Genomic DNA, 57,450 nt, shown 5'->3' with positions numbered 1-57,450 from the left:
CCTGGGCAAGGCCGCCGAGCTGGCCCTGCAATACATGCCCGAGGAACTGGGACGCGTGCGCGAGCTGCGCGACCGCCTGGAGCAGGGCATCGTCGCGCGCATCCCGCGCTGCCTGGTCAATGGCGACATCAGCCAGCGCCTGCCCAATACCAGCAACATCGCTTTCGAGTTCATCGAGGGCGAGGCGATCCTGCTGCTGATGAACCAGCACGGCATCGCCGCGTCCTCGGGTTCGGCCTGCACCTCGGGCTCGCTGGAGCCCTCGCATGTGTTGCGGGCCATGAACATTCCGTACACAGCGGCGCATGGCTCCACGCGCTTCTCGCTGTCGCGCGAGAACACGCAGGAGGAAGTGGATCGCGTGCTGGCGGTGATGCCCGGCATCATCGCGCGGCTGCGCGAACTGTCCCCGTTCTGGCAGGACGACGCGCCGGCGTCCGCCGAATTCAAGCCGAGCTACGCATGAACATGAGCGCCCAGAACCTGTCCATCTCCTTGCCTGTCAGCGGCTGCAGCTTCGCCGAAAACGAGCTGAAGGCCGACTTGTTCTGGCGCTACGGTCCGCAGCTGCCCGCGCAGCTGCAGACCCTGATGTTCGGCTACATCAGCCGCAAGCTGCGCGGCTGTGCCGCCAACTGTGATTGCGCGGCCTATTCAACAGATGCGGCGCGCGAGCTGTGCCGCTCGCACATCCGCCATCTGATGGGCCAGTTCACCGCCTGGACGCCGCTGGACGGGGACTGAGCATGCCCCCGGCGCTGCGCGCCGCCGAACTGGAGCGTCTGCTCGATGAGGATCTGCCGCATGGCGATCTGAGCACGGAGCTGCTGGGCATCGGCGCGCAAGCGGCGCAGATGCAATTCGCGGCGCGTGGTGCGTACTGCGTGGCAGGAGTGGAGGCGGCCGTCGAGCTGTTGCAGCATCTGGGCCTGAGCGTGGCAGCGCAGGTATGCAGCGGTGAGTGCTTGCGCGATGGTCAGTTGATTCTGCAGGCCAGCGGTCGCGCCGATGCGGCCTTTGCCGGCTGGAAGCTGGCGCAGAACCTGATCGAATGGCTGTCGGGAATCGCACACTGCACACGGCAGATGCTGAGCGCCGCACGCGCAGTGCAGCCTGGCGCGGTGCTGGCCTGCACCCGCAAGACCATGCCGCTGACGCGGCGCCTGGCCGCCGAGGCGGTGCGCGCCGGCGGCGGCAGTCTGCATCGCCTGAGTCTGTCGGAAACCATTCTGCTGTTTCCGGAACATCGCCGCTTCACCGGTGATGCGCTGGATCTGCCGGCGCTGGTGCGGACTGTGCGCGCGAAGGCGCCGGAGCGCTGCATCGTGATCGAGGTGACGAATCATGATGAGGCCTTGCGTGCGGCGCAGGCGGGCGCGGATGTGTTGCAGCTGGAGAAGTTCAGTGTCGAGGCGGTGTCGCGACTGAGCGCGGTGCTGGGAGGCAAGGGGCCGCGGCTGGCGGCGGCAGGTGGTGTGACGTTGCACAACATCGCTTCGTATGCAGCGGCGGGCGCCAGCCTCCTGGTCAGCTCCGCGCCATACGCCGCACCGCCGCGTGAAGTGGCGGTGCTTCTGCAACCGGCCTGAACCAAACCGCAGGCGCCCAACCGTAGGGCGGGTTAGGCGCGATAGCGCCGTAACCCGCCGTGGCTTTGCTGTTCTTTGCTGGTCTGTTCTCTGCCGGGCCTTTCTCTCGATCTAGCCTTGGTTTCGTGCGCCCTTCGGCGCCCGAGGTACTTCTCTTTGCTCGTGCAAAGAGAAGTACCCAAGAGAAAACACGCCCTACGCCTCGCATCCGTCGCCGCTGTCGCGGCGCCGGAAGCCTGCGCTGCTCACGTGCTCGGGGCCGTTGCAGACGCGCCATCCCTGGCGCGGCTGCAACTGAGCCGGACTTCGTGTCCGGCTCTCCCACTGCGCTCGCTGCGCTGCTCGGTGCGAGGCAAAGGGGGTTCAAAGGCAACGGCAAAGCAGAGCTTCGCGCGTGAAGCTGCTGTGGCTTTTGACGTTGGGGTCCCCGTCTCTGGCGCTGAGCTGTGCGGCGCGCGCAGGGGAGAGCCGCCCAGGAAGGGCGGCTCAGTTGCGGCCACGCCAGGGATGGCGTGTCCGCAACGGCCCCGAGCACGTTGCACAGCGAAGGTACCCGCGCAGCGGGCGCCAGAGCCGGGGTGTGCTTTCTCTTGCTTACTTCTCTTTGCACAAGCAAAGAGAAGTAAGTCCGCCGCCGAAGGGCGGTGGAAGAAGGCAATAGATTGAGCATCACGCGAAGCAAGCAACAGCAAAGCCCGGCGGCTTACGGCGCTTTCGCGCCTAAGCCGCCCTACGGTGGGCTATGGAGTGCTTATGGCCTAGGCCTGTGGCCCGGTTGCTTCAGACCGGGCGGTTCTCGTTGGGGTTGCGTACCGGGCCCATCAGCTTCAGGCCTTCCTCGTAGGTGATCTTCGGGAAGCTCTCCTTCCAGCGCAGCGCCGTGCGATACACCGCTTCGAGCTTGGCGCCGGTGTCCAGACGCTTGAGTTCGTTGCGCTCCAGATACAGCAGCTCCAAGAGCTCGTTCCAGGCCGTGGCCTCGTCGATCGGCAGCACCGTGAACGTCGCGCCGTTCAACTCCATCTGATAACGCTTGCTCAGATCGATGTTGTTGCAGAACAGGAAGTAATGCCCGTCAGCGGCCAGCGCATCGCCCAGCACCTCGGCCAGCGCCTTGGCGTACTCGAAGGACAACAGATAACAGCAGAGAAAAGGGATCTTGGTGTCGCCGGCCTTGGCCACCATCATCAGCTGCTCGGCCAGGACCTCCGGCGGACGCGCTTCGTCGGCCAGGCGCGGCGCGAACTTCAGCGCCAGCTCGCCGCGAAAGCCGAACAGGCCGGCGCCGGGCATCGCGCCCTTGAAGACCGGATTGAAGAGGCGGCCTTCGCTTTCCAGTCGGGCCAGGGCGGTTTCAGTGATGAGGGTCATGCGGTTTTCCGTGTGGGTGGGGTAAGTGTGTGGAGCCGAAGTCATTGCGGATGAAATCGGCGGTGCGCTGGAACGCCAGCGCCAGCGTCTGCTGCAGCTCGGGATCGGTGACACAGCGCGTCAGGGCGGCGCGCATGCAGGCCATCCAGGCATCGACCTCGGCCTGGCCGATGGCAAATGGCAGATGGCGCTTGCGCAGGCGAGGATGGCCGCGCTCGGTGGAATACAGGGCCGGACCGCCCAGCCATTCGCTCAGATAACGCACGAGAGTGGTCTTGATGGCGCTCAGGTCGGCGGGGTGCATGTTGCGAATGCCACGCGCCTGCTCACGACCATCCATCTCTTCATAAAAAGCCTCGACCAGCGCGCGCACCGCCGCTTCACCGCCGATGCGCTGGTAATGCGGATTGGCGCTGCCACCGTCAGCGGAACTGAGCGTGGGCTTGGCTTGTACGGCTTCAGACATGAGCGTGAACATCCATCAGGCTTTGCCGATTCGCGGGCAAGCGCTATGCCATGCATGAAAACCCAAGCAGCAGCAGCGTTCTGCAGTGGCGCAGGCGAAAGGACATGACGCGAGGCCTACCCGAAAACGCGGGCTTTGTCGGGTTTACAACAATGCCGGCGGCGTGCGCGACAGCACCGTAAAAATGGAAAAACAAAATGAAAAACAGCGTGATGTGAGTGTCACGCACAGATGGCACGGGCGTTGCTCTTTCGGTCTTGCACCGAGATGTCTTGCTGATGCGTAGCTCGAAGACGAAGACCTACAAATGAAGCGATCAGGCTGCATGCCGGTGGCGCTGTTGCGGTGAGACGGAAAGGTTTTCCGGCTCACATTAGACCTGACATTTTTTGACGAACATCATCTGGAGATTGGCATGGCCTCGTTAAGACAAATCGCGTTTTACGGCAAGGGTGGCATCGGCAAGTCCACCACCTCGCAGAACACCCTGGCGGCCCTGGCGGAAATGGGTCAGAAGATTCTCATCGTCGGCTGCGATCCCAAGGCCGACTCCACGCGTCTGATCCTGCACGCAAAGGCGCAGGACACCATCCTCTCGCTGGCCGCCGAGGCCGGTTCGGTGGAAGACCTGGAGCTGGAAGACGTGATGAAGATCGGCTACCGCGACATCCGCTGCGTGGAGTCCGGTGGTCCGGAGCCGGGCGTGGGCTGCGCCGGCCGTGGCGTGATCACCTCGATCAACTTCCTGGAAGAAAACGGCGCCTATGACGGCGTGGACTATGTGTCCTACGACGTGCTCGGCGACGTGGTCTGCGGCGGCTTCGCCATGCCCATCCGCGAGAACAAGGCGCAGGAAATCTACATCGTGATGTCCGGCGAGATGATGGCGATGTACGCCGCCAACAACATCTCCAAGGGCATTCTCAAGTACGCCAACTCCGGCGGCGTGCGCCTGGGCGGCCTGGTCTGCAACGAGCGCCAGACCGACAAGGAGCTGGAACTGGCCGAATCGCTGGCCAAGAAGCTGGGCACCAAGCTCATCCACTTCGTGCCGCGCGACAACATCGTGCAGCACGCCGAGCTGCGCCGCATGACGGTGATCGAGTACGCGCCGGACTCCAAGCAGGCCGCCGAGTACCGCAACCTCGCGCAGAAGGTCCACGCCAATGCCGGCAACGGCGTGATCCCGACGCCGATCAGCATGGACGAGCTGGAAGACCTGCTGATGGAGCACGGCATCATGCAGGCCATCGACGAGTCGCAGGTCGGCAAGACCGCTGCCGAGCTGTCGGTCGCGGCCTGAGTGTGAATCGTAGGGTGGGTTGTGCCTGGCGCAGCCCACCATCCCCAACGCAGCAAGCGGGTTAGGGACATGGCCTAACCCACCCTACGAACCGCAGTGAAATTTGGAGAGCGCAATGAGCGTCACCGTTGAAGAACAGAAAGCTGCCAACAAGGCACTGATCGAGGAAGTGCTGAAGGCCTATCCGGAAAAGATGGCCAAGAAGCGCGTCAAGCACCTGGGCACCTACGAGTCCGGCAAGCCGGATTGCGGGGTGAAGTCCAACATCAAGTCGCTGCCGGGCGTGATGACGATCCGTGGCTGTGCCTACGCCGGTTCCAAGGGCGTGGTCTGGGGCCCGATCAAGGATATGGTGCACATCAGCCATGGTCCGGTGGGCTGCGGCCAGTACAGCTGGTCCTCGCGCCGCAACTACTACATCGGCACCACCGGCATCGACACCTTCGTGACGATGCAGTTCACCTCCGACTTCCAGGAGAAGGACATCGTCTTCGGTGGCGACAAGAAGCTGGACAAGATCATCGACGAGATCCAGGCGCTGTTCCCGCTCAACAAGGGCATCTCGATCCAGAGCGAATGCCCCATCGGCCTGATCGGCGATGACATCGAGGCGGTGTCCAAGCGCAAGAGCAAGGAGCTGGGCGGCCACACCATCGTGCCGGTGCGCTGCGAAGGCTTCCGCGGGGTCTCGCAGTCCCTGGGCCACCATCTGGCCAATGACGCGATCCGCGACTGGGTGTTCGAAGGCAAGACCCAGAAGGCACCGGAATTCGAAGCCACGCCTTATGACGTGGCCATCATCGGCGACTACAACATCGGCGGCGATGCCTGGTCCTCGCGCATCCTGCTGGAAGAGATGGGCCTGCGCGTCATCGCGCAGTGGTCGGGCGACGGCACCATCGCCGAGCTGGAGAACACGCCCAAGGCCAAGCTGAATCTGCTGCACTGCTACCGCTCGATGAACTACATCAGCCGCCACATGGAGGAGAAGTACGGAATTCCCTGGGTGGAATACAACTTCTTCGGCCCCACGCAGATCGAGAAGAGCCTGCGCGAGATCGCGGCGCATTTCGATGACAGCATCAAGGCCAAGACCGAGGCGGTGATCGCCAAGTACAAGCCGCTGATGGAGGCGGTGATCGCCAAGTACAAGCCGCGCCTGGCCGGCAAGAAGGTGATGCTGTTCGTCGGCGGCCTGCGTCCGCGCCACGTGATCGGCGCCTACGAGGACCTGGGCATGGAAGTGGTGGGCACCGGTTACGAGTTCGCCCACAACGACGACTACCAGCGCACCACGCATTACATCAAGGACGGCACGCTGATCTATGACGACGTGACCGGCTACGAGTTCGAGCAGTTCGTGGAAAAGGTCAAGCCGGATCTGGTCGGCTCCGGCATCAAGGAAAAGTACGTGTTCCAGAAGATGGGCGTGCCCTTCCGTCAGATGCACAGCTGGGACTATTCCGGCCCGTATCACGGTTACGACGGCTTCGCCATCTTCGCCCGCGACATGGACATGGCGATCAGCTCGCCGATCTGGTCCCTGACCAAGGCGCCCTGGAAGGCCGCTGCATGAGGTGCTGAACGTGAGGCGTGCGGCGCTCGTTTCGCGCCTCACGCCTCAGCGCTCACGCCCCAGGTCTCAAATCTCACGGAGTAAAAGCAATGCCACAGAGTGCAGAAAAGGTTCTCGACCACGAGCTGCTGTTCCGCGAACCGGAATACCAGCAGATCTTCGCGAGCAAGCGCGCGCAGTTCGAGAACAAGCATAGCGATGCCAAGGTCGATGAAGTCCGCGACTGGACCAAGACCAAGGAGTATCAGGAAAAGAACTTCGCCCGCGAGGCGCTGACCGTGAATCCGGCCAAGGCCTGCCAGCCGCTGGGCGCGGTGTACGTCGCCAACGGCTTCCACAAGACCTTGAGCTTCGTGCACGGCTCGCAGGGTTGCGTGGCCTACTACCGCAGCCACTTCTCGCGCCACTTCAAGGAACCGACCTCCTGCGTCAGCTCCTCGATGACCGAGGACGCGGCGGTGTTCGGCGGCCTCAACAACATGATCGACGGCCTGGCCAACAGCTACAACCTGTACAAGCCGGAGATGATCGCGGTCTCCACCACCTGCATGGCGGAAGTGATCGGCGACGACCTCGACGCGTTCATCAAGAACGCCAAGCAGAAGGGCAGCGTGCCGGCCGATTTCGACGTGCCCTTCGCGCACACCCCGGCCTTCGTCGGCAGCCACATCACTGGCTACGACAACGCGATCCTGGGCGTGCTCAAGCACTTCTGGGACGGCAAGTCCAAGACCGCCGAGCCGCTGGTGCGCGTGCCCAATGACTCGATCAACTTCATCGGCGGCTTCGACGGCTTCGTGGTCGGCAACATGAAGGAGATCAAGCGCATCTTCGATCTCTTCGAGATCGATTACACGGTGCTCTGCGATCCTTCCGGCGCCTGGAGCACGCCCACCGACGGCGAGTTCCGCATGTATCAGGGCGGCACCACCAAGGCCGAGGTCGAGCGCGCGCTGCACGCCAAGGCCACCATCGTCTTCCAGGAATACTGCTGCGAGAAGACCACCAAGTACCTGCATGAAAAAGGTCACGAGGTGGTGGTGCTCAACGCCCCGGTGGGCGTGGCCGGCACCGACCAGCTGGTGATGGCGCTGTCGCGTCTGAGCGGCAAGCCGGTGCCCGCGCAGCTGGAGCTGGAGCGCGGCCTGCTGGTCGATGCCATGGCCGACAGCCAGGCGCATCTGCACGGCAAGCGCTTCGCGCTCTACGGCGATCCCGATCAGCTGATCGGCTACACGCAGTTCCTGCTGGAGCTGGGCGCCGAGCCGGTGCATGTGCTGGCCACCAATGGCGGCGAGGACTGGGCGGACAAGGTCAAGGCCCTGCTCGCGGCCTCGCCCTACGGCCAGAACGGCAAGGTGTATCCGAAGCGCGATCTCTGGCACCTGCGCTCGCTGCTGTTCACCGATCCGGTGGATTTCGTGATCGGCAACACCTACGGCAAGTATCTGGAACGCGACACCGGCACACCGCTGGTGCGCCTGGTGTTCCCGATCTTCGACCGCCACCACTACCACCGCTTCCCCACCTGGGGTTACGAAGGCGGCATGCGCGTGCTGGTGACTCTGCTCGATGAGTTCTTCGAAACCCTGGACGCCAACACCAACGTGCCGTCCAAGACCGATTACTCCTTCGACATCATCCGCTGAAGAGTCTGACGGTCTAGCTCCCGAGTGCGCCCTGCCGGCCTGGTGTCGGTGGGGCGCTTTTTTTATGGAAGGGGCTGCTGGGGAACAGGTATGACGGACACGGCGCTGGATGCGCGCGGTTTCTATCAGATGCTGCAGCAGGCGTTCGCGCGCCAGCTGCGCGGCCCGCGCGGACCGGCCTTGCCCGGGGCCTTGCTGAATCTGGGCTTCGAGAGTTTCACGCGCAACGTCGAGGCGCAGTGTGAGGACGAGCCGCCGCTGGCCTGTGATCGCGGCTGTGCGGCCTGCTGCAGCCTGCGGGTCGCCGCCAGTGCGCCGGAAGTGCTGCTGGCCGCGCAATTCCTGCGCGCGGTGCAGCCGGGGCTGCGGCAGCGCGGCATCGATCTGCTCGGCCGCTTGCGCGAGGTGGAGGCGAAGGTGCGCGGCTTGTCGGAGCCGCAGCGCGTGGCGCTGCGGCAGGGCTGCGCCTTCGTCGTGCAGGGCGTGTGCGTGATCTACGCGGTGCGCCCGCTGGCCTGCCGTGGCCATGCCTCGCACGATGCACGCGCCTGCGCCCAGGCCGCCGCCGGACGCGTGGAGCAGGTGCCGTACAGCGTCGGTCATCAGCGGCTGCGCAGCCTGGTGCAGAACGCGCTGCAGGCGGCGCTGCGCGAAGCCGGTCTGGCCTGGGGCCTGTACGAGTTTCATCAGGCCCTGCGCATCGCCCTGGAGCATGAAGACGCGCTTTGCGCCTGGCTGGCGGGCGAGGAGGTGCTGCTCGCGGCGAAGCTGCCGGAGCTGCCGGAAGCGGAGCTGGCACAGGCGTATGACGCCTTGCAGGGCGCCAGGAACTGAGCGCCACCCGGCAGGCGCCCGTCAGGGCGGGGCGCCCCGGTGCCGCGCGGCGGTTCGAGGCGCGGGCGCGCTCAGCGCGCGGCGTCCTGCGGCTGCATGAGCTGGGTGATCAGCGCCACCGGCGCGCTGCCATAGGAGAGAAAGCTTTCGTGGAAACGCTTGAGGTCGAAGCGTTCGCCCAGCTCCTGCTTGAGGTGCTCGCGATAATCGTAGATCGCGGAGAAGCCGGCGTAGTAGAAACTCAGCTGCACCCCCAGTATCTGCGCGCGCCGCCACTTGCCGCGTGCTTCGGTTTCATCCTGAAACGCTTCGTCACGCAGCAGGCGCAGGGCCTGCGTTTCGCTCATGTTCTGCACATGCACGCCATAGTCCAGCAGCGTGTTGCCGATCACGCGCAGGCGCCATTTGTCATACATCAGTTCCATCTCCGGCTCGCCGCCGCCCCAGCCGCTCTCCAGCATCATGCGCTCGGCGTACACCGCCCAGCCTTCGACCATGGCGTTGTTGCTGAACAGCGATTTGATCAGGCTGGGCGATTTGTTGGCGTAGATCAGCTGCACATAGTGGCCGGGCACCGCCTCGTGGATGCTGAGAATCTGCATCAGCCAGCGGTTGTATTCGCGCAGGAAACTCTCGGCCTGCGCCGGGCTGTAATCGTCCAGGGCGGCGACGTTGTACCAGGTTCTGGCGGTGGGGTCGTAAGGCCCCGGCGCGGCCAGCGAGGCCATGGAATAGCCACGCTGATAGGCGGGCATCACGCGGATCTGCAAGGGACGGCTGGGGTCCAGCGTCAGCAGGTCCTGTTGCGTGACCCAGGCTTCCAGACGCGGAATCAGCGCCTGGATCTGCGGATAGAACTCGGCGGGCGCGGCGTGCTGCTCGGAGAGCCGCGCGATCATGCGCGCCACCGCCTTGAGGCCCTGCGGCATCGCCTCGCCGGGAAAGTATTTCGGCCACAGCTGAGCGCTGAGCTGCTGCATGCGCGCGTGCACCTGTTGCCATTCCTGCTCGGCGCGCGCGTGCAGGGCCGCCGGGCTCATGCCGGTCTGCACCTGATAGGCAAAGCCTTGCTCGTAGAGCGCGGCGCCGATGCGGAAGTCATGCGCCGCGCCGCCGGTTTTCAGTTTCGGCTGCAGTGCGCGCAGAAAGCGGACATAGGCTTCGATGGCGCCGCGCGCGGCGCGCAGACGCTGCGCGAAAAGCTGCTGCTCGTGGGCGTCCAGCCCGGACTGGGCCACGCGAGCCAGCAGGCCGTCGCCGAACACATCCAGGCTGCCCTGGTTTTGCTGGATGGCCAGCTCGGTATGCACGCGGCTGGGGTTCTGCAGGGCCTGCTGCGCGGCCGCGTAGTAAGCCGGCACCTGCGCCAGACGCAGCGACACCTCGCGCAGGCGGATGTCCTCATCCGCATACGGCGTGTCGAGCAGCAGGGCGAAGGCGTCGGCGATGTTGTACTGCGAAGGCTGCCACTGCCAGTCGCGCAGCTCGTGCAGCTGCCACAGCTCCAGGCGCAGCTGATTGCGCAGCACCGCCTGATCGCTGCGCAGCGCCGGACCCAGCTCCGCCGCGGGAATCGCGTCCAGGGCCGCGAGGTTCTCGCGCAGGAACGCATCCAGGCGGCGACGGTAGTCGGCATCGGGCGCCGGCAGCTGCGTGGCATAGCGGTAGTAGCCGGCGGCGACCGCGGCCTCGCCATGCAGCGCCCAGTAGTGATCCAGGAACGCCTCGCCGAACTGTTCGGCAAAGCGCGCCGCCGCGCCGTCCTGGCTGCGGGCCGGCAGGGTCGGCAGCAGCATGGCGCCGGCCAGCAACATTCCGATACATTTCCCCAAGCGGCCCATAAGCTCTCCCTAAGCTGAACTCCTATACTAGTCGGGTATGTCATCGGCCTCGATCCGGTTCTACCACCACAGCCTGCTGATCTTCCTGATCGGCAGCTTGCTGTTCGTGCGCCTGGTCGATCTGCACTGGCACCAGCCGGTGTGTCCGCCGCAGGCCCAGCAGCGGGACCTGCACACCGCCCACCTGGCCGACGCCGCCGCGCCGCAGGACGAGGCGCAGCACTTTGCCGATGTCAGCCTCACCGGCGACGACGGTTTTGCCCTGCAGCTGCCGATTCTGCCGGCGCTGGCCTGCGGCCTGGTGTTGCTGCTGCTGCTCGGCCTGCCCCTGCGGGGCGTGCCGATGCCGCGCGAGCTGCGCGCGCCGCCCGCGCGCCGCAGCTGTACCCGGCTGCCGCCCGGCTGCGGTCCGCCTGCCCTGATAATGCGTTAACACGCCCGTGCCGGCCGCTGAAGGCCGGTGTCCGGTCACGCTTTTATCAGTGGAGCGTCGTTCATGTCGTCCCTCTCGAAGGCAGGTCGCAGCCTGGCGCTGCTGGCGCTGGCCTGCCAAACCTTGTTGTACGCCCAGCCGCCGGCCGAGGCGCCGCCGGAACCCGCGCAGCTCTCGCTGCCGGCTGCCGCGCAGCTGGCGCTGCGTTTCAATCCCGAACTCGCCAAGTTCGGCTATGACCGTCAGGCCCTGCAGGGCCGCCAGACCCAGGCCGGACTGCGGCCCAATCCGGAACTGGGCCTGGAGTTCGACAACTTCGCCGGCAGCGGCGCCGCGCGCGAGATCACCCTGCGCCTGAGCCAGGCCATCGAGATCGGCGGCAAGCGCGATGCGCGTCTGAACCAGAGCCAGCGCCTGCTGGACCGGCTCGATGCCGAGCAAAGCCTCGCCCAGCTCGAGGTGCTGGCCGAGACCACGCGGCGCTTCATCGATGTGGTGGAAACCCAGCAGCAGCTGCGTCTGGCCGAGCGCGGCGTGGACTATGCCCAGCAGAGCCTGGCCGCCGCCCGCCGCCGCGTGGCGGTGGGTGCGGCCTCCAGCCTGGAGATCAACCGCGCGCAGATCGCCCAGGAACGCGCGCTGCTGGAACGCGAGCACCAGGAGCATCTGCTCAGCACGCTGCGCCGCAAGCTGTCCGAACAATGGGGCCGCAGCGAGGCGCAGTTCGAAGCCGCGCAGGCGCAGCTGCTGGAACTGCCCGAGGTGCCGGACTACAGCGAGCTGCTGGCACGGCTGCGGCGCAGTCCGGATTTCGCGCGCTTCGATCTGGAGCGGCGTCTGCGCGAGGCGGACCTGCGGCTGGCGCAGGCCAAGGCGCACGGCGATCCGGTGCTCAGCGCCGGCCTGCGCCGCACCGACAGCGCCGGCGATGTGGCGATGGTGGCCTCGCTGCTGATGCCGCTGCCCTTCGCCAACCGCAACCAGGGCGCGATTGCCGAAGCGCGCGCCCTGCGCGAGCGCGTCGACACCGAGCAGCAGGCCGCGCAGGTCAGGAGCGAGGTGGTGCTCTACGACATGCTGCAGGAGCTCAGGCACGCGCGCACCGTGGTCGAGAGTCTGCAGACCACGCTGCTGCCGCAGGCCGAGGAGGCCCTGACGCTGACGCGGCGCGGCTATGCCAATGGCCGCTACTCGCAGCTGGACCTGATCGATGCCCAGCGCACGCGCCTGGAACTGGAACGCGAGCTGATTGCCAACGCCGCCGACTATCACCGTTATCTCGCTGCCGTGGAGCGCATGACCGCGCTGGCCCCGGCCGCCGCAGCCCCGTAAAGGCCCTGCCATGAACCGTCAATTTTTCCTCTTGCTGTGCACCCTGAGCCTCGCCGCCTGCGGCGATGCCCCGAAACCTGCCGCCGCGCCCGCCGCAGCTGCGCCCGCGGCTTCGCTATTGCAGCTCAGCGACACCCAGCAGCGCGAAGCCGGCGTGCGCCTCGCCGCCGCCGCACCCGCCGAGATCGCCGAGACGCTCACCGTCTACGGCGAGATCAGCGCCACCGATGATCGCCTGCGCCGCATCAGCGCCCGCTATCCGGGCATTGCCCGCGAGGTGCTGAAGAAAGTCGGCGACAGCGTGCGCGCCGGCGATACCCTGGTGGTGGTGGAATCCAATGACAGCCTGGTGCCGTACCGCATCAGCGCGCCGATTGCCGGCCGCGTGCTCGAACGGCACGTCAATCCCGGCGAGGCGATGAGCGAGCAGAACCTGTTCGTGATCGCCGATCTGTCGCGGGTCTGGGCGCAGCTCTCGGTGTTTCCCGCCGACGCGGCGCGCGTGAGCCCGAACCAGCGCGTGGAGGTGCGTGCCGAGCGTGAGGCGGAGGCGCAGAGCGCGAGCATCGAATACGTGGCGCCGGATGCCGACAGCGCCGCGCGTCGCGTGCGGGTGCGCGCCACGCTGGACAATGCCGATGGCCGCTGGCGACCGGGACAGTTCGTCGCCGCCGATATCGTGGTGGCGCAGCACAGCGCGGCGGTGAGCGTGCCGCAGAGCGCGCTGCAGGACATCGACGGCCAGCCGCATGTCTTCGTGCGCAGTGACAAGGGCTTTGCCGCGCGCGCCCTGCGTCTGGGCCGTCAGGACCGGCGCAATGCCGAGGTGCTGGAAGGCTTGAAGGCCGGCGAGAACGTGGTGGTGGCCAACAGCTATCTGCTCAAGAGCGAATGGCTGAGCCGGGAGGAGTGAACCATGATCCGCTCCCTGCTGCACCTCGCCGTCACGCGGCGCTGGCTGATGCTGACATTCTCCCTGGGTCTGGCCGTCGTCGGCGTCTTTGCCTATCAGCGACTCACCGTCGATGCGGTGCCCGACATCACCAATGTGCAGGTGATGATCGCGGCGCGCGCGCCGGGTTATTCGCCGCTGGAAACCGAGCGGCGCGTGACCTTTCCCATCGAAACCGCGCTGGGCGGCATGCAGAACCTCAGCCGCACGCGCTCGATCTCCAAGTATGGTCTGGCGCAGATCACCGCCGTGTTCGAGGACGGCACCGATCTGTATCGCGCGCGCCAGCTGGTCAATGAGCGCCTGCTGGAAGTGCGCGGCAATCTGCCGCCGGATGTGGAGATCAATCTCGGGCCGGTGGCCACCGGCCTGGGCGAGATCTTCATGTACGCGCTGCGCGCCGATGCCAAAGCCCGGCAGCCTGACGGCTCGCCCTACGATGCCACCGCGCTGCGTTCGATCCAGGACTGGATCATCCGCCCGCAGCTGCGCCAGACCCCGGGCGTCACCGAGGTGGACACCATCGGCGGCCGCGTCAAGCAGTTCCATGTGCTGCCGGACCCGGCGCGCCTGCTTGCGCAGCGCCTGGGCCTGGCCGATCTGGCCGATGCCCTGGTCGCCGGCAACGGCAGCCGCGGTGCCGGCTACATCGAGCGCAACGGCGAGCAGCTTCTGGTGCGCACGCCCGGCGAGCTGCGCGGCGTGGAGGACATCCGCCGTCTGGTGGTGGCCAGTCGCGACGGCGTGCCGGTGACGGTGGCCGATGTCGCCGAGGTGCGCATCGGCGCGCCGCTGCGCACCGGTGCCGCGCAGCTGGGCACCGAGGAAACCGTGCTGTCCACCACCTTCATGCTGATCGGCGAGAACAGCCGCCGGGTCTCGGAGGCGGTGGCGCAGCGCCTGGAGGAAATCCGCAAGCGTCTGCCGGCCGGTGTGGAAGCGATCACCGTCTACAACCGCAGCGAGCTGGTGGCCAAGACCGTGGCCACCGTGCAGAAGAACCTGATCGAAGGCGCGCTGCTGGTGATCGTGGTGCTGTTCCTGATGCTGGGCAACCTGCGCGCGGCCCTGCTCACTGCGCTGGTGATTCCCTTGTCGCTGCTGATGACCTTCACCGGCATGGTGGCCGGCAATGTCAGCGGCAATCTGATGAGCCTGGGCGCGCTGGACTTCGGTCTCATCGTCGATGGCTCGGTGATCATCGTCGAGAACTGCATCCTGCGCCTGGGCCAGGCCCAGCATGAGCACGGCGGGCCGCTGTCGCTCACGCATCGTCTGGCGGTGGTGCACGAGGCGTCCTCGGAAGTGTTCATGCCCAGCCTGGTGTCGGTGCTGGTGGTGGTGCTGGTGAACCTGCCGATCTTCGCCCTGAGCGGTGTGGAAGGAAAGATGTTCCATCCCATGGCCATCACCGTGGTGATGGCCCTGCTCGCGGCGCTGCTGCTGTCGGTGACCATGGTGCCGGCGCTGGTGGCGGTCCTGCTGCGCGGTCCGATCTCGCACGAGGACAACTTCATCGTGCGTCAGGCCAAGCGTGTCTACGCGCCGCTGCTCGATGGCGCGCTGCGCCAGAGCAGGACGGTGCTGACCGGCGCCGTGCTGCTGGTGCTGCTCTGTGGCTGGCTGATCACGCGCCTGGGTGCGGAGTTCATTCCCAATCTCGACGAAGGCGATGTGATCATCCAGCCCACGCGGGCCGCCGGCATCGGCATCGAGCAGGCCTTGCGCACGCAGAAGCTGGTCAATACCGAGCTGCTGAAAGTGCCGGAGGTGAAGACCGTGTTCGCGCGCACCGGCACCAATGAAGCCGCCACCGACCCGATGTCACCGGGCGAGACCGATACCTTCGTGATGCTCAAGGAGCGCAGCGACTGGCCCGATCCGCACAAGCCCAAGGCGCAGCTGATCGAAGAGCTCTCGGCGGTGGTCGAGGCCGTGCCCGGCGCCGCCTACAGCTTCACGCAGCCGATCCAGATGCGCTTCAACGAGCTGATCTCGGGCGTGCGTTCGGACCTGGCGATCAAGGTCTTTGGCGACGATCTGGAAACCCTGGAGCGCACGGCGAACCGCATCGCCCGGCGCATCGAGAAGATTCCCGGTGCCGCCGACGTCAAGGTCGAGCAGGTCAGCGGTCTGCCGATGCTGTCGGTGGAACCGCGGCGCGAGCAGCTGGCGCGTTACGGTCTGCGCGTGGCCGATGTGCAGCAGCTGGTTTCCACGGCCATCGGCGGCAGCCATGCCGGGCAGATCTTTGAAGGCGATGCGCGCTACGACGTGGTGGTGCGGCTGCCGGAAGATTTGCGTGACGATCCTTCTGCGCTGGCGCGTCTGCCGCTGCTCACGCCGGATGCCTACGTGCCGCTTGCACAGGTCGCGGACATTCAGCGGCGCCTGGGGCCGAACCAGATCTCGCGTGAAAACGGCAAGCGCCGCGTGGTGGTCACTGCCAATGTCCGCGGCCGCGATCTCGCCGGCTTCGTGCAGGAGGCGCAGGCGGCGGTGGATGCGGGCGTGCATCTGCCGGCGGGTTACTACCTGAGCTGGGGCGGCACCTTCGAGCAGCTGGCCTCGGCGGCACAACGCCTGAGTGTGGTGGTGCCGATTTCGCTGCTGATGATTTTCGGCCTGCTGTACTTGAGCTTCTCCAGCGTCAAGGACGCATTGCTGGTGTTCTCCGGCGTGCCGCTGGCGCTCACCGGCGGCATCCTGGCGCTGTGGCTGCGTGGCATTCCGCTGTCGATCAGTGCCGGCGTGGGTTTCATCACGCTTTCGGGCGTGGCGGTGCTCACGGGTGTGGTGATGGTGTCGATGTTCCGTGAACTGCTCGCGCAGAACCGTCCGTTGCAGGAGGCGATCATCGAGGGCGCGATGACGCGCCTGCGTCCGATCCTGATGATCGGCCTGGTAGCCTCGCTGGGCTTTCTGCCGATGGCACTCAACACCGGCACCGGTGCGGAGGTGCAGCGGCCGCTGGCGACGGTGGTGATCGGCGGCATCATCTCGGCGACGATCCTGAGCCTGCTGGTGATGCCGGTGCTGTTTGCGCTGGCCCACCGACGCGACGCACGCAGCTGAAGCTTCAGCCGCAGCGAGCAGCCAAACCGTAGGGCGGGTTGGGCGCGAGAGCGCCGTAACCCGCCAGGGCTTGGCTGTTTTTTGGCCAGCTTGGTCTCTCGATCTATTGCCTTCTTCCACCGCCCTTCGGCGGCGGCCGCAGAAGCTCCCCCGTAGGTCGCTTCTGCTCTCTTTGCTTGTGCAAAGAGAAGTAAGCAAGAGAAAGCACACCCCGGCTCTGGCGCCGGCTTCGCCGGTGCCTTCGCTGTGCAACGTGCTCGGGGCCGTTGCAGACACGCCATCCTGGCGTGGCTGCAACTGAGCCGGACTTCCATGTCCGGCTCTCCCCTGCGCTCGCCGCACAGCTCAGCGCCAGAGACGGGGACCCCAAAGTCAAAAGCCACAGCAAAGCAGGTTCGCGCGATGAGCGTTGCTGCGCTGTTGCTTTTGACTTGCCCCCCCTTTGCCTCGCACCGAGCAGCGCAGCGAGCGCAGTGGGAGAATCGAACAGGAAGTTCGATTCAGTTGCAGCCGCGCCAGGGATGGCGCGTCTGCAACGGCCCCGAGCACGCGAGCAGCGCAGGCTTCCGCCGCCGCGACAGCGGCGACGGATGCGAGGCGTAGGGTGTGCTTTCTCTTGGGTACTTCTCTTTGCACAAGCAAAGAGAAGTACCTCGGGCGCCGACAGGCGCACGAAACCAAGGCTGGATCAAGAAACAAACCAAGCAACAAACAGAAAAGCCATCGCGGCTTTTGGCGCTATCGCGCCCAAGCCGCCCTACGGAGTTGCGGCCTTGTTGCGTCCGAGTCGTGAACGCATCGCGGCGCTGCGGAACGCGGGATGGCGGGCATCTGGCCGGGGCCATGGCGGGTGTTGTCGGGTGAACCCCGACCGTCGGAAATGACAGACAGGCAGGCTCGGCCGGGTCTTCAACCTTAACCCCATCGGCGGTTTTGCGAAAGCACTTTTATCCGCCGGGCGCATGGGCTAGATTCAGATCACACCGGCGCTGGTCACCACACTCGGCCAGCCGGTTTCACGAAACCGTCCTCACAATTAGCACCTCATCCGTCAGCGTCCCGCAGCCCGCACCGAGCCCCTCGGCGGCGGGCTGCGCCGCTTCTGCCTTCCTCCCTCTACCGCGGCGCCGCCGGGCGCTACCGGACTTCTCATCACGATGAGCAAGCGCAAGATCTTCGTCCTCGATACCAACGTCCTCCTCCACGACCCTTCCTCGCTGTTCCGCTTCGAAGAACACGATCTGTACATTCCCATGGTGGTGCTCGAAGAACTCGACGCCGCCAAGAAGGGCACCAGCGAAATCGCCCGCAACGCGCGTCAGGTCAGCCGCTTTCTCGATGAGCTGATGCAGGACAAGAATCACGCGCAGATCGAAAAAGGTCTGCCGCTGCCGGGCACACGCGGGCCGCTCAACGGCCACGGGCGCGGCAAGAAAGGCGAGCCCGCCACCGGCCGGCTGTTCTTCCAGACCCGGCCCAACGATGCCTCGCTGCCGGGACTGATGCCGGGCAACAAGCCCGACAACAGCATCCTGATCAACGCCCTCGACCAGCAGGCCAAGCATCCCGGCCGGCACGTCGCGCTGGTCAGCAAGGACATCAATCTGCGGATCAAGGCGGCGATCGTCGGGGTGCATACCGAGGATTACCACAACGACCAGGTGCTGGACGATCTGGACCTGCTGTACTCCGGCTACAAGGAGCTGCCGCACACCTTCTGGCAGACCCATGGCGAGCGCATGGAAAGCTGGCAGGACAATCGCGGCCGCGCCTGCTACCGCATCAAGGGTCCGCTGGTGCGCGAGTGGCACGTCAACCAGTTCCTGTACATCCCGGACGATGACAAGGACAAGGGCCTGGAGCTGATGGTCAGCCGCATCGAAGGCTCGATGGCCGAGCTGCGCGTGATCCGCGATTACCGCGCCAGCAAGACCAGCGTCTGGGGCATCCACGCCAAGAACCGCGAGCAGAACTTCGCGCTCAATCTGCTGCTGGACCCGGACATCGACTTCGTCACCCTGCTGGGTACGGCCGGCACCGGCAAGACCCTGCTCACGCTGGCGGCAGGTCTGGCCCAGACCATGGACGAGCAGCGCTATCGCGAAATCATCATGACCCGCGTCACCGTGCCGGTGGGCGAGGACATCGGTTTTCTGCCCGGCACCGAAGAGGAAAAGATGGCGCCCTGGATGGGCGCGCTGATGGACAATCTGGAAGTGCTCACGCAGAACGGCGCCTCCGGCGACTGGGAGCGGCAGGCCACCAACGATCTGCTCGCCAAGCGCATCAAGATCCGTTCGCTGAACTTCATGCGCGGCCGCACCTTTTTGAACCGCTACATCATCATCGACGAGGCGCAGAACCTCACCGCCAAGCAGATGAAGACCCTGATCACGCGCGTGGGCCCGGGCTCCAAGATGATCTGCCTGGGCAATCTCGGCCAGATCGACACGCCTTACCTGTCCGAAACCACCTCCGGTCTCACCTATGTGGTGGACCGCTTCCAGGGCTGGCCGCATGGCGGCCACGTCACCCTGGCGCGCGGCGAGCGTTCACGACTGGCGGCCTACGCTTCGGATATCCTGTGAGGCCACAAAGATGGCTGAGGAGCGCGGCATGCTGGGTCGGATGGCGAAATCGGTGAAGGACGGGGCGCTGGCGGTGGGTTTGCGCGCTTACGTCAACGACAAGCTCAAGGAGTATGGCGAGGTGCTGGACTGCCAGATCGACACCAGCAAGAACACCTTGAGCCTGCGCGCGCAGCTGCGCGGCGATCCGCAGCCGGTCAGCGCCACCATCAAGCGCTACGAGCTGGAGCGCGAGGACGGCGAGGTGTACTTCTCCATCAAGGCGGTCGAGACCTCGCGCGAATGGGTGACGTTGCTGCTCAACAAGCTGCTGATCGGCCGCCGCTTCAAGATTCCGTCCAAGGTCGCGGGTCTGCTCTGAGTCGCGCGTGGAGCTGAGCGCCACGCTGCTGGCGCTGTGCGGCTTCGCGCTGCTGGCCGGCTTTGTCGACGCGGTGGTGGGCGGCGGCGGCCTGATCCAGATTCCGGCACTGCTGGTGCTGCTGCCGCAGATGGAGCCGGTGACGCTGCTGGGCAGCAACAAGTTTGCCAGCGTCTGGGGCACGGCGATGGCCAGCTGGCAGTACACGCGGCGCCTGCCCATCGAATGGGCCAGTACCCTGCCCACCATCCTCACGGCCTTGCTGTTCGGCTTTCTCGGCGCGCGCACCGCCGCGCTGATTCCCCGCGACTGGTTCCGTCCCCTGGTGCTGGCGCTGCTGCTGGCGGTGCTGGCCTATACCCTGGCGCGCAAGAACCTGGGCAGCCTCCACGCGCCGCGCCTGGGTCGGGGCGCGAGCTTCTGGCTGGCGCTGGCCACCGGTGCCGTGATCGGCTTCTACGACGGCTTTTTCGGACCCGGCACCGGTTCGTTCCTGATCTTTGCCTTCGTGGGCCTGTTCGGCTTCAGCTTCCTGGCGGCCTCGGCTTCCGCCAAGCTGGTGAACCTGGCCACCAATCTCGCCGCCCTGAGCTTTTTCATCAGCCACGGCCAGGTGCGCTACGAGATCGCCGCGCCTATGGCGCTGTGCAATCTCGCCGGCGGCTATCTGGGTTCGCACCTGGCGCTGAAGCGCGGCAGCGGTTTCGTGCGCGCGCTGTTCCTGCTGGTGGTGAGCCTGCTGATTGCCCGCTACGCCTGGGACATCCTGCGCAGCGCCTGAAGCGGGCTTTTCAGCGGCCGCGCGGGCCCAGCAGCAGCCAGAGCACGAAGCCGAACAGCGGCAGGAACAGGATCAGCAGAATCCACAGCACCTTGCGGCCGGTGGTGGTGCCGCTCTGCACGACGTTGATCACCGCCCAGATGTCGGCGGCCAGCAGCAGCAGGCCCCAGAAGCCCGAGTAATGCGTGAGATGCAGTTCCATGGTCGCGATCCCAAGTTGGTGACGCCGGCATTGTAGAAGCCTGCGACGAAAATGATGAGCTTTCGCATCAAACTGCTAGCAGCGTGCTGAAAAACGAAGGGTTCGGCACGCTGTGCTTGGCACATGGAGGTGCCAACGGCAGTCAAGCGCGCAAGCGCTTGATTGCCGGGAGCGTAGGAAAACCACGCTTTTCCGTAGCGACCTGAAAAACGCCAGGGATGGCGTTTTTCAGCAAGCTGCTAGAGTGCCGGGGTCCATCACCGTCCTGATTCCGTGATCAGCTCCCTGCAGCAACTGCCGCTCGACAACCGCCTGCTGACGCTGGGCGAGGCCTATTATTCACGCGTGGCGCCCACGCCGCTGCGCGAGCCGCGCCTGCTGCACGCCAATGCCGAGCTGGCCGCGCAGCTGGGCCTGGACCCGGCGCTGCTGCACACGCCCGAGTTCCTGGAAATCTTTGCCGGCAACCAGGCGCTGCCCGGCGGTGAACCCATCGCCACGCTCTATGCCGGGCACCAGTTCGGCAACTTCGTGCCGCAGCTGGGCGACGGCCGCGCGATTCTGCTCGGGCAGCTGCGCGATGCGGCGGGCCAGCTCTGGGATCTGCAGCTCAAGGGCGCCGGGCCGACGCCGTATTCGCGCTTCGCCGACGGCCGCGCGGTGATCCGCTCCAGCGTGCGCGAGTACCTGGCCGGCGAGGCCCTGCATCACCTGGGCATCCCCAGCACGCGCAGCCTGAGCCTGATCAGCGCGCGCGATCCGGTGCGCCGCGAAAGCATCGAGCATGCGGCGGTGATCTGCCGCGTCGCACCCACGCATCTGCGCTTCGGGCATTTCGAGGTGTTCTACTACCGCCGCCAGCACGAGCAGCTGGCGCCGCTGGCCGACTACATCATCGCGCAGCACTATCCGGAACTGTGGGAGCGGGACGCGCGCCATCGCGACTGGCTGCGCGAGGTGATCGGCCGCACCGCGGCGCTGATCGCGCAGTGGCAGGGCGTGGGTTTCTGCCATGGCGTGATGAACACCGACAATATGTCGATTCTGGGCCTGACCCTGGACTACGGGCCTTACGGCTTCATCGACGCCTTCGACGCCCACCACATCTGCAATCACTCCGACGATCACGGCCGCTATGCCTTCAGCCGCCAGCCGGAGATCGGTTACTGGAACTGCTCGCGCCTGCTGCAGGCCACGCTGCCGCTGCTCGATGCGCAGCCCGAGCGGGCCGTGGAGATCGCGCAGGAACTCCTGCAGCACTACGCCGCCGTCTACGAGCAGCGCATGAATGCGATCTGGCGCGCCAAGCTGGGACTGGCCGAGGCGCGCGAGCAGGATGCCGAGCTGATCGACGGCTTCCTGCTGATGCTGCATGCCGGCCGCGCCGACTTCACGCGCAGCTTCCGTCTGCTGGCGGGCGTGCGCTGTGCGGGCGAGGGCGAGGCCGGGCCGCTGCGTGAGGAGATGCGTGATCTGGCGCGTTTCGACGCCTGGCTCGCCGGCTATCAGGCACGGCTGCGCAGCGAAGACTCGGACGATGCCGCCCGCGCCCTGCGCATGAACGCGGTGAATCCCTGCTATGTGCTGCGCAATCATCTGGCGCAGCGTGCCATCGAGGCTGCCGAGCGCGGCGAGTCCGGCGAAATCGAGCGCCTGCTGGAGCTGCTGCGCAAACCCTGCGAGGAACGCCCCGGCTTTGAAGCCTATGCGGCCGAGCCGCCGCCCGAGGCGCAGCAGATCAGCGTCAGCTGCTCCTCGTAGCGGGGCCTGCGCAGCGGCAAGGGCTTACTTGCCCTTGCCGGCCTGCGTCAGGAAGTCGATCACATCGGCGCGTTCGCTGGCCTTGGGCATGCCGTCGAACTTCATCTTGCCGCCGGGGATGACGGTCTTCGGCGCGTTGATGTAGGCGTCGATCTTGTCCGGCGTCCAGTGGATGCCGGAGGCGAGCAGGGCATCCGAGTAACTGAAGCCCTGCACCTGTCCTGCGGCGCGGCCGACGATGCCGTAGAGGCTCGGACCCTTCTTGTTCTTCAGGCTCGGCGAGACGCTGTGGCATTCGCCACAGGCCTCGTCGAAGACATCGGCGCCGCGGTCGGCGTCGGCGTGAGCCAGGACCGGAAGCAACAGCGCGCCGCCGAGCAGCACGGCGCGCAGGGGGTGAGAAGTCTTGCTCATGATCAGAATGCGAACCAGGCGAAGGCCAGCAGGGTGTCGTTGTCGGAGGCGCTGCGGCCGCTGCCATCGTAGTTGCTGGAGCCGCCGTCGAAACGGTCGTAGTGCGTGTACTGCAGACCCAGACGCAGGTTCAGATTGGGCGCGAGCCAGGAGTCTTCCTTGCCCCAGGGCGTGTAATCCAGCTGCAGCGTCTCGCCCCGGGTGCTGGCGCGGGCGCGGGTGCTGTCGGCATACAGCGTCGCATCGTGGCCGGTGTTGACGCCGAACAGGCCGAGGGTGGCGCCGTAGGTCTGGTCGCGGTAGTAGGAGACGTTGAGGTTGTAGCTGTTCAGGCTCTGCGAGGCGCGATCCGCACCGCCGCCGGCGAACGTGGCGGCGAGGTTCTGGTCCTCGTGCAGCAGCAGGCCGTTGAAGCTGACGATGTTGTGACGGTTGCCGAGGAACTGGTAGGAGGCGTCGATGCCGTAGTCGGTGTAGCGGTCACGATCGGTGGTGTCATCGGCTTTCATGCGCGACTGCATCGCCACCAGGCCCACCGAATACGCGGTCTTGCGCGCATCCACGGTGTAGGCCAGACGCGCGTAGGGCGAGACGCTGGCGGCCCGCACCACGTCGTCCTTGGGGATGCCGAACTTGTCGAGCATGGAGGCGCTCAGCGAGCGATAGCCGCCGGCTTCCACATACCAGTGCTTGTCATACAGGGCATAGGCATTGGCGCCCATCACCTGCATCTCCAGGCCGCCGGCCAGCAGCGGACCCACCGGCGCGCCGGGCGCCAGGTCCGAGGCGGTGTAGGGATAGCCCCAGGCCGGCAGGGTGTTGAAGGGATCCTGCAGCGAGGGATTGTTGTTGAGCGAAACGCCCGCGATCAGATCCTTGCCGTTCAGGCTCAGCTCGCGCGCATAGCGCACGTCGAGATTGTCCCAGGCCCATTTGCGGTCCACGCCGGAGTAGGTGACCTGGGCAAAACTGCCGATGTGATCGGTGAGCCGGCCGGCGACGAAACCGGAGACTTCCTGCGCGGCGAAGTTGTCGTTCTTGCTGAAGTGTTCGGCCGGCGCCTCTTCGAGGTCCTTGGCCACGTGCGTGAAGTTGGTCACCAGCATGCCGGACAGCGGAATCACGCTGTTCTGGCCGTCGGTATAGCCGGTGAGCTTGAAGCGCTGACCATGCGGCGTGAGCTGCGGGCCGAAGCCGCCGACGTGGCAGGTGGCGCAGTCATCGCCGGTCTGGCGCGCGTAGGACGGCAGCGCGTAGGCGCGCAGCGAGCTGCCGAGCAGGAGCAGGACGAGGCTGGCGCGCAGAATGCCGCGCAGCGCGACGGGCTGCAGTAAAGACATGGAGAAGCTCCTCTTCGGGTAATGAAAACGGATCAAAAGGGTTTACTCTGAAGCACCGGCGCCGCGCGCCGGCCACATGCGCAGCATCAGGCCGTCGCGGCGCAGCAGCTGATGCCAGAGCGCCGCCGCGATGTGCAGGCCGATCAGGCTCACCAGCGTCCAGGCCAGATATTCATGGATTTCAACCAGGGTCTCGGACAGCTCGCGGTTGCGTTCCAGCAACACCGGCAGCTCGACGAGCCCGGCCAGCGAGAAATTCCTGCCGTGCGCCTGCAGGGCGGCGATGCCGACCAGCGGCAGGCTCAACAGCAGCAGATACATGCCGCCGTGACTGATATGCGCCACCCAGCGCAGCAGGCCGGTTTCCAGCGGCTGCGGCGCGCCACGGCGGCGTACCAGCAGGCGCAGGGCGCTGATCAGCAGCAGCGCAGCACCGACCTGGCTATGCCAGAACAGCAGCAGGGTACGGGTGTCGCGCGATTCGATGTCTTCACGCAGCAGGGCCAGCGTCAGCGCCGCGATGAGCAGCAGCACGCTGAGCCAGTGCAGGCGGATGACCCAGGGTTGATGTCTTTGCATGGTCGCAGCAGATCAGGGGGAGGCTGCTACGCTAGACTGCCGGCCTTAGGGCTTGCTTATCCTCAACTTTCGGAATTCTTAAAGAACGTGCGCGTCCTACTCGTCGAAGATGATCCGCTGCTGGGTGCATCGCTGCAGTCGGTGTTGCGGCTGGATCAGTACGTGGTGGACTGGGCGCGCACCCTGGAGCAGGCGCGCACCCTGCTGCAGACCACGGCCTACGGCGTGGTGCTGCTGGATCGGCAGCTGCCGGACGGCGAAGGCCTGGAGCTGATCAAGCTGCTGCGCGAACGCAGCGCCGCCACCGCCATTCTGGTGATCACCGCCCTGGACGAAGTGGGGCAGCGCGTGCGCGGCCTGGACAGCGGCGCCGACGACTATCTGGTCAAGCCCTTCGATCTGGAAGAACTGCGCGCGCGCATGCGCGTGGCGGTGCGGCGCCTGTCGATGCCCGCCGCCGGCCGGCAGCTGCGTCGCGGTGATGTCGAGGTGGATCTGGCCCGCCGTCAGGTGAGCCGTGGCGGCGTGCCGGTGGAGCTGCCGACGCGCGAGTACATGCTGCTGGTGGAAATGCTCAGCCATCAGGGCCGCGTGCTGACACGCCGGCATCTGGAGGATGCGCTGTACGGCGATGGCGAGGAAGTGGAGAGCAATGCCATCGAAGTGCACGTGCATCATCTGCGCCGCAAGCTCGGTGCGGCGCTGATCCGGACCGTTCGTGGACATGGCTATGGCATCGATCCCGAAAACTGAGTCGCTGCGCCAGCATCTGCGGCGCAATGTGCTGCTGCTGATCGCCAGCGCGCTGGTTCTCAACGCCCTGCTGGTTTCGCTGGTGGTGGTGCTGGAGAGCCGCGAGGATCTCGACGAAGACCTGATCATGTCCGCCGAGTTGCTGCGCCTGCGGACGCAGGCCGGCATGCGCGGCCTGCCCACCATGCCGATGGTGCTGAGCTATCAGATCTGGGATGCGCAGCGTGAACTCAGCGAGCGCTCGCAGGACGTGGGCAATGTGCCGCTGACGCCGCTGCGCCCGGGCTTCTCGGTGTTCCATCAGCAGGGACGGCTGATGCGCGGTTATGTGCTGCCGGTCAGCGGCGGCTGGATCGTGGTGGCCTCCTCGTTCTGGCATCACCTCACGCACCGCACCGGCGAGCTGGTGGCGCTGATGCTGCTGCCGGCGATGTTCGTGTTTCCGCTGCTGGGCATTTCGATCGGGCGCATCGTTGCGCGCTCCAGCGAGGCCATGCGCCGGACCGCCGATCAGGTGGCGCAGCGTCGTAGCGACGATTTCCAGCCGCTGGACGCGAGCAGCCTGCCGCAGGAGGTGCAGCCGCTGGTCACCGCCTTCAACCGTCTGTTGCAGCGTCTGGCGGAATCGCTGGACTCCGAACGCCGCTTCAATGACGCAGCCGCGCATGAGCTGCGCACCCCGCTGGCCTCGATCCGTCTCGATGCGCAGCTGCTGCCCTTTCTGCGCGAGGGCGAAGAGCAGCGCGCCGCGACGCGGCGCATCGAGGCGGCCAGCATCAAGGGCTCGCAGCTGCTCGAAGAGCTGCTGACCATCGCCCGTCTGCCCGAGCACGCGCAGGGCAGCGAACTCACGCCGATGCGCCTGTCGCTGCTGCTCGATCTGCTCAGCCAGGAATTCGCCGAGCGCCTGGAGCGCTCCGGCTTGCACCTGCAGCGTGATTTCGACGAAACCCTGGAAGTGCCGCTGCCGCAGGTGCTGCATCTGATTCTGCGCAATCTGATCGGCAACACCCTGAATCATGCCGGCGGCGCCACGCGGATTCTGATCCGCGCCTGGCTCAGCGACAGCGAGCTGGAACTGTGGCTGGGCGATGACGGCCCGGGCGTGGCGCCGGCGCTGCGCGAAACGGTCTTCCAGCGCTTCACGCGTCTGGACGAGAGCGGCAGCGGTTCGGGGCTGGGCCTGTATATCGTGCGCCGCAGTGTCGAGCGTTTCGGCGGCAGCGTCAGCCTCGGCGAGGGCATCGACGGACGCGGCGCCGGCTTCTCGCTGCGGCTGCCACTGTCCGGCACGCGCCCAGCAGCAAAAGCAACCTAATCCCTTTATCGACGCGCCATTGCGGCGCGGAACATGCAAATCTTCCGGCATGGACGGCTGTGCCACAGGGATGGGCGCAGCGGCCGATATTTTCGGGACATGAGGGAGAAGCAGACCATGAATTGGCGTTTTTGCGCGGCGGCACTGCTCGCCGCGCCGGCCTGTGTTGTGGCCCAGGCCCAGGAGGCCGCAAGCGAGGCGCCGGCGGTGATCGCCGTGCCGGAGCCGCCGGCGGCGGCGCCCGCCGCAGCCACGGAACCCGCGCAGGGCCAGATACAAGAGGTGATCGTGACCGCGCAGAAGCGCGAGCAGTCGCTGCAGGACGTGCCGATCTCGGTCACCGCCATCGATGGCAGCTTCATGAAGGACACCGGTGCCGCGGATCTGGCCAAGGTTTCGGTCTATGTGCCCAATGTCCGTGTCGATTCGCACGATATCGGTTCGCCGCAGGTCTTCATCCGTGGCTTCGGCACCAATGCCTTCAATCCCAGCTTCGAAAGCTCGGTGGGTCTGGTGCAGGACGAGATCTACTACGGGCGGCCCGGTTACTTCACCGAATCCCTGTTCGATGTCGATCGCGTGGAAGTGCTGCGCGGTCCGCAGGGCACGCTGTTCGGCAAGAACACCATCGCCGGCGTGTACAACGTCAGCACCAAGAATCCCGGCCCGCTCTGGGAGGGCGAGGCGCATGCCAGCTACGGCAGCGATGAGCAGCAGACCGTGGAGGCCGGCGTCGGCGGCATGCTCAACGACTGGGCGGGTCTGCGCGTCTCCGGGCTGTACCGGCATCAGGACGGCCAGCTCTACAACAGCTATCTGGATCGTGACGAGGAGGCGTTCTACCAGAAGGCCGGTCGCATCAAGCTGCGTCTGACGCCCGGCGAGTCGCTGCGCAGCGATCTGATCGTGCAGTCCTCGAAGACCTCGGCGCCGTTCTGGCCTTACCAGCTCTACAGGCTCGACAGCGATACGCGCAATTATCTGCAAAGCTTCGATGCCAGGGTCGAGGACAATCCTTACGACTTCCGCACCGAGTTCAATACCGCCGGCCGCATCCAGAAGGGTTCGAGCACGGCGGCGCTCAACAACAAATGGGAGATCGGCGATCTGGCTGGCCTGCACGACGCCAGCGGCGTGCTGATACTGGCGGGCTCGCGCTTCCACATCGATCAGTTCAATGAGCTGGACGTGTCGCCCGCCGACATCGCCTGGCTCGACAGTCACGAGCATCACAAGCAGCTTTCCGCCGAAGCCCGCTTCTCGGCCGAGGCGGACAGCCTGTTCGGTCTCGGCCAGAAAGTGGATTTCGTGGCCGGCGGCTTTTTCTACGATTCGCGCTATCAGCTGCGCGCCAGCATCAATGCCGGGGCCGATCTGGGTTCGTATCTGCTCACCCGCGACTTCTGCGAACTGGCCGGGGTCTCGCCCACGCTCTGCGGCGACGGCAACACCGTGAGCCTGCCGGGTCTGGCGATCCTGGGGACGCTGACGTCGCCGCTGACGCGCGGCGACAACTTCGCATTCGATTACACGCAGGACACGCTGTCGCTGGCCGGCTTCGGACAGATGACCTGGTATCTGACGGAGCACTGGGCGATCACGCCGGGCCTGCGCCTCAATCGCGAACGCAAGAAAGTGGACAGCAGCGGCACGCGCAATTGCACGCTGGATTCCCTGGGCGTGCCGGTGTGTGTGATCGCCACCATGCTCAGCGCGCAGAACTACGAGGCCTCGGGTCTGTCGCGCAGCGAGGCGGATCTGTCGCCGAAGTTCGTGCTGCAGTACTTTGGCGACAGCGGCGTGAATCTCTATGCCTCCTATGCGCGCGGCTTCAAGAGCGGTGGCTTCAACTCGCTGTCCTACACCGGCGACAATCTCGGCTTCGAGCCGGAGAAGGCGCAGACCTACGAGCTGGGTCTGAAGTCCACGCTGCTGGACAACACCCTGCGCTTCAATGCCACGCTTTATGAAACCAAGTTCAGGAATCTGCAGGTGCTGGCTTTCAACGGCGTGTTCTTTGACGTGAGCAATGCCGGTGCCGCCACCTCGCGAGGCGTGGAAGGCGATCTTCTCTGGATGACCCCCTGGAATCCGCTGCAGCTGATGGGCTCCTTCGGCTGGCTGGATGCCAAGTACGATCACTACAGCGGCGCGCCGGCGCCGGTGCGCAATCCGCAGACCGGCGCGCTGCAGATCGGCGCAACACAGGACCTGGGCGGCCAGCGCATCGCCTTTGCGCCGCGCGCCACGGCGACACTGACGCCCACCTTGAGCTTCTCCTTGTTCGAACTCGATGCCAGGGTCTCCGGCGATGTGATCTATCAGGGCGATCAGTACACCGACACGGATCTGGATCCGGCCACGCATGTCGCGGCCTACTTCGAGTACGCCGCGCGCCTGATCGTCTCCAGTCCGCAGCAGGCCTGGACGCTGACCCTGGGCGGCAACAATCTGAGCGACAAGCGCGTGCTCAATCAGGTGATCGACGCCACCTTCTTTCCTGGCAGCTACTTCGCGCAGCAGGCCGCGGGACGCCAGCTTTACGCCATGCTTTCCTTCCGCTTCTGATTCGCGCCTCAATCCGCCGCGCGCCACGAGCTCGTGGCGCGCGGCATTTTTTTGGCCGTTACTGCTTTCGTCTCAGTGCCTGCCCGGCAACCGAGGACTCACCTCGCAGCCATGACCCGCATCAATGTTGTTCAAGCGATGCGGATCGACATTAAGCCCCGCGATTGGAAGTGATCGCATTCCCGGATGCCGGAAGTCTTTGTCCGTTTTTGCATGCGGACCGGGAATACGCGCGCACGCAATCGCCAGGGCTCGGGTGGCGGCACGACTGCTTGCCCCGGGAATGCCAATGATCTAGGGGATTCATGTAATGAGCAAAGCAGGGAAGTTGCAGCTGTTGGCTTGGGGCCGTCGCGTGCTGGGTGCTGCAGTGTTGCTGGGCGCGTGGATGGTGCCGCAGGCTTCTTTCGCCGAAGGCTTCGAGTACGCCTTCACCGTGGGCCAGAATTCCGGTGCCTATGACACCGGCAGCGGTCTGAATGTCGGCGGTACGCTCAGCGTGCCGATTCTCAACGCCGATCCACTGTTCAAGCAGGAGCTGATGGGCGAGATCATCCTGGGCTATGCGCGCACGGACGACAACGGCACCTTCACGGCGCCGAACGTCACGGGCCTGGGCCTGGCCGCGGAACCGACGCCGGACACGATGATGCATCTGAGCACCTTCCAGGTCGGCGCGGGCCTGAAGTACAAGCTGGTGACGCTGCCGTATTTCGGCTTCGTGCAGGTGCAGCCTTATCTGTCGGCCGGCGCGGCCTTCCATGTGTTCCTGGCTTACACCAATGGCAATGGCAGCGACCGCGTGGGCGGCATCGCGCCGATCTCGCCGGAGCTGGAAGCGCGCGGCTTCCCCGCAGGTGAAGGCAATGTGATGATCGGTGTGATGTACGGCGTGGGCACCGACTTCATCTTCTTCGACAAGATCCTGCTGGGCGTGGATGCGCGCTGGAACGAGATCGCCAACAAGGGCTCGGATTACATGACCCTGGTCGGCAAGGTCGGCTTCCGCTTCTGAAAGCAGCGGTCTGCTGCGTGGACAAGGCCTCCGCTTGCGGAGGCCTTGTCGTTTTCAGAGGGCTGATTCTCGCCATTTCAAGAAATGGCAAAAGTTGTAACGCGATAAGTATCAAAACGCGAAGAGGTGTCCGGCGGATGGTGCTCACCATCGAAGCCTTGATGGCATCTGCGTTTCCGGATTGTTAACGAAGAAGATCAGAAGGTATTCGCAAGAGAAATGAAAAATGCGAATTGAACACCGAAGAGAATGATTTAAGTTGCGACAAATCAGACTCTTCTCTTGTGCTGCTGTTTCCATGGTCCGGTAGTTGCGTCCGCGTCGGCAGTTCTTCGTTGTCGCGAAAGAACCGCAAGCCGCAACAAGCGGCGGCAGCGTGCTGCACTCGGAAAAAAGTGTTCGACCTTCGGTCGAGCGAACAGCAACCTCAAGAGGGGATACGAAAAGATGAGCAGGACAATCAAGCAGGGCGCAGTTGCGTCAGGTCGCATGCTGCTGGGCGCAGTGTTGCTGGCGGCGGGGCTGTGTGCCTCACCGACTTCGTTTGCGGAAGGTTTTGAATACGCCTTCACCGTGGGCGAGAACTCCGGCGCTTATGGCACCGACCGCGGCACGAATGTCGGCGGCACCTTGAGCGTGCCGATCCTCAATGCCGATCCGCTGTTCAAGCAGGAACTGATGGGCGAGATCATCCTGGGCTATGCGCGCACCGAGGACACCGGCACCTTCACGGCACCGAACGTGACGGGCCTGGGCCTGCCTGCCGAACCGGGCGCAGACACCAAGCTCAACGTCACCACCTTCCAGGTCGGCGCGGGCCTGAAGTACAAGCTGGTGACGCTGCCGTATCTCGGCTTCGTGCAGGTGCAGCCTTATCTGTCGGCCGGCGCGGCCTTCCATGTGTTCCTGGCTTACACCAATGGCAATGGCAGCGACCGCGTGGGCGGCATCGCGCCGATCTCGCCGGAACTGGAAGCGCGTGGCTTCCCGGCCGGTCAGGGCAACGTGATGATCGGTGTGATGTACGGTGTGGGCACCGACTTCATCTTCTTCGACAAGATCCTGCTGGGCGTGGATGCGCGCTGGAACGAGATCGCCAACAAGGGTTCGGATTACATGACCCTGGTCGGCAAGGTCGGCTTCCGCTTCTGAAGCAGCGCTCGTGCGTGAATGAAAAAGCCCCCGCAGTGCGGGGGCTTTTTTTGTTGCGGCGCTGGCGTTTCAGATGCGCGGCTCGATGCCGAAGGCGGCAAAGCCCTTCTTCTCGAAGTTGTCGCGGAACATGTCACGCAGCTTGATGGCGGTGGCGTCGTAAGCGTCCTTGTTGGCCCAGGTGTTGCGCGGGTTGAGGATGCTGCTGTCCACGCCCGGGCAGCTCTTGGGCATCTTGAGCTTGAGGATCGGATGCACCTCGGTCTCGACGTTGTCGAGTTCGCCGTTGAGCGCGGCATTGAGCAGGGCGCGGGTGATCTTCAGCGACATGCGCTTGCCCACGCCGTAGGAGCCGCCGCTCCAGCCGGTGTTGAGCAGGATGCAGCGCGCCTTGTGGTGCTCCATCTTGTCGGCCAGCAGCTTGGCGTAGACGTTCGGCTTCTGCGCCATGAACGGGCCGCCGAAGCAGGCCGAGAAGGTGGGCGTGGGTTCGGTGACGCCCACTTCGGTGCCGGCCACGCGCGCGGTGAAGCCGGAGACGAAGTGATACATCACGTCCTTGGGCTCCAGGATGGAGATCGGCGGCAGCACGCCGAAGGCATCGGCGGTGAGCAGCACGATGGTCTGCGGATGCGGGCCGCGACCGTTGGGCATGACGTTGGGATTGGCTTCCAGCGGATAGCTGAAGCGGGTGTTCTCGGCGATGGAATCGTCGAACAGGTCGAGCACGTCCGGATGGCACTCTTCCATCTTCTTGCCCGGCAGCGGCGGCACGTTCTCGATGATGGTGCCGGGCTTGGACAGGGCCTGGGCGATGACCGGCTCGGCTTCCTTGTCGAGGTTGATCAGCTTGGCGTAGCAGCCGTCTTCCAGGTTGCACAGGCCGTTGTCGGACCAGATGGTCTCGTCGTCACCGATCAGTCGGCGCGAGGCATCGGCCGAGAGCGTGGTCTTGCCGGTGCCGGAGAGGCCGAACAGGATCGCCGCGTCATTGTTCTTGCCGACATTGGCCGAGCAATGCATGGACAGGCGGCCGTCCTTGGGCAGCAGGTAGTTGCCGACGGTGAAGATGGTCTTCTTGTTCACGCCGCAGTAGTCGGCGCGGCCGGCCACCAGGCAGATGCGGTTGCGGGTGTCGATCACCACCGCCGCTTCGGCGCGGCAACCGTCACGCTCGGGTTCGCAGACGAAGCTGGGCGCGTTGAGCATGGTCCAGCGGCGCGCGTCCACATCCTTCACGCCGGGTAGGTTCTTGGGGAACATGTTGTGCACGAACATCGCGTGCGTGGCGTACTCGCCGACGAAGCGGTAGGGCACGGCGAAGTCGGGGTCCGAACCCATGTACACGTCCTTGACGTACAGGGTGGCGTTCTTAGCGTTCAGATGCGCGATCACGCGCTTGAGCAGGCCTGCGAACTTCTCCGGATCGTAGGGGTTGAGGTCGGCCTTGAACCAGATCTCGTCGGCCACTTCCGGCCACTTCACGGCGTAGGTGTCCTTGGTGCGGCGGCCCGTGCAGTCGGGGTCGGTGTAGAACACCAGCGGACCATTGACGCCCAGCACCGTGGGGTAGGCCTTCTGCTCATCGCTGGGGCCGTCGCGGCGGACGCGGCCGCGGTCATTGGCGACGGCTTCCTTGAACAGCTCCGTCTTGCTCAGTTCGTATTTGTAATTGACGGAGGAAAGTCCCAGAAGTTTCTCGAGATCGGCCTGAAAGCTCATGCAATATCCTCAAATGAAAAAAGCTGCGCGTCCGCTCCCTTCAAGTCAGACGTGCAACAGCGGTAAAGCCACCGCCAAAAGGTGGCAAATGGTAAGTAGCCCGGGTACCCCCTGCAAGGCGGATGCCGTAATAGCACAGCACCAGGGGCGTGACAGTGTCCCTGGCGTCAGGACCGCCTAGTCTGCATTGGCATACACCGGGTAGCCGTCCAGCAGCGTGCGCCGGACCCGGCCCTGCAGGGTCCAGCCGGCGAAGGGGGTGTTGCGCCCGGCGCTGAGCAGATGCTCGGGACGCAGCACCCAGGACGGCGCCGGGTCCAGCAGGCAGAGATCGGCCGGCGCGCCCGGCGTCAGGCTGCCCGCTTCGATGCCGGCGATCCGCGCCGGACCCAGGCTCAGGCGTGCCGCCGCCGCCAGCGGCGTGAGCTGGCCTTCCTGAACCAGGCCCAGGGTCAAGGGCAACAGGGTTTCCAGACCGCTGATGCCGGCTTCCGTGAGCGGGAAGGGGTTGATCTTGGCATCGGCCTCGTGCGGCTGATGGTCCGAGCAGATCGCGCCGATCACGCCGCTGGCCACGGCCTGGCGCAGGGCCTGCCGGTCCTCGGCGCTGCGCAGCGGCGGGATCACATGACAGAGCGCGTTGAAGCCGTCGATATCGCGGTCGCAGAGCCAGAGCTGGTGGGCGGCGACATCGGCCGTCACCGGCAGCTGGCGGCGCTGTGCGCTCTGCACCAGTTCGACGCCGCGTGCGGTGGACAGGCGGCAGAAGTGCACCGGCGCGCCGGTGTCTTCCACCAGCGAGATCCAGGCGCGGATCGCGGCAACCTCGGCTGCCACCGGAATCGGCGGCAGACCCAGGCGCGTGGCCACCGGGCCTTCGTGCGCGCAGCCGCCGGCGGCCAGGGCCGCATCCTGGGCGAATACATGCACCGGCAGGCTCAGGCCGCGTGCGTATTCCAGTGCGCGGCGCGCCACCAGCAGATCGCGCAGGGGCTTCAGACCCTGGGCGAAGCCGATGGCACCGGCCGCCTTGAGCGCGGAGAGTTCGGCCAGGGCCTCGCCGTTCAGGCCCTGGGTGAGCGCGCCGAGCACGCGCAGTTTCAGGCCCCCGGTCTGCCCGGCCAGGCGCAGCACGCGCAGCAGATTGGCCGGCGAGTCGATCACCGGCTGGGTGTCGGGCGGCAGCACCAGGCTGGTGATGCCGCCGGCCTGCGCCGCCGGAATTTCGCTGGCAAAGCGCGCCTTGTGGGTGTGGCCGGGTTCGCGCAGGCGCGCGGCCAGATCCACCAGGCCCGGCAGCAGCCAGAGATTGCGCGCATCCAGCGTCTGCTCGTATTCGCCGCGCGGTTCGGCCTGGGAGAGTTCGGCGATGCGGCCGTCGCGGATGCCCAGATGGGCGATGCCGTCGAAGCCGCTGGCCGGGTCCAGCACGCGGGCATTGCGGATCAGCAGGGAACGCGGCGGCGCGGGCGGCGGCGTGTCCTGCTGCGGCGACCAGTCGCGACGCGCGCTCATCGGCGCTCTCCGTTGTCGCGGCCGAGAATCAAGGACATCACCGCCATGCGGATCGCGATGCCATGACTGACCTGCTGCAGAATCAGCGAGCGCGGACCGTAGGCGACATCGCCCTCGATCTCCACGCCGCGGTTGATGGGGCCGGGGTGCATGACGATGGCCTCGGGCTTGAGCTTGGCCAGACGCGCGCGGGTCAGGCCGTAGTCACGGTGGAATTCGCCCAGCGAGGGCAGGAAGGCGCCGAGCATGCGTTCCTTCTGCAGGCGCAGCAGCATCACCACGTCCACGCCGTCCAGGCCGGCTTCCAGATCATGGTGCACGCTCACGCCCATCTCCTTGATGCCGACCGGCACCAGGGTGGGCGGCGCCACCACGCGGATGTCCTGGCAGCCGAGGATGCGCAGGCCGTGGATGCCGGAGCGCGCCACGCGCGAGTGCAGCACGTCGCCGACGATGGCCACCGACAGCCGCGAGAAGCAGTCGCGCGTGGCCTCGCCGGGCAGGCTCTTGTAGCGGCGGATGGTGAACAGATCGAGCAGGCCCTGCGTGGGATGCGCATGGCGGCCGTCGCCGGCGTTGAGAATCGCCACGCCCGGCGCCGCGTGCTCGGCGAAGAAGTGCGCCGCGCCGGAGGATTCGTGACGGATCACGAACATATCGGCCTGCATCGCTTCCAGCGTCTTGAGCGTGTCGAACAGCGTCTCGCCCTTGGAGGTGGACGAGGCGGCGACCTGCAGGTTCAGCACGTCGGCCGAGAGGCGCTTGGCGGCCAGCTCGAAGGTCGTGCGGGTGCGGGTGCTGGGCTCGAAGAACAGATTGATGACGGTACGGCCGGAGAGAGTGCCGAGCTTCTTCTCGGGACCGGCGAGCAGCTTGTCGTGCTGTTCGGCGGTATCGAGGATGTCGATGATCAGATCGCTGGACAGGCCGTCCAGGCTGAGCAGGTGGCGCAGTCGGCCGCGCGCATCCAGTTGGAGATTGCTTTTCATGCTGGTCGCGTATTGTCCTTGTTTGGCGGCGTGGAGGAAAGCCGCCCGCGCCGGCGCCTGGCTCAGCCGGGCAGCATCGCCAGCCACTGCTCCAGAATCACGCAGGCGGCCTGGCCGTCGCGGTCGCCCTTGCGCACGCGCCGCCCGAGCCGGCCGCTGGCGCGCGCCTCGCGCAGGCGCTCGTCGGCCACGCGCGAGGAATAACGCTCGTCGCTGCCGTGCACCGGCAGCCGGCTGCGCTGGCCCAGCTGCTCGGCGAAGCGGCGCGCCGCCTGGCTGGTGGCCTGCTCGCCGCCATCCTCGGTGAGCGGCAGGCCGACGATCAGAGCCGCCGGGCGCCACTCGCGGATCAGCCGGTCAATGGCGCTCCAGTCGCCGCCGGGCACCGCCGACAGCGAACGCGCCGAGCGCGTCAGATCATCGCCCAGGGCCACGCCGATGCGCTTTTCGCCATAGTCGAAGCCGAGATAGACGGGCATGGGGAAGGCTCTGAAGGGCAGGGCGTGTGCGCTGCGGTTTTTATTGGCAGATTCAAGAATCACGCAAAGGCGCGAACAAGGCCAAGGCGCAAGAAGCGAAAAATGGCAGAGGCACCGCCCTCAGGCGTGGCCGGCGTCGCCGGCCAGCTGCGTGACGTCCACGCCCAGCAGGCGAGTGGCGGCCTGCCAGCGGTCGCGGGCCGGCAGCTCGAACAGGATCTGCTCGCTGATCTGCGCGTTGAGCCAGGCGTTGTGCAGGATTTCGCTTTCCAGCTGGCCGGCGTCCCAGCCGGCGTAACCCAGCATCACCATGAATTCGCGCGGACCCTCGCCGCGGCCGATGGCGCGCAGCACGTCGTTGGAGGTGGTGATGTAGAGGTCATCGCTCAGGGCCAGCGTCGATTCCCAGCCGCCCGGACCGCGATGCACCACGAAGCCGCGCTCCGGCTGCACCGGGCCGCCCCAGAACACGCTGGCCTCGGCGGCCTGCGCATCCAGGGCCTCGTGCTCCAGGCCGAGCTGCTCCAGCATCTCGCTGAGCTTGAGTTCGGTGGGCTTGTTGATGACCAGGCCGATGGCCCCCTCATCACCGTGCTCGCACATCAGCGAGACCGACTGCCGGAAATGCTCGTCCTGAAGACTGGGCATGGCGATCAGGAACTGATGCTTCAGGGAGGCCTCTTCGCGCATGCCGCCAGTATCCGACGGGCCCGCGTCCCCGACAAGTTCAGCCATCCAGGCGCCGTTCGATGGCCGCCATCAGCAGGCCGCCGATGTCGGTGCCGTAGGCGGCATCGATCTCGCGGGCGCAGGTGGGGCTGGTGACGTTGATTTCGGTGAGATGCTCGCCGATCACGTCCAGGCCCACGAACAGCAGGCCGCGGCGTTTCAGCTCCGGCCCCACGGCGGCGGCGATGTCGCGGTCGCGTGCGGTCAGCGGACGCGGTTCGCCGCGACCACCGGCGGCGAGGTTGCCACGGGTTTCGCCGGACTGCGGAATGCGCGCCAGGCAGTAAGGCACCGGCTCGCCGTCCACCACCAGCACGCGCTTGTCGCCATCGACGATGGCGGGCAGATACTTCTGCGCAACGATGGTGCGACGGCCGTAGTCGGAGAGCTGCTCGATCACCGCGCCCAGGTTCAGGCCATCGGCGCCGACGCGAAAGATGCCGCTGCCGCCCATGCCATCCACCGGCTTGTAGATCACATCGCCGTGCTCGGCATGAAAGGCGCGCAGCACCTGGGCATTGCGCGAGAACAGTGTCGGCGGCGTCAGCGCGGAGAACCAGGCGGTGAACATCTTCTCGTTGCAGTCGCGCAGCGAGGACGGCTTGTTGACCACCAGCGCGCCCTGCGCCTCGGCGCGTTCGAGAATGTAGGTGGACGCCACGAATTCCAGATCAAACGGCGGGTCCTTGCGCATCAGGATTGCGTCGAGACTGCCCAGCGCCACTTCCTGGGTTTCGCCGAATTCGAACCAGTGCTTCTTGTCGTCGAACACCCTCAGCGCGCGGGCATTGCCCATGGCGATGCCATCGCGCAGCCACAGGTCCTGCATCTCGAAATAGCGCAGCTGCCAGCCGCGCTTCTGCGCGGCGAGCATCAGGGCCAGGGTGGTGTCCTTGTAGGGCTTGATGGACACGATGGGATCCATCACGACGCCGATCGTGCGACTCACAGCTGCCATCCCTGGCGCGACGGATGCGCCTGATTGCACCACGGCTGCGCCAACCCGATCATCCGGCTCATGGGCACGCGCCCTCAGGCCGCTGCGGTCTGCGCGCGGATTTCGCTGACGGCAGCGATCTCGCGCGCCGCCGCCAGCGCCGCCAGACGCGCCACCACGCCGTAGGCGTAGAAGCGGTTGGGACGCTCGTCCGGGCCGCAGCTGTGGTCTGGTGAGCTGCAGGCTTCCTCGAAGGCCAGCGGTTCGAAGCGCATGCCGGGCGCGTTGAGGTTTTCCTGATTGCCGCGCTGCGAGTTGAGGCGGTAGAAGCCGCCCACCACATTGCGGTCGATCATGTACACCACCGGCTCGGCGGTGGCGCCGTCCTCACCCATCTTCTCGAAGGTGTAGACGCCTTCCTGGATGATGGCGCCGGTGACTTCGCGGCCTTCCTTGGCGGAGGCCATGTGCGTGCGCGACTTGCGATTCATGTTGCGCACGTCTTCCACGCTCTTGGCGGTCATCACGCCCATGCCGTAGGTGCCGGCCTCGGACTTGATGATCACGAAGGGCTCCTGCTGGATGCCGTACTCGGCGTACTTGGCGCCGATATCGGCCAGCAGCAGCTCGACATTGGCCTCCAGGCATTCCTGGCCTTCGCGCTTCAGGAAGTTGATCTGCCCGCAGTTGCGGAACAGCGGGTCCACCAGCCAGGGGTCCAGACCGGCCACCGCGCCGAACTCGCGCGCCACTTCGCGGTAGAAGCCGAAGTGATTGGACTTCTGGCGCAGATGCCAGCCCAGATCCGGCGGCGGCACCACGTCCTGCCGGATGTTCTTGAGAATCTCCGGCACGCCGGCCGAAAGATCGTTGTTGAGCAGCACCGTACAGGGATAGAAGTCGCCGACATGCACGCGATCCGCCGTGCGACGCAGCGGCTCCAGCAGCAGCTTGCGGCCGGAGATTTCCAGCGTGAGCTCCAGGGGTTCGTGCAGATCGGGAATCAACGAGCCGATGCGCAGACGATAGCCGGCCTTTTGAATCAGCGCCGCCAGGGTGGCGACGTTTTCCAGATAGAACTTGTTGCGGGTGTGGTTCTCCGGCACCAGCAGCACATCGCAGGCGCTCGGGCAGACTCTTTGCATGGCCATCTGCAGCGCCTGCACGCACAGCGGCTCGAAGGCGGGATTGAGATTGTTGAAGCCGCCGGGAAAGAGATTGGTGTCCACCGGGGCCAGCTTGAAGCCGGCATTGCGCAGATCCACCGAGCTGTAGAACGGCGGCGCATTCTTCTGCCACTGCGTGCGGAACCAGGCTTCGATCTCGGCGGCTTTGCCGAGCAGGCTGGCCTCCAGTTGCAGCAAGGGCCCGGTCTGCGCGGTGAGCAGGCGAGGCACCGGCGAGGAGGATGTCGGCATGGTCATGTCCCGATGTTAGCGTAATGAATATATCCTGCGCCTTATGGGGTTGCCCCGGGGGTTTGCAAGATGCCGCGCGGATTTGTCCGCTGCGCATCTCGCCACTATCCTGCACGCCCGTTTCGACCCCTCCCCCCGTCACGAGAGAGTCATGTCTTTGCTGCGCCCGATGATCCCCGCTGGTGTGCGTTCATGAACGCCCTGCGCGATGCCGGTGCGCCGGCGCGGTACGCCTGGCTGTCGGTGGCGGCGGCGGTCACCACCCTGGGTCTGAAGCTGCTGGCCTGGTCGCTGACCGGCTCGGTGGCCATGCTCTCCGATGCGCTGGAGTCCCTGGTCAATCTCGGCGCCAGTCTGGTGGCGCTGATGGTGCTGCGCTGGGCCGCGCAGCCGCCGGACGCCGAACACGCGCATGGCCACGGCAAGGCCGAGTATCTGTCCAGCGGTTTTGAAGGTGCGCTGATCTTCGTGGCCGCCGGCATGATCATCGTGGAGGCCGCGCCGCGCCTGCTGCACCCGCGGCCGATCGAGCAGGCGGGGCTGGGTGTGGCGGTGTCGATGGCCGCGACCCTGATCAATCTGCTGGTGGCGCGCGTGCTGTTCGCCGTCGGCAAGCGGCATCGCTCGCCGGCGCTGAAAGCCGATGCGCATCATCTGATGAGCGATGTCTGGACCTCGGCCGGCATCCTGGTGTCGGTGGTGGTCGTGCATTTCACCGGCTGGCAGCTGCTCGACCCGGCCATCGCCCTGCTGGTCGCGCTGTTCGTGCTCTGGGTCGGCTGGAAGCTGCTGGGCGATGCCACCGATGGCCTGATGGATCGCGCCTGGTCGAGCGCCGAGCGCAAGGTGCTGGATGGCCTGCTGCAGCAGCTGCGCGAACAGGCCGGCGGCGCGGCGGACTTTCATGCCGTGCGCACCCGCACCAGCGGCGCGCAACGCTTTCTCACCCTGCACGTGCTGGTGCCCGGCGCCTGGAGCGTGCAACGCGGGCACGATTTCGTCGAACAGGTGGAACATGCCATCGTAGCGCAGCTCGGCGCGATGGCCATCGTCAGTCATCTGGAACCCCTTGAAGACCCGCGCGCCTACGATCAGCATCTGCTGGAAAAGAATCCGCCGGCGCCTGAACAGAGCTGAATCCGGACATGAACCCGCAAGACCTTCCCCGCATCGCGCCGGCCCAGAAGCTGGAACACGGCATCTGGTGCATCGACACCCTGCAGGACCGTCCGCAGATGGCCTGCTGCTATCTGCTGCAGCGGAACGGCGAACTGGCCTTCATCGAGGCCGGCACCTCGCATGGCGTGCCGCGCCTGCTGGCGCTGCTTGAAAACCTGGGCCTTTCACGCGAGCGGGTGCGCTACGTGATTCCCACCCATGTGCACCTGGATCATGCCGGCGGCGTGGGCACGCTGATGCGCGAGCTGCCGAACGCGCAGCTGGTGGCGCATCCGCGCGGCGCGCGGCATCTGATCGATCCTTCCAAGCTGATCGCCGGCGCGCAGGCCGTGTACGGCGAGGCGGAACTGGCGCGCATGTACGGCGAGATTGCGCCGGTGCCGGAGGCGCGGGTGATCGTCGCGCAGGATGATCTGAAGCTGGATCTGGGCGGCGCGGCGCTGCAGTTCATCGACACGCCGGGCCATGCGCGGCATCACTTCAGCGTCTGGGATGAAGTGAGCCAGGGTTTCTTCACCGGCGATACCTTTGGCTTGTCGTATCGCGAGTTCGACACCGCCGCCGGACCGTTTCTGATGCCCACCAGCTCGCCGGTGCAGTTCGAGCCCGATGCCTGGCGAAAGACCCTGGATCGTTACCTGAGCTTCGCGCCGCAGCTCATGTATCTGACGCACTACAACGCCGTGTGCAATGTCGCGCCGCTGGCGCAGTGGCTGCGCCGTGGCATCGGTGACTACGAACGCATCGCGCGCGAGCTGGCCGGCGCGCCGCAGCGCCATGAGCGCCTGCTGGACGCGATGTATGCCTACACCTATGCCGAGCTGGACGCGCACGGCTGCAAGCTGCCGCGTGAAACCCAGCGCGCGCTGCTGGCCATGGACATGGAACTCAATGCCCAGGGCCTGGGCATCTGGCTGGACCAGCAGGCGGCCTGAGTCTTGCGCGCGCCTCAGGCGCCGCGCGTCAGCTGACGCAGCACCGCTTGCTTGAACGGCGGCAGGCGCGAACTGAGCGCGATGCCCAGATCGCGGGCGAAGCGCGCCACCGGTTCGCGGCTGGTGTAGAGGTCGACAATCGCATTGGTGGCCAGGAACAGCGGCAGGGTGTACGCGCGGTGGCGGCGCTCGTAGCGACGCAGGGCGCTGGCATCGGCCAGATCCAGGCCACGCCGCTGCGACTGCAGCAGCACCTGCGTGAGCAGCTGCTGGCTGTGCAGGCCGAAGTTGTAGCCATGCGCGGTCACCGGATGCATGCCCACCGCCGCATCACCCACCAGCGCCGCGCGCGGCGCGATGAAGCGCTGCGCGTAAGTGGCGATCAGCGGGTAACGCCAGCGCGGCGAGACCAGACGCATCGGCCCGAGACGATGCTCCAGCCACTGGCAGATGGTCTCGTTGAAGCGCGCCTCCGGCATCGTCGCCAGCTGCTCGGCCTCGGCATGCGGCAGGGTGATGGCCAGTGACACGCAGCGTCCGTGCAGGGGCAGGGCGGCGATGGTGCGCGGCAGATCGAACCACTCCCAGGCGATGCCCTCGTGATCCAGCGCATGTTCGGCGCGGCAGACCAGCATGGTCTTGCCGAAGTCATGCATGTGCGCGGCGATGCCCAGCGCCTGGCGCGTGGCCGAGTGCCGGCTGTCGGCGGCCACCAGCAGCTGCGCCTGATGCTCGCCCTGATCGGTGAGCACACCGGCCTGCGCCTCGCTGCGCTGCACGCTGCGCATGCGCTGCTCGCAGAGCAGGCGGATGCTGGGCTCGTTCTGCAGCTGCCGGTACAGCGCGCGACGGATCAGGTGATTGGAAATCAGATAGCCGATGGCCGGTGCCTGCGCACTCTTCGGCTTGAAGTCGAGGAAGCGCGAGGAGCGGCCGTTGGCCACGCGCGCGGCGGTGATCGGCGCGATCTGTTCGGCCTGGAGTTCGGCCAGCACGCCGAGGGTTTCCAGCATCTGCATGGAGGCGTGATGCAGGGCGATCTCGCGACCGTCGTCGGCCGCCTCGGCCAGCATCGCCTCGCTCTGCTGTTCGAGCACGGCGACGCGCAGGCCGGCCCGGGCCAGCGACAGCGCCAGCGCCAGACCGGCGGGGCCGGCACCGACGATCAGGACCTCGCTGCTGCTGCTCATTCCCATGTCAGGCTGCCGCCGGTCTGGTATTCGGTGACGCGGGTTTCGAAGAAGTTCTTTTCCTTCTTCAGATCGATGATCTCGCTCATCCAGGGGAAGGGATTGCTGACGTTGTCGTAGATGTGCAGCAGACCGATCTGCTGGCAGCGGCGGTTGGCGATGAAGCGCAGATACTCATGGAACATCTGCGCGTTCAAGCCCAGCACCCCGCGTGGCATGGTGTCGATCGCGTAGCGGTATTCCAGCTCCACGGCGCGCGCCATCAGATCGCGGATCTCGTGCGCGAAGTCCACCGTCCACAGCTCGGGGTTTTCCAGCTTGATCTGGTTGATCAGATCCACGCCGAAGTTCAGGTGCATGGATTCGTCGCGCAGGATGTACTGGTACTGCTCGGCGGCGCCGACCATCTTGTTGCGCCGGCCCAGCGCCAGGATCTGCACGAAGCCCACGTAGAAGAACAGGCCTTCCATGATGCAGGCGAACACGATCAGCGAGCGCAGCAGGCGCTGGTCGGCTTCCGGCGTGCCGGTGCGGAACTTGGGGTCGGTGAGCGTCTCGATGAAGGGCAGCAGGAACACCGCCTTGTCGTGGATGCTCGGCACCTCCTGGTACATGTTGAAGATCTCGCCTTCATCCAGGCTCAGACTCTCGACGATGTACTGATAGGCGTGCGTGTGCAGGGCCTCCTCGAAAGCCTGGCGCAGCAGATAACGCCGGCATTCCGGACTGCTGATGTGCCGGTAGGTGCCGAGCACGATGTTGTTGGCGGCCAGCGAGTCGGCGGTGGAGAAGAAGCCCAGATTGCGCTTGACCAGCTGGCGCTCGTCGGCGGTGAGGCCGGCAGGGTCGTTCCACAGCGCGATGTCCGCCGCCATGTTGATCTCCTGCGGCATCCAGTGATTGGCGCAGGCATCCAGATATTTCTGCCAGGCCCAGCGGTAGGGCGGGCGGACCAGGCCGGCGGGGATCGCGGCGCCGTTGATCACGCCACTGTCGGAATAGCCGGACTCGAGATCGGTCAGAAAATCGCTCATGCGGGGGCTCGGCGGACTCTGCGGAAAAGGGGGCGGGCAGCAGTGCTGCGCGAATCGCGCAAGCCTAGGCAGCAGCCGGGATCTGCCGATTGATGAGGGTCAATGCGGCGGCGGAATCGGCGCGCGCCGCCGCCGGTCGGCAGCCGGCCCCGCTTCATCGGCGGGGCGGGGCTGTCACCCGCCGTGGCGCCTTAGGCTGCAGGCAATCGCAAGTGGGGTGGCGGCATGTTCGGAATGAGTGGGCGCAAGGACAAGATCGAACCGATGATCGGGGCGCAGGGCCCGGCTTTCCTGCGTGTCCACGCCTCGGAGCTGTACCTGCGCGACCCGGTGTTCGAGTCGGGCCTCCGGGAACTGCTGCCGGCCGGGCGCCGTCACGACTGGGCCGAGCTTCCCACCCCCGGCGCGCCGCTGCGTCCGGTGGAGGCCGAGTACCTGCTGAGCCTGTTCGTCGATCCGGCGCGTCTGGATGAGCTGGCCGACGCGGTGCTGGCGGCGCGTCGCGCCGGCGGCAGCACGGTGCTGATCATCGCGGTGAACAGCCAGCAGCTGACCGCGCTGGGCAACTGGCTGACCCGTCGCGGCAACGAGAACCGCCTGGGCGGTGTGCGCCTGATGCTGGCGCAGAATGTCGATCAGGTGCTGCGCCAGCTGCCGCAGCGCCTGCACAAGGTCAGCGAGGACAACATCATCCGCATGCCGGTCTCCACCGAGGTGGAGACCACGCAGTACCGCAATTTCTACGTGTTCAGCCCGGAGCTGCAGGCCCTGGTGGCGCGCATCCGCGCCTACGCCGCCAACGGCATCCACCGCAGCTATCTGCTCGGCGGTCCCGGCTCGGGCAAGACCTCGCTGGCCTACTACTACTATCTGGTGCGCAACCGCGGCCGCTTTGTTTCGGTCAATCTCGCGGCGGAAAACACCGGTGACAAGGCGGCGGTCAAATCGCTGCTCTGCGGTCACGTCTCCGGCGCCTTTCCCGGTGCCGGGGCGCGTACCGGCGCCTTCACCCACGCCCGCGAGGGCGTGTGCTTCATCGACGAAAGCCATGGCATCACCGGGCCGGTGATGGAAGTGCTCATGGAAGCTTTCGACAACGGCCAGTACCTGCCCTTCGGCGCCTCCGCCAAGCAGCCGCTGGAATGCGCCATCGTGTTCGCCACCAACCGCAGCTGGGAGACGCTGATCAACTCGGTCAACATCGACGAGTTCACGCGCATCGGCGCCGCCACGCTGTCGGTGCCGGAGTTGTACAAGCGCGAGGAGGACATGATCGCGGTGGCGGCCACCACGCTGGCGCGCCTGGCCAGCCGCTGCACCAGCTGGCACCCGCCCAAGGGTCTGAGCGAGGAAGCCTGGCAGCTGGTCCGGCAGTGCCGCTGGCACGGCAACATCCGCGCCATGGTGCGCGTGCTGGAATCGGCCTTCGTGGACTACGGCGTGCGGGGCAGCGACAGTCTTTTGCAGGTTCCCGACATCATGGCCGGCATCCAGCTCTGGGAGCCGTCCGAGCATCACAGCCACAAAATCTACTCGGTGGCCTGAGTTTCTTTGCCGTCACGGAGCAGTCCGGCGCACTCGGCGCGGCGGGTTTTGCGGTAGCATGCGGGCCGCTTTTTTTCGCCGCCCTTCTGCCCGCACGCGCCCGCCAGCCAGCCATGACCACGATCCGTCAGGAAGACTTCATCCGTTCCATCGCCGACGCCTTCCAGTACATCAGCTACTACCATCCCCTCGATTACATCCGCGCCCTGGGCCAGGCCTATGAGCGCGAGGAAAATCCGGCGGCCAAGGACGCCATCGCGCAGATTCTCACCAACTCGCGGATGAGCGCCGAGGGCCATCGCCCGATCTGTCAGGACACCGGCATCGCCCTGGTATTCCTGAAGGTGGGCATGAACGTGCGCTGGGACGCGACGCTGTCGGTGCAGGAAATGGTCAACGAGGGCGTGCGCCGCGCCTACATGGACCCGGACAATCCGCTGCGCGCCTCGGTGCTGGCCGATCCCGCCGGCAGCCGCAGGAACACCAAGGACAACACCCCCGCCGTGGTGCACTACGAGATCGTCGCCGGCGATCACGTGGAAGTGATCTGCGCCGCCAAGGGCGGCGGCTCGGAGGCCAAGAGCAAGTTTGCGATGCTCAACCCTTCCGACTCCATCGTCGACTGGGTGCTCAAGACCGTGCCGACCATGGGCGCCGGCTGGTGCCCGCCGGGCATCCTGGGCTTAGGCATCGGCGGCACGCCGGAGAAGGCGATGCTGCTGGCCAAGGAAGCGATCATGGCGCCGGTGGACATCCAGGAGCTGATCGCGCGCGGTCCGGCCAACAAGCTGGAAGCCCTGCGTCTGGAGCTGTACGAAAAGGTCAATGCCCTGGGTATCGGCGCGCAGGGCCTGGGCGGCCTGACCACGGTGCTGGACATCAAGATTCTCGACTACCCCACGCACGCCGCGAACCTGCCGGTGGCGCTGATTCCCAATTGCGCGGCCACCCGCCACGTGCACTTCGAGCTGGACGGCTCGGGTCCGGCGCAGCTGGACGTGCCGAAGCTGGAAGACTGGCCCAAGGTCACTTGGCAGCCGGATACCAAGACCGCCACGCGCGTGGATCTCAACACGCTCACCCCGGAACAGGTGGCGAGCTTCAAGCCCGGCCAGATCCTGCTGCTCAACGGCAAGATGCTCACCGGCCGCGACGCCGCGCACAAGCGCATCGCCGACATGCTGGCCAAGGGCGAGCAGCTGCCGGTGTCGTTCAAGAACCGCGTGATCTACTACGTCGGCCCGGTCGATCCGGTGCGTGACGAGGTGGTCGGCCCGGCCGGTCCCACCACCGCCACGCGCATGGACAAGTTCACCGAGATGATGCTGGCGCAGACCGGCCTGATCGCCATGGTCGGCAAGTCCGAGCGCGGCCCCACCGCCATCGAGGCGATCAAGAAGCACAAGAGCGCCTATCTGATGGCGGTCGGCGGCGCGGCCTATCTGGTGGCCAAGGCGATCAAGGCGGCCAAGGTGGTCGGCTTCGAAGACCTGGGCATGGAAGCGATCTACGAGTTCGATGTGCAGGACATGCCGGTGACCGTGGCGGTGGACGCCAGCGGCGAGTCGGTGCATGACACCGGCCCGAAACTCTGGCAGCAGAAAATCGCGGGCAAGATCGGCAAGGTGCCGGTGACGCTGGCCTGAGCCGTAGCGGTTCCCCGCATACGCAAACGGAGGGCATGAAATGCTGCGCAGCTTTCGCGGCCTGAGTTTTCTGGGCTTTGTCGCCTGCTTCGGCGGTCTGGCTTTCGCCATCGTCTATCTGCAGCGCACGCTCGGCTTCGAGCCCTGTCCGATGTGCATCTTCCAGCGTGTGGCGATGGCGGCTGCCGGCCTGGCCTTCCTGCTCGGGGCGCTGCACAACCCCAGGGGCGCGGGCCGCTGGGTCTATGCGCTGCTGGCGCTGCTGGCCGCCGCTATCGGCGCCGGTATCGCCGGCCGTCACGTCTGGCTGCAGTCCCTGCCGGCGGATCAGGTGCCGGCCTGCGGGCCGACGCTGGACTATCTGCTGAGCTTTCTGCCGATCACCGAAGTGGTCACCATGATTCTCAAGGGTGACGGCAACTGCGCCAAGATCGATGCCCAGTGGCTGGGCCTGAGCCTGCCGGCCTGGACCCTGGTCGCCTTCATTGCTTTCGCCCTGTACGCTGTCGCCATCCCGATTCTGAGCCGCAAGACAAGGAGCGTTTTGTCATGAGCTTTGCCACCACCGATCTTTCCGATGCCCATCCCGAAGCCCAGGTCGCCGAGCCGCTGTTCGGTGATTTCGGCGGCCTGAGCGCCTTCTACGGCCCGGTGGTCACGGTCAAGGTGTTCGAGGACAACGAGATGGTGCGTGCGCTGCTGGAAGAGCGCGGCAACGGCCAGGTGCTGGTGGTGGACGGCGGCGGCTCCACGCGCTGCGCGCTGGTCGGCGGCAATCTCGCGCAGCTGGGCGTGGACAATGGCTGGGCCGGCATCGTGGTCAACGGCTTCATCCGTGACAGCGAGGAAATCAGCGAGAAGGACATCGGCGTCAAAGCCCTGGGCACGCATCCGCGCAAGTCCGAGAAGGGCCTGCACAAGGGTCATCGCAATCGCAGCTTCAGCTTCGCCGGCGTGCAGTTCAAGCCCGGCCAGTGGCTGTATGCCGACGCCGACGGCATCGTCGTGGCTGACGGACCGATACACGAAAAGAAGTAAGCGTGAGGCCGCGCGCCAGAGTGGGCTTGCGCTGCGGGGGCGGCGGAGCCGGGTAAGAACCAGCGGGGGAGAGGCAGTTCATGTTCGGCATCAGCAGAGTCGTGTGCGTACTGGGCGCAGCCTTGCTCGCAGCCTGTTCAGCGAGTTCGCAGCCGGCGGCGGGCGGTGGCAGCAGCGTCGGCACGCTCAGTGCCTGTCAGCAGTCCTTCAGCCCCGAGCGCGTCGCCGCCGGCGAAAACTGCACCCCTGTGGCGGAAACCTATTGCAGCAACGACGGTAGCGCCGGCAGCCTGCTCGACCCGCAGGTGCGCGCCTGCGATGGCGTGCAGATCGACGATGTCGAGATCACCGTCGGCAATATGAGCTCGCACTATCTGGCGATTCGCCCGAGCGGACGCAGCAGTTTCGACACCATCTATCTCGGACTGCATTACCTGATCGGCAATGTCGTGGCCTTTGCCAATATCGCCCGGCTCAGCGAACTGGCCAAGGCGCGCGGGGTTCTGGTGCTGCTGCCGCAGGCGCCGAGTGCGGACGGTTCCAACCTGACCTCGGTCTGGCCCACCACCGCGCTCAATGCCGCCCTGCTGCCGTCCTACGTGGGCTTCCTCGATGGCGTGGTGGCTGATGGCCGCAGCCGCTACGGCGCCAGCGGTGCCAAGCTCTATGTCTCCGGTCTTTCCAACGGCGCCTCCATGGCCTATCTCTACGGCTGCCTGGCTTCGCAGCCGGTGCGCGCGGTGCAGGCGGTGGCCGGCGACCTGGGCGAAAGCTCCATCGACGAATGCCAGCTGTCGCGACCGCTGGGAACCGTGATCGTGCACGGCACCGCCGATGCCGAAAACCCCTACGGCGGCATCACCGGCATCAAGCCCGCGATTCCCGATGTGCACGCCAAGTTCAAGACCAACAACAACTGCAGCGGTGAGGACAGCAGCGTGGCGCTGCCGCTGACTTCCGATGCCCTGCAGGTCACCATCTATTACACCGCGTCCTGCGACCAGGGCCGCCGCGATTTCCTGGTGAAGGTGGACAACGGCGGCCACGTCTGGCCGGGCGGCAATGTCAACGAGGCGGATCTGCCCTCGCTGTCCCTGTTCGGCCTGCACACCGCCAATTTCGACGCCACGCTGCAGGGCTTCGATCTGCTGCGCCTTGCCGGTGGCGGCTGAGGCGCATAAAGCAGCGCTCCTGACACTGGCTGTGCCGCCAGTGGGACATTGACGATGCGGCGCTGCGGGGGGCGAACAGTGCCGCTATAATCGCGCGCCCTTAAGGTCCGCCTTGGCTCCTGATGCTGCGACGGAAACTCCGCCGCAGACTCGGTTGTGTCGAGTCTGGCGGCCGTTTCTTTCACCTCCGTGAGGATAGTTGCAGATGACGCGCGAAGAGCAGATCAAGGCCCTGGAACAGGATTGGGCCACCAACCCCCGCTGGAAGAACGTCAAGCGCGCGTACTCCGCCGCCGACGTCGTCCGCCTGCGCGGCAGCCTGCAGGTTGAGCACACGCTCGCCAAGCGCGGCGCCGAGAAGCTCTGGAAGCTGGTCAACGGCGAGGCCAAGAAGGGCTATGTGAACGCCTTCGGCGCCATCACCGCCGGTCAGGCCATGCAGCAGGCCAAGGCTGGCCTCGAAGCCGTGTATCTGTCGGGCTGGCAGGTCGCCGCCGACGGCAACACCTCCGAAACCATGTACCCGGACCAGTCGCTGTATGCGTACGACTCCGTGCCGACCATGGTCCGTCGCATCAACAACACCTTCAAGCGCGCCGACGAGATCCAGTGGTCGCGCGGCATCGAGCCGGGCAGCAAGGAATTCGTGGACTACTTCCTGCCGATCGTGGCGGACGCCGAAGCCGGTTTCGGCGGCGTGCTCAACGCCTTCGAGCTGATGAAGAACATGATCCAGGCGGGCGCCGCCGGCGTGCACTTCGAAGACCAGCTGGCTGCCGTGAAGAAGTGCGGCCACATGGGCGGCAAGGTGCTGGTGCCGACCCAGGAAGCGATCGAGAAGCTGGTCGCCGCGCGTTTCGCCGCCGACGTCATGGGCGTGCCGACCATCGTGCTGGCCCGTACCGACGCCGAAGCCGCCAACCTGCTGACCTCGGATCACGACGCCAACGACAAGCCCTTCCTCACCGGTGAGCGCACCCAGGAAGGCTTCTACCGCGTCAAGAACGGTCTGGAGCAGGCCATCAGCCGCGGCGTCGCCTACGCGCCCTACGCCGATCTGGTGTGGTGCGAGACCGGCGTGCCGGACATCGGCTTCGCCCGCGAGTTCGCGCAGGCCGTGCTCAAGGCCTGCCCGGGCAAGCTGCTCTCGTACAACTGCTCGCCGTCCTTCAACTGGAAGAAGAACCTCAACGACGCGCAGATCGCCAAGTTCCAGGACGATCTCTCGGCGCTGGGCTACAAGTACCAGTTCATCACTCTGGCCGGCATCCACATCAACTGGTACAACACCTTCCAGTTCGCGCATGCCTATGCGCGCGGCGAAGGCATGAAGCACTACGTCAACCAGGTGCAGGAGCCGGAATTCGCGGCGCGCGAGAAGGGCTACACCTTCGTCAGCCACCAGCAGGAAGTGGGCGCCGGTTACTTCGACGACGTCACCACCGTGATTCAGGGTGGCAGCTCCTCGGTCAAGGCCCTCACCGGCTCGACGGAAGAAGAGCAGTTCCACTAAGAACTGCTGTGATGCTGTGAAAAAGGGCCGCTTCGCGGCCCTTTTTCTTTGCCTCGGGCCGTACAGTCCGCACAGGGCCGCGCCTGCGGTGTAGCATCGCGGATCAGGAAAAAAACACGGAGGAAGCGGTGAGAGCGCTGAAGATTCTGCTGCTGGTGTTTCTCGCTGTTGCGGTGCTGCTGCTGGCGGTCGGGCTGCTGCTGCCGGACAGCCGCCGCCTGGAGCGCAGCATCGTGGTCGAGGCGCCGCCGGCCACCGTCTATGCGGTGCTCGATGGCTTCCGTCAGTTCAACCGCTGGTCGCCCTGGGCGGGCCTGGACCCCAAGACCGAGTACCAGTACGAAGGTCCGCCGATGGGCGTGGGCGCCAGACTGTCCTGGCACAGCGCGCAGAAGAACGTCGGCAGCGGCAGTCAGGAGATCGTCGAGGACGCCATCAACGAGAAGGTGCGCATGCGCCTGGTGTTCTCCGGTTTCGACAGCGAAAACTATTCCACGCTGCAGCTCGCCGCCGAAGGCGCGCATACCCGCGTCACCTGGATTTACGAGTCGCAGTTCCATGGCAATCTGCTCGGTCGCTACTTCGGCCTGAAGCTGGAAGACTGGGTGGGTCCGGATTACGAGAAGGGCCTGAAAGCCCTGCAGACCTTTGTCGCGGGACTGCCGAAAAACGAATTCGGCGAGCGCGTCGCGCTGGTGCAGGCGCCGGCTGACAACAGCGCCGGCTATCAGGGCTACGCGCTGCGTATCGGTCTGGCGCGCGACGAGGGCGAGGGCGCGGCGCTGGCCCTGCTGCAGGCATACAAGAATGTGGCGGGTCTGCAGCATAATGGCGCGGACTGGAGCGAGCTGGGCCCGGACGGCGTGATGCGCCTGTATCTGCCGGTGCGTTGAGCCAGAACCGGACTCACGGACAAAAAGATTTCGATAAGGACAAGAAATGATTCGCATCATGCTCGTGGATGATCACCGCCTGGTTCGCGCCGGCCTGCGTCGCGTGCTGCAGGAGGCCAGCGACATGGAAGTGATCGCCGAGGCCAGCAGCGGCGAGGAAGCGCTGGATCTGGTGCGCACGCAGACGCCGGACGTGGTGCTGATGGACATCAACATGCCCGGCATCGGCGGCCTGGAAGCCACGCGCCGCATGATCCAGCGCAATCCCGCGATCAAGGTGATCGTGGTTTCCATGCATCTGGAAGAACCCTATCCCAGCCGCATGCTCGCCGCCGGCGCGGCGGGTTACATCAGCAAGGATTCGGCGGCCGATGAAGTGGTGGCGGCGATCCGTCGCGTGCAGGGCGGCGGTCACTACGTGGCGGCCGATGTCGCCGGCAATCTCGCCGCCAGCCTGGTCAAGGGACCGGGCGGCGCCTCGCCCTTCGACCAGCTCTCGCAGCGCGAGACGCAGGTGATGCTGATGGTCACCAAGGGCTATTCCACGCAGGACATCTCCGACCGCCTGCATCTGTCGCCCAAGACCGTCAGCACCTATCGCTACCGTCTGTTCGAGAAGCTCAACGTCTCCAACGATGTGGAGCTGACGCGCATGGCCATGCGCTACGGTCTGCTGGAGGACAAGGCGGATAACTGATATCCGTCTCGCGGATGTCCGGCGAGAATTTCGATCACCGCAGTTTTCTGCAGCAGCTGGGCACGCAGCCCGGCGTGTATCGCATGTATGGCGCAGCCGACGAGCTGCTGTACGTCGGCAAGGCAGGCAATCTCAAGAAGCGCGTCGGCAGTTATTTCCTGCGCGCCAGCGGCAATCCGCGCATCGAGGCGATGGTCGCGCAGATCCGGCGCATCGAAGTCACCATCACGCGCACCGAAGATGAGGCCCTGCTGCTGGAGGCCAATCTCATCAAGGAGTATCGGCCGCGGTACAACGTCATGTACCGCGACGACAAGAGCTATCCGTATCTGCGTTTCACCACGCATCGTTATCCGCGCATCGCCTTCTACCGCGGCGCACGCAGCGGCGCGGATCGCTACTTCGGGCCGTTTCCTTCCGCTTCGGCGGTGCGCGAGACCCTGACCACGCTGCAGAAGCTGTTCCTGCTGCGGCCCTGTCGTGACAATTTCTTCGCGCATCGCACGCGGCCCTGTCTGCAGCACCAGATCAAGCGCTGCAGCGCGCCTTGCGTGGACCTGATCAGCGAGGCCGATTACGCCCGTGAGCTCGACAAGGCCGCGCGCCTGCTGGAAGGCAAGGCCGATGCCCTGGGCGATGAGCTGCGCCGTGAAATGGAGACCGCCGCCGAAGCCCTGGACTTCGAGCGCGCGGCGCGGGTGCGCGACCAGATCGCCGCGCTCAACCGCGTGCGCGAGAGCCGCGCCATGGCCGGCGGCGCCGAGGACCTCGACGTGCTGGTGGTGGCGCCGCATGCCTCCAGCAGCTGCGTGCTGGTGATGAGCGTGCGCGGCGGCGCCAACCTGGGCCATCGCAGCCATTTCCCCAAGCACCAGACCGGCACCGAGCCCGAGGAGCTGCTGGAGAGCTTCATCAGCCAGCACTATCTGGAACAGCCGCCGCCGCCGGAAATCCTGGTCAGTCACCCGCCGGAACAGACCGCAATGCTGGAGGAGGCCCTGAGCCAGCACGCCGGACGCCGGGTCGTCATCAGCCTGCCGCAGCGCGGCCTCAAGCGCCGTCTGCTGGACATGGCCGTCGCCACCGCCGCGCAGGCACTGTCGGCGCATCTGCAGGAGGCGGCGAGCATGGACAGCCGGCTGCTGGAGCTGCAGGAAGCGCTGGATCTGGAGGCGCCGCCCCGGCGCCTGGAATGCTTTGATATCTCCCACACGCAAGGCGAAAAGCCGGTGGCCTCCTGCGTGGTGTTCAACGAGCAAGGGCCGCTGAAGAGCGCGTACCGCAAGTTCAACATCGAGCTTTCCGGCGCCAAGGGCGGCGAGGAGATCACCCCGGGCGATGACTACGCGGCGATCCATCAGGCGGTGAAGCGGCGCTTTGCGCGGGTCAAGAGCGGCGAGATCGGTCGTCCCGATGTGCTGTTCATCGACGGTGGCGCCGGCCAGCTCAATGCCGCACTGGCGGCCCTGGACGAGCTGGAGCTGGAAGGCCTGCGCGTGGTGGCCATCGCCAAGGGGCCGACGCGGCGGCCCGGTCTGGAAGAACTGATTCTGCCCGAGCGCGAACAGGCCCTGCGTCTGCCCGCGGATTCGCCGGCCCTGCATCTGATCCAGCGCATCCGCGACGAGGCGCATCGCTTCGCCATCACCGGCCATCGCGGCCGCCGCGACAAGGCGCGGGTCAGCTCGGGTCTGGAATTGATCGAAGGCCTGGGGCCGGCACGGCGTCGCGCCCTGCTCAAGACCTTCGGCGGACTCACCCAGATCAAGCGCGCCAACATCGACGACCTGGCCCGCGTCGAAGGCGTGTCGCGCACCCTGGCGGAACGCATTTACGCGCATTTCCACTGAAGGCTTCACCGATACGGCTGCCGTCATCAAAAGCGGCTACCATGCACCCACACGCCGAACCGATATGCATTCGAAGCCTTGCGCCTGAATCTTCCGCTGCTGCTGACCTTCGGCCGCGTCGCCGTCATCCCGGTGGTGCTGGCGCTGTTTTACGTGGACTGGCCTTATGCGCGTCAGGCCGCCACCATCCTCTACGCCGCCGCCTGCATCACCGACTGGCTGGACGGCTATCTGGCGCGACGCTGGAAGCAGACCACCAAGTTCGGCGCCTTTCTCGATCCGGTGGCCGACAAGCTGCTGGTGGCGGTATGTCTGGTGATGCTGCTGCGCGATGCCTTCCTCACCGACACGCCGACCAGTCTGCTCGGCGTGCTGGTGTCGGTGATCATCGGCCGCGAGATCACCATCTCGGCGCTGCGTGAATGGATGGCCGAACTCGGCGCACGCACCAGTGTCGCGGTGAGCTGGGTGGGCAAGTGGAAGACCGCCTTCCAGATGACCGCCATCGGCATGATGATCTGGCAGATCCCCACCTTCGGCGTGCCCTGGTACGACCTCGGCTACTGGCTGTTGTTCGTCGCCGCCGCGCTCACCATCTGGAGCATGGTGATCTATCTGCGCGCGGCTTGGCCGATGATGCGCGAGTCCTCCGAAGTTTGATGCGAAAAATGCTTGACTCGTCGCGCTGCGCCAGTACAATGCGCCTCCTCACGCGGGAATAGCTCAGTTGGTAGAGCGCAACCTTGCCAAGGTTGAGGTCGCGAGTTCGAGCCTCGTTTCCCGCTCCAGTTTCACTTCAAACCCCGTCGTCTGCCGCACGGGGTTTTTTAGTCTGAGGCCGCTGCTACACTCGCGCGGCCGCGCTACAGCAGGCAACACGGCTAGGTGGCAGAGTGGTCATGCAGCGGACTGCAAATCCGCGTACGCCGGTTCAATTCCGACCCTAGCCTCCATTTCCCCAAGACATACCGGCGGGTGATGGCCATGAATGCTTGTCCGCAATGCCAGGCCGACAATCCCGCACAGGCGCGCTTCTGCAATCAATGCGGCAGCCGTCTGCAGGCCGAGGGCGCCGGCGCCGCGAGCCCGCATGCCTATACACCCCGCCATCTGATCGAACGCGTGCTGCAGTCGCGCGCCGCCATGCAGGGCGAGCGCAAGCGCGTCACCGTGCTGTTCGCCGACATCAAGGGCTCGACGCGGCTGGCGCAGCAGGCCGGCGCGGAAGCCTGGCACGGCATCCTGGATCGCTACTTCGGCCTGCTGTCGGCCGCCGTGCACCGTTTCGAGGGCACGGTCAATCAATACACCGGCGACGGCATCATGGCCTTGTTCGGCGCACCGCTGGCGCTGGAGGACCACGCCCAGCGCGCCTGTCTGGCGGCGCTGGAAGCGCAGCGCGAGGTGCGTGCCTTCGCCGACGCGCTGCGCCTGCAGACCGGCCTCAATCTGTCGATGCGCATCGGTCTGAACACCGGCGAGGTGATCGTCGGCCGCATCGGTGACGATCTGCGCATGGATTACACCGCGCAGGGGCTGACGGTGAATCTCGCCGCGCGCATGGAGCAGATCTGCGAACCCGGCCGCATCTATGCCACGCGTCATACCGCGACCCTGGTGAGCGGCTACTGCCGGCTGCGCGATCTGGGCGCGATGAACGTGGCGGGCAGCGATGCGCCGGTGCAGGTCTACGAGGTGGAAGCGGCCGATCCGCGCCGCACGCGGCTGGAGCGCAGCCTCAGCCGCGGGGCATCACCCTTCGTCGGTCGCGAAAACGAGTTGCGCCAGCTGATGGCGGCGCTGGCGCAGGCGCGTCAGGGCCGGGGCGCTGTGCTGTCGCTGGTGGGCGAGGCGGGCATCGGCAAGAGCCGCCTGAGCCATGAATTCGCGATCGCCTGCGAGCGTGAGGGCTTCATCGTCCATCGTGCCAGCGGCGTCCCCTATGGTCAGGCCCTGCCGCTGCTGCCGGTGCAGCACCTGCTGCGCTCGCGGCTGAAGCTGTCTGACGATCTGGCGGCTGCCGAGCTGCGCCGCCTGGTGGCCGGCAGCTTCCTGCTGGAGGATCCGGACAGCGCGCCGATCCTGCCGCAGATTCTCGATCTGCTCGGCGTCGGCGAAAGCCGTGGTCCCGATCCGGGCGGCGCCGAGCGCGATGTGGTGCTGGCTTATCTGGCCGATTACATGGCGCGCGGCGGCCGGCCGCAGCTGCTGCTGGTGGAGGATCTGCACTTCGCCGACCCCCAGACCCTGGATTTCCTGGCGCAGCTGGCGCGCGCCGTGCGCACGCAGCCGACCCTGCTGCTGCTCAACCATCGCCCGGAATACGATGCCGCCGCGCTGGCCGCACAGCCGCTGCCGCTCAGCGCCCTGGCGCCGCAGGCCTTGCAGCATCTGGCCGAGGCCTGGCTCGGCAGCCATGAGAGTCTTGACGCACTGCGGCCGGAGCTGCTGCGGCGCGCGGGCGGCAATCCCTATTTCGTCGAAGAAGCCGTGCAGGCCCTGGCCGACGGCGGACAGCTGCAGGGCGTGCGCGGCGCCTACCGGCTGAGCCAGCCTTTTGAAACCTGGCCGATCGCCGACAGCGTGCACGCCCTGCTGACGGCGCGCATCGACCGGTTGCCGGCCCTGCTCAAGACCGCCTTGCACTGCGCGGCGGTGATCGGACAGCGCTTCAGCCTCGGCCTGCTGGCGGCACTGAGCGCGCAGCGCGCCGATACCTGCCTGCAGCAGCTGCGCGAGCTGGAGCAGCGCGGCATGGCGGCGCAGCTGGACGAGACGCAGGAATGCTGGCAGTTCGTGCACCCGCTGATTCAGGAGCTGGCCTACGGTGCACAGCTGGAAGTGCAGCGCCGCGAGCTGCATGCGCGGCTCGCACAGCTGCTGGAGGCGCGCTGTCCGCTGGACCAGCCGCCGGACGAAAGCGCGGTGCGCATTGCCCATCACTACGGCTGCGCCGGCGATCTGGCGCGTGCCGGCCTCTGGCATGTGCAGGCGGCGCGCTGGCTGGGCGCGGCCGACTCGCCGGCGGCGGTGCGGCATCTGCGCGAGGCCTTGCGCTGCCTGGAGTCGGCGCCGCAGACCGCAGACCTGCGTGCCGCGGCCCTGCGCGCCCGCTCCGCGCTGCTGCGCATGGCGCAGTTCGTGCCGATGCCGGCCGAAGGCATCGACCGCCTGCACGCCGAAGCGCAGGCGCTGGCCGCGCAGGATGCAGCCGGCCGCGCCGAGCTGGACATGAGCTATGCCACGGTGCTGATGCTGCGCGGCCAGGCCGGCGCGGCGGCGCGCTGGTGCGCGCGCTCGCTGGACGAGGCCCGGCAGATCGGCGCGGTCGAACTGGTGGATCGTTTCCGCCTGATCTATCTGCTGAGCTTCATCACCACCGGCGAGCTCTGCGAGGGTCTGACGCGCATCGACGCTGCCGGCGGCAGCAGCTGGCGCGAGCGTGAGATCGGCGCCGGCAACTTCATCTCACGCGGTCTGCGCGGCCTGCTGCTGGGGGTGCTGGGCCAGCTCGACGAGGGCGTGGCGGACATGCGCGCCGCGCTGGCGGTGGCGCAGCGCCATGACATGGCGGCCAGCTGGATGCACGCCAATCTGGTGGACTACGCCTGGTACAGCGGCGAGTACCAGGATGCGCTGCTGCACGGCCGTGCCGCCGTGACGCGCTCCGAGCGCTTCGGCAGCGCCTTCTTCCGCGCGGTCTCGCTGCGTGCGCT

Annotated in this window: 49 protein-coding genes and 2 tRNA genes (2 of these 51 only partly in view); 35 read left to right on the top strand and 16 right to left on the bottom strand. The window is 66.1% G+C overall.

The window, feature by feature from the left end:
- The 3 genes in view from nifS to modD are tightly spaced (at most 2 nt apart) and all read left to right on the top strand, a layout consistent with a single transcriptional unit that may run on beyond the window.
- Window positions 1-466 carry the 3' portion of a cysteine desulfurase NifS gene (gene nifS / locus BMY12_RS13295; protein WP_093287068.1) on the top strand. The gene continues 743 nt to the left of window position 1, outside the view, so only the last 466 of its 1,209 coding nucleotides appear in the window; its start codon lies off the left edge, out of view; its stop codon occupies window positions 464-466.
- Window positions 463-744 carry a hypothetical protein gene (locus BMY12_RS13290; protein ID WP_093287065.1) on the top strand — a complete coding sequence of 94 codons (282 nt, stop codon included), beginning with the start codon at window positions 463-465 and terminating at the stop codon, window positions 742-744. Before nifS ends, BMY12_RS13290 begins: the two co-directional genes overlap by 4 nt.
- A 2-nt stretch (window positions 745-746) precedes the next feature.
- Complete coding sequence (modD, locus tag BMY12_RS13285; RefSeq protein WP_093287063.1) at window positions 747-1,589, top strand: ModD protein; 843 nt, start codon at window positions 747-749, stop codon at window positions 1,587-1,589.
- A 780-nt stretch (window positions 1,590-2,369) separates the two neighbouring features.
- On the opposite strand, the gene BMY12_RS13280 is transcribed toward modD, so the two are convergent.
- Window positions 2,370-2,960 (bottom strand): hypothetical protein, encoded by a 591-nt coding sequence (locus BMY12_RS13280; RefSeq protein ID WP_093287060.1) that lies wholly within the window; start codon window positions 2,958-2,960, stop codon window positions 2,370-2,372.
- A complete protein-coding gene (locus BMY12_RS13275) occupies window positions 2,944-3,426 on the bottom strand; it encodes a group II truncated hemoglobin (RefSeq protein WP_093287341.1) in 483 nt (160 codons plus the stop codon). The genes BMY12_RS13280 and BMY12_RS13275 overlap by 17 nt, the downstream gene beginning before the upstream one ends.
- A 415-nt stretch (window positions 3,427-3,841) precedes the next feature.
- On the opposite strand from BMY12_RS13275, the gene nifH reads away from it, so the two are divergent.
- From nifH to BMY12_RS13255, 4 genes are all read left to right on the top strand, one after another.
- Window positions 3,842-4,729, top strand: coding sequence for a nitrogenase iron protein (gene nifH / locus BMY12_RS13270; protein ID WP_093287058.1), 888 nt, complete (start codon window positions 3,842-3,844; stop codon window positions 4,727-4,729).
- Window positions 4,730-4,844: 115 nt separating this feature from the next.
- Entirely contained in the window at window positions 4,845-6,305 is a 1,461-nt protein-coding gene (gene nifD / locus BMY12_RS13265) for a nitrogenase molybdenum-iron protein alpha chain (RefSeq protein ID WP_093287055.1), read from the top strand.
- 89 nt (window positions 6,306-6,394) lie between these two features.
- Window positions 6,395-7,954, top strand: a complete 1,560-nt coding sequence (gene nifK, locus BMY12_RS13260; protein ID WP_093287053.1) for a nitrogenase molybdenum-iron protein subunit beta — start codon at window positions 6,395-6,397, stop codon at window positions 7,952-7,954.
- 90 nt (window positions 7,955-8,044) lie between these two features.
- Window positions 8,045-8,788, top strand: a complete 744-nt coding sequence (locus BMY12_RS13255; RefSeq protein ID WP_093287050.1) for a YkgJ family cysteine cluster protein — start codon at window positions 8,045-8,047, stop codon at window positions 8,786-8,788.
- Window positions 8,789-8,859: 71 nt separating this feature from the next.
- On the opposite strand, the gene BMY12_RS13250 is transcribed toward BMY12_RS13255, so the two are convergent.
- Window positions 8,860-10,602 (bottom strand): DUF885 domain-containing protein, encoded by a 1,743-nt coding sequence (locus BMY12_RS13250; RefSeq protein WP_093287048.1) that lies wholly within the window; start codon window positions 10,600-10,602, stop codon window positions 8,860-8,862.
- A gap of 64 nt (window positions 10,603-10,666) precedes the next feature.
- On the opposite strand from BMY12_RS13250, the gene BMY12_RS13245 reads away from it, so the two are divergent.
- The 7 genes from BMY12_RS13245 to BMY12_RS13215 all read left to right on the top strand — a co-directional run bounded on the left by BMY12_RS13245 (window position 10,667) and on the right by BMY12_RS13215 (window position 20,151).
- Window positions 10,667-11,062, top strand: coding sequence for a hypothetical protein (locus BMY12_RS13245; RefSeq protein ID WP_093287045.1), 396 nt, complete (start codon window positions 10,667-10,669; stop codon window positions 11,060-11,062).
- A gap of 63 nt (window positions 11,063-11,125) precedes the next feature.
- Window positions 11,126-12,394 carry a TolC family protein gene (locus tag BMY12_RS13240; protein ID WP_093287043.1) on the top strand — a complete coding sequence of 423 codons (1,269 nt, stop codon included), beginning with the start codon at window positions 11,126-11,128 and terminating at the stop codon, window positions 12,392-12,394.
- Window positions 12,395-12,404: 10 nt separating this feature from the next.
- Window positions 12,405-13,307: an efflux RND transporter periplasmic adaptor subunit gene (locus tag BMY12_RS13235; protein ID WP_093287040.1), complete on the top strand. Its 903-nt coding sequence runs from the start codon at window positions 12,405-12,407 to the stop codon at window positions 13,305-13,307.
- 3 nt (window positions 13,308-13,310) lie between these two features.
- Window positions 13,311-16,421: an efflux RND transporter permease subunit gene (locus BMY12_RS13230; protein WP_093287037.1), complete on the top strand. Its 3,111-nt coding sequence runs from the start codon at window positions 13,311-13,313 to the stop codon at window positions 16,419-16,421.
- Window positions 16,422-17,578: 1,157 nt separating this feature from the next.
- On the top strand, window positions 17,579-19,009 hold the full coding sequence (locus tag BMY12_RS13225) for a PhoH family protein (RefSeq protein ID WP_093287034.1): 1,431 nt from the start codon (window positions 17,579-17,581) through the stop codon (window positions 19,007-19,009).
- Window positions 19,010-19,037: 28 nt separating this feature from the next.
- Window positions 19,038-19,370, top strand: a complete 333-nt coding sequence (locus BMY12_RS13220; protein WP_245732503.1) for a hypothetical protein — start codon at window positions 19,038-19,040, stop codon at window positions 19,368-19,370.
- A 7-nt stretch (window positions 19,371-19,377) separates the two neighbouring features.
- Window positions 19,378-20,151 carry a sulfite exporter TauE/SafE family protein gene (locus tag BMY12_RS13215; RefSeq protein ID WP_177188991.1) on the top strand — a complete coding sequence of 258 codons (774 nt, stop codon included), beginning with the start codon at window positions 19,378-19,380 and terminating at the stop codon, window positions 20,149-20,151.
- Window positions 20,152-20,161: 10 nt separating this feature from the next.
- Here BMY12_RS13215 and BMY12_RS13210 read toward each other — a convergent pair whose 3' ends face one another.
- A complete protein-coding gene (locus BMY12_RS13210; RefSeq protein WP_093287031.1) occupies window positions 20,162-20,353 on the bottom strand; it encodes a PLDc N-terminal domain-containing protein in 192 nt (63 codons plus the stop codon).
- A 276-nt stretch (window positions 20,354-20,629) separates the two neighbouring features.
- Here BMY12_RS13210 and BMY12_RS13205 point away from each other — a divergent pair, with 276 nt between their 5' ends.
- The gene (locus BMY12_RS13205; protein WP_436278864.1) at window positions 20,630-22,114 is read left to right on the top strand and encodes a protein adenylyltransferase SelO; all 1,485 of its coding nucleotides are present in this window, start codon (window positions 20,630-20,632) and stop codon (window positions 22,112-22,114) included.
- Window positions 22,115-22,138: 24 nt separating this feature from the next.
- On the opposite strand, the gene BMY12_RS13200 is transcribed toward BMY12_RS13205, so the two are convergent.
- From BMY12_RS13200 to BMY12_RS13190, 3 genes are read right to left on the bottom strand one after another with little or no spacing between them, the layout of a single operon-like run.
- The gene (locus BMY12_RS13200) at window positions 22,139-22,528 is read right to left on the bottom strand and encodes a c-type cytochrome (RefSeq protein WP_093287026.1); all 390 of its coding nucleotides are present in this window, start codon (window positions 22,526-22,528) and stop codon (window positions 22,139-22,141) included.
- 2 nt (window positions 22,529-22,530) lie between these two features.
- Window positions 22,531-23,868: a hypothetical protein gene (locus BMY12_RS13195; protein ID WP_093287024.1), complete on the bottom strand. Its 1,338-nt coding sequence runs from the start codon at window positions 23,866-23,868 to the stop codon at window positions 22,531-22,533.
- 42 nt (window positions 23,869-23,910) lie between these two features.
- A complete protein-coding gene (locus BMY12_RS13190; RefSeq protein ID WP_093287021.1) occupies window positions 23,911-24,447 on the bottom strand; it encodes a cytochrome b in 537 nt (178 codons plus the stop codon).
- Between the two features lie 87 nt (window positions 24,448-24,534).
- On the opposite strand from BMY12_RS13190, the gene BMY12_RS13185 reads away from it, so the two are divergent.
- The 5 genes from BMY12_RS13185 (at window position 24,535) to BMY12_RS13165 (ending at window position 31,253) form a co-directional block, all read left to right on the top strand.
- On the top strand, window positions 24,535-25,200 hold the full coding sequence (locus tag BMY12_RS13185; RefSeq protein WP_093287019.1) for a response regulator transcription factor: 666 nt from the start codon (window positions 24,535-24,537) through the stop codon (window positions 25,198-25,200).
- On the top strand, window positions 25,178-26,518 hold the full coding sequence (locus tag BMY12_RS13180) for a sensor histidine kinase (RefSeq protein WP_177188990.1): 1,341 nt from the start codon (window positions 25,178-25,180) through the stop codon (window positions 26,516-26,518). The genes BMY12_RS13185 and BMY12_RS13180 overlap by 23 nt, the downstream gene beginning before the upstream one ends.
- Window positions 26,519-26,635: 117 nt before the next feature.
- On the top strand, window positions 26,636-29,086 hold the full coding sequence (locus tag BMY12_RS13175) for a TonB-dependent receptor (protein ID WP_245732501.1): 2,451 nt from the start codon (window positions 26,636-26,638) through the stop codon (window positions 29,084-29,086).
- Between the two features lie 310 nt (window positions 29,087-29,396).
- Entirely contained in the window at window positions 29,397-30,101 is a 705-nt protein-coding gene (locus BMY12_RS13170; protein WP_143068955.1) for a hypothetical protein, read from the top strand.
- A 447-nt stretch (window positions 30,102-30,548) separates the two neighbouring features.
- Window positions 30,549-31,253: an outer membrane beta-barrel protein gene (locus tag BMY12_RS13165; protein ID WP_143068954.1), complete on the top strand. Its 705-nt coding sequence runs from the start codon at window positions 30,549-30,551 to the stop codon at window positions 31,251-31,253.
- A gap of 69 nt (window positions 31,254-31,322) precedes the next feature.
- On the opposite strand, the gene BMY12_RS13160 is transcribed toward BMY12_RS13165, so the two are convergent.
- From BMY12_RS13160 to gshA, 7 genes are all read right to left on the bottom strand, one after another.
- Window positions 31,323-32,975, bottom strand: a complete 1,653-nt coding sequence (locus BMY12_RS13160) for a phosphoenolpyruvate carboxykinase (ATP) (RefSeq protein WP_093287006.1) — start codon at window positions 32,973-32,975, stop codon at window positions 31,323-31,325.
- Between the two features lie 177 nt (window positions 32,976-33,152).
- On the bottom strand, window positions 33,153-34,490 hold the full coding sequence (locus BMY12_RS13155) for a dihydroorotase (protein WP_093287004.1): 1,338 nt from the start codon (window positions 34,488-34,490) through the stop codon (window positions 33,153-33,155).
- Window positions 34,487-35,479 (bottom strand): aspartate carbamoyltransferase catalytic subunit, encoded by a 993-nt coding sequence (locus BMY12_RS13150; protein ID WP_093287332.1) that lies wholly within the window; start codon window positions 35,477-35,479, stop codon window positions 34,487-34,489. Before BMY12_RS13150 ends, BMY12_RS13155 begins: the two co-directional genes overlap by 4 nt.
- 62 nt (window positions 35,480-35,541) lie before the next feature.
- Window positions 35,542-35,958, bottom strand: a complete 417-nt coding sequence (gene ruvX, locus BMY12_RS13145; protein WP_093287001.1) for a Holliday junction resolvase RuvX — start codon at window positions 35,956-35,958, stop codon at window positions 35,542-35,544.
- A 120-nt stretch (window positions 35,959-36,078) separates the two neighbouring features.
- Entirely contained in the window at window positions 36,079-36,648 is a 570-nt protein-coding gene (locus BMY12_RS13140; protein ID WP_093286999.1) for a YqgE/AlgH family protein, read from the bottom strand.
- Between the two features lie 37 nt (window positions 36,649-36,685).
- The gene (gshB, locus tag BMY12_RS13135; RefSeq protein ID WP_218140193.1) at window positions 36,686-37,636 is read right to left on the bottom strand and encodes a glutathione synthase; all 951 of its coding nucleotides are present in this window, start codon (window positions 37,634-37,636) and stop codon (window positions 36,686-36,688) included.
- An 83-nt stretch (window positions 37,637-37,719) separates the two neighbouring features.
- Window positions 37,720-39,042 carry a glutamate--cysteine ligase gene (gene gshA / locus BMY12_RS13130; protein ID WP_093287329.1) on the bottom strand — a complete coding sequence of 441 codons (1,323 nt, stop codon included), beginning with the start codon at window positions 39,040-39,042 and terminating at the stop codon, window positions 37,720-37,722.
- A gap of 192 nt (window positions 39,043-39,234) precedes the next feature.
- Here gshA and BMY12_RS13125 point away from each other — a divergent pair, with 192 nt between their 5' ends.
- A complete protein-coding gene (locus tag BMY12_RS13125) occupies window positions 39,235-40,179 on the top strand; it encodes a cation diffusion facilitator family transporter (RefSeq protein ID WP_093286994.1) in 945 nt (314 codons plus the stop codon).
- Between the two features lie 8 nt (window positions 40,180-40,187).
- The gene (locus tag BMY12_RS13120) at window positions 40,188-41,156 is read left to right on the top strand and encodes an MBL fold metallo-hydrolase (RefSeq protein ID WP_093286990.1); all 969 of its coding nucleotides are present in this window, start codon (window positions 40,188-40,190) and stop codon (window positions 41,154-41,156) included.
- A 14-nt stretch (window positions 41,157-41,170) separates the two neighbouring features.
- Here the strand turns inward: BMY12_RS13120 and ubiM are convergent, their stop codons facing one another.
- Together ubiM and BMY12_RS13110 are read right to left on the bottom strand one after the other, a co-directional pair.
- Window positions 41,171-42,352 (bottom strand): 5-demethoxyubiquinol-8 5-hydroxylase UbiM, encoded by a 1,182-nt coding sequence (gene ubiM / locus BMY12_RS13115; protein ID WP_093286988.1) that lies wholly within the window; start codon window positions 42,350-42,352, stop codon window positions 41,171-41,173.
- Window positions 42,343-43,455, bottom strand: a complete 1,113-nt coding sequence (locus BMY12_RS13110) for a ribonucleotide-diphosphate reductase subunit beta (protein WP_436278863.1) — start codon at window positions 43,453-43,455, stop codon at window positions 42,343-42,345. The genes ubiM and BMY12_RS13110 overlap by 10 nt, the downstream gene beginning before the upstream one ends.
- Before the next feature lie 150 nt (window positions 43,456-43,605).
- Here BMY12_RS13110 and BMY12_RS13105 point away from each other — a divergent pair, with 150 nt between their 5' ends.
- The 13 genes from BMY12_RS13105 to BMY12_RS13045 all read left to right on the top strand — a co-directional run.
- A complete protein-coding gene (locus BMY12_RS13105; RefSeq protein WP_093286984.1) occupies window positions 43,606-44,925 on the top strand; it encodes a sigma 54-interacting transcriptional regulator in 1,320 nt (439 codons plus the stop codon).
- A 113-nt stretch (window positions 44,926-45,038) separates the two neighbouring features.
- Window positions 45,039-46,571 (top strand): fumarate hydratase, encoded by a 1,533-nt coding sequence (locus tag BMY12_RS13100; protein WP_093286981.1) that lies wholly within the window; start codon window positions 45,039-45,041, stop codon window positions 46,569-46,571.
- 40 nt (window positions 46,572-46,611) lie between these two features.
- A complete protein-coding gene (locus BMY12_RS13095) occupies window positions 46,612-47,124 on the top strand; it encodes a disulfide bond formation protein B (RefSeq protein ID WP_093286979.1) in 513 nt (170 codons plus the stop codon).
- Window positions 47,121-47,609, top strand: coding sequence for a ribonuclease E activity regulator RraA (gene rraA, locus BMY12_RS13090; protein ID WP_093286976.1), 489 nt, complete (start codon window positions 47,121-47,123; stop codon window positions 47,607-47,609). The genes BMY12_RS13095 and rraA overlap by 4 nt, the downstream gene beginning before the upstream one ends.
- A gap of 80 nt (window positions 47,610-47,689) precedes the next feature.
- Window positions 47,690-48,781 (top strand): CE1 family esterase, encoded by a 1,092-nt coding sequence (locus BMY12_RS13085; protein WP_143068953.1) that lies wholly within the window; start codon window positions 47,690-47,692, stop codon window positions 48,779-48,781.
- 205 nt (window positions 48,782-48,986) lie between these two features.
- On the top strand, window positions 48,987-50,294 hold the full coding sequence (gene aceA / locus BMY12_RS13080) for an isocitrate lyase (protein ID WP_093286971.1): 1,308 nt from the start codon (window positions 48,987-48,989) through the stop codon (window positions 50,292-50,294).
- Window positions 50,295-50,422: 128 nt separating this feature from the next.
- The gene (locus tag BMY12_RS13075) at window positions 50,423-51,187 is read left to right on the top strand and encodes an SRPBCC family protein (RefSeq protein WP_177188989.1); all 765 of its coding nucleotides are present in this window, start codon (window positions 50,423-50,425) and stop codon (window positions 51,185-51,187) included.
- A 46-nt stretch (window positions 51,188-51,233) separates the two neighbouring features.
- Entirely contained in the window at window positions 51,234-51,884 is a 651-nt protein-coding gene (gene uvrY / locus BMY12_RS13070) for a UvrY/SirA/GacA family response regulator transcription factor (RefSeq protein ID WP_093286964.1), read from the top strand.
- A gap of 14 nt (window positions 51,885-51,898) precedes the next feature.
- Entirely contained in the window at window positions 51,899-53,734 is a 1,836-nt protein-coding gene (gene uvrC / locus BMY12_RS13065; RefSeq protein WP_093286961.1) for an excinuclease ABC subunit UvrC, read from the top strand.
- Window positions 53,735-53,812: 78 nt separating this feature from the next.
- Window positions 53,813-54,394 carry a CDP-diacylglycerol--glycerol-3-phosphate 3-phosphatidyltransferase gene (gene pgsA / locus BMY12_RS13060; RefSeq protein ID WP_093286959.1) on the top strand — a complete coding sequence of 194 codons (582 nt, stop codon included), beginning with the start codon at window positions 53,813-53,815 and terminating at the stop codon, window positions 54,392-54,394.
- Between the two features lie 52 nt (window positions 54,395-54,446).
- Window positions 54,447-54,522, top strand: a tRNA-Gly gene (locus BMY12_RS13055).
- A 91-nt stretch (window positions 54,523-54,613) separates the two neighbouring features.
- Window positions 54,614-54,687: transfer RNA gene (locus BMY12_RS13050), tRNA-Cys, on the top strand.
- Between the two features lie 31 nt (window positions 54,688-54,718).
- Window positions 54,719-57,450, top strand: the 5' portion of a protein-coding gene (locus BMY12_RS13045) for an adenylate/guanylate cyclase domain-containing protein (RefSeq protein ID WP_177188988.1). The gene runs 490 nt beyond the window's last position; 2,732 of the gene's 3,222 nt are visible here — the first part of the coding sequence; its start codon is at window positions 54,719-54,721; the stop codon falls past the right edge of the window.

The sequence above is a fragment of the Solimonas aquatica genome (genome assembly GCF_900111015.1).
Taxonomy (GTDB): Bacteria; Pseudomonadota; Gammaproteobacteria; order Nevskiales; family Nevskiaceae; genus Solimonas; species Solimonas aquatica.
This window is presented reverse-complemented; position numbering and strand designations above follow the sequence as displayed.

Coding starts and splice junctions, on each gene's coding strand:
- BMY12_RS13290 (WP_093287065.1), top strand. CDS start 463: ATGAACATGAGCGCCCAGAACCTGTCCATCTCCTTGCCTGTCAGCGGC.
- modD (WP_093287063.1), top strand. CDS start 747: ATGCCCCCGGCGCTGCGCGCCGCCGAACTGGAGCGTCTGCTCGATGAG.
- BMY12_RS13280 (WP_093287060.1), bottom strand. CDS start 2,960: ATGACCCTCATCACTGAAACCGCCCTGGCCCGACTGGAAAGCGAAGGC.
- BMY12_RS13275 (WP_093287341.1), bottom strand. CDS start 3,426: ATGTCTGAAGCCGTACAAGCCAAGCCCACGCTCAGTTCCGCTGACGGT.
- nifH (WP_093287058.1), top strand. CDS start 3,842: ATGGCCTCGTTAAGACAAATCGCGTTTTACGGCAAGGGTGGCATCGGC.
- nifD (WP_093287055.1), top strand. CDS start 4,845: ATGAGCGTCACCGTTGAAGAACAGAAAGCTGCCAACAAGGCACTGATC.
- nifK (WP_093287053.1), top strand. CDS start 6,395: ATGCCACAGAGTGCAGAAAAGGTTCTCGACCACGAGCTGCTGTTCCGC.
- BMY12_RS13255 (WP_093287050.1), top strand. CDS start 8,045: ATGACGGACACGGCGCTGGATGCGCGCGGTTTCTATCAGATGCTGCAG.
- BMY12_RS13250 (WP_093287048.1), bottom strand. CDS start 10,602: ATGTTGCTGGCCGGCGCCATGCTGCTGCCGACCCTGCCGGCCCGCAGC.
- BMY12_RS13245 (WP_093287045.1), top strand. CDS start 10,667: ATGTCATCGGCCTCGATCCGGTTCTACCACCACAGCCTGCTGATCTTC.
- BMY12_RS13240 (WP_093287043.1), top strand. CDS start 11,126: ATGTCGTCCCTCTCGAAGGCAGGTCGCAGCCTGGCGCTGCTGGCGCTG.
- BMY12_RS13235 (WP_093287040.1), top strand. CDS start 12,405: ATGAACCGTCAATTTTTCCTCTTGCTGTGCACCCTGAGCCTCGCCGCC.
- BMY12_RS13230 (WP_093287037.1), top strand. CDS start 13,311: ATGATCCGCTCCCTGCTGCACCTCGCCGTCACGCGGCGCTGGCTGATG.
- BMY12_RS13225 (WP_093287034.1), top strand. CDS start 17,579: ATGAGCAAGCGCAAGATCTTCGTCCTCGATACCAACGTCCTCCTCCAC.
- BMY12_RS13220 (WP_245732503.1), top strand. CDS start 19,038: ATGCTGGGTCGGATGGCGAAATCGGTGAAGGACGGGGCGCTGGCGGTG.
- BMY12_RS13210 (WP_093287031.1), bottom strand. CDS start 20,353: ATGGAACTGCATCTCACGCATTACTCGGGCTTCTGGGGCCTGCTGCTG.
- BMY12_RS13200 (WP_093287026.1), bottom strand. CDS start 22,528: ATGAGCAAGACTTCTCACCCCCTGCGCGCCGTGCTGCTCGGCGGCGCG.
- BMY12_RS13195 (WP_093287024.1), bottom strand. CDS start 23,868: ATGTCTTTACTGCAGCCCGTCGCGCTGCGCGGCATTCTGCGCGCCAGC.
- BMY12_RS13190 (WP_093287021.1), bottom strand. CDS start 24,447: ATGCAAAGACATCAACCCTGGGTCATCCGCCTGCACTGGCTCAGCGTG.
- BMY12_RS13180 (WP_177188990.1), top strand. CDS start 25,178: ATGGCATCGATCCCGAAAACTGAGTCGCTGCGCCAGCATCTGCGGCGC.
- BMY12_RS13175 (WP_245732501.1), top strand. CDS start 26,636: ATGAATTGGCGTTTTTGCGCGGCGGCACTGCTCGCCGCGCCGGCCTGT.
- BMY12_RS13170 (WP_143068955.1), top strand. CDS start 29,397: ATGAGCAAAGCAGGGAAGTTGCAGCTGTTGGCTTGGGGCCGTCGCGTG.
- BMY12_RS13165 (WP_143068954.1), top strand. CDS start 30,549: ATGAGCAGGACAATCAAGCAGGGCGCAGTTGCGTCAGGTCGCATGCTG.
- BMY12_RS13160 (WP_093287006.1), bottom strand. CDS start 32,975: ATGAGCTTTCAGGCCGATCTCGAGAAACTTCTGGGACTTTCCTCCGTC.
- BMY12_RS13155 (WP_093287004.1), bottom strand. CDS start 34,490: ATGAGCGCGCGTCGCGACTGGTCGCCGCAGCAGGACACGCCGCCGCCC.
- BMY12_RS13150 (WP_093287332.1), bottom strand. CDS start 35,479: ATGAAAAGCAATCTCCAACTGGATGCGCGCGGCCGACTGCGCCACCTG.
- ruvX (WP_093287001.1), bottom strand. CDS start 35,958: ATGCCCGTCTATCTCGGCTTCGACTATGGCGAAAAGCGCATCGGCGTG.
- BMY12_RS13140 (WP_093286999.1), bottom strand. CDS start 36,648: ATGCGCGAAGAGGCCTCCCTGAAGCATCAGTTCCTGATCGCCATGCCC.
- gshA (WP_093287329.1), bottom strand. CDS start 39,042: ATGCCGACATCCTCCTCGCCGGTGCCTCGCCTGCTCACCGCGCAGACC.
- BMY12_RS13125 (WP_093286994.1), top strand. CDS start 39,235: ATGAACGCCCTGCGCGATGCCGGTGCGCCGGCGCGGTACGCCTGGCTG.
- BMY12_RS13120 (WP_093286990.1), top strand. CDS start 40,188: ATGAACCCGCAAGACCTTCCCCGCATCGCGCCGGCCCAGAAGCTGGAA.
- ubiM (WP_093286988.1), bottom strand. CDS start 42,352: ATGGGAATGAGCAGCAGCAGCGAGGTCCTGATCGTCGGTGCCGGCCCC.
- BMY12_RS13105 (WP_093286984.1), top strand. CDS start 43,606: ATGTTCGGAATGAGTGGGCGCAAGGACAAGATCGAACCGATGATCGGG.
- BMY12_RS13100 (WP_093286981.1), top strand. CDS start 45,039: ATGACCACGATCCGTCAGGAAGACTTCATCCGTTCCATCGCCGACGCC.
- BMY12_RS13095 (WP_093286979.1), top strand. CDS start 46,612: ATGCTGCGCAGCTTTCGCGGCCTGAGTTTTCTGGGCTTTGTCGCCTGC.
- rraA (WP_093286976.1), top strand. CDS start 47,121: ATGAGCTTTGCCACCACCGATCTTTCCGATGCCCATCCCGAAGCCCAG.
- BMY12_RS13085 (WP_143068953.1), top strand. CDS start 47,690: ATGTTCGGCATCAGCAGAGTCGTGTGCGTACTGGGCGCAGCCTTGCTC.
- aceA (WP_093286971.1), top strand. CDS start 48,987: ATGACGCGCGAAGAGCAGATCAAGGCCCTGGAACAGGATTGGGCCACC.
- uvrY (WP_093286964.1), top strand. CDS start 51,234: ATGATTCGCATCATGCTCGTGGATGATCACCGCCTGGTTCGCGCCGGC.
- uvrC (WP_093286961.1), top strand. CDS start 51,899: ATGTCCGGCGAGAATTTCGATCACCGCAGTTTTCTGCAGCAGCTGGGC.